The following is a 57671-nucleotide window of genomic DNA, read 5'->3' on the forward strand; positions in this document are numbered from 1 at the left end:
CACGGTGGCGTCGGTCGCGCCGGGATTCATCGGCACCGAGCGCCAGCAGCCCAAGCTCGAGGGCCCTGCCGGGGACGACCTGCGGGCGCAGAGCCCCTTCGGACGGGTAGGGACGGCCGAGGAGGTCGCCGCCGCGATCCTGTACCTCACCTCGCCCGCAGCGCAGTGGGCCTCCGGCGCGGTACTGGATCTGAACGGGGCCTCGCACCTGCGGACGTGATGGTCTGCGGTGGGTGACGGGGCCGGGCCGTGGCCGGGGCGCTGCACGTCATCGCCCGAATTGCGCTCTCCCGGTGACCTTTCTACCCTGATCGACATGAGTGCAGAAACTCCCCCGAATGCCGCTGCGCCCGCAGGCGCCGGCCCGTCCGGCGGACACTCCGAGGAGGAGGGAGGCTCGCTTCCCGGCTGGGTCATCCTGCTCGTGATCGCCGCGCTCGTGGTGGCCGCCGTGCTGATCGCCCCGCGCATCGACGTGCGCGGCGGCTCCGGGGACCCCGTCCCCACGGGCCTGAAGGCGGAGCTGGGCGCACCGTCGATCCCGGATCCCGCGGAGGAGGGCGTCGAGGGCGCCACGACCGAGGAGGAGATGGTCGCCGGCGTGCTGCGCTACGCGATGGAGCGCCGCGTGCTCGAGCAGGCGAAGATGGAGCTGCCCACCAGCTCGGAGTGCACGACCTCCGACAGCACCACCTACGAGTGCACGGTGACCGTCGATGACCAGCCGGTCCGCTCGACGATTCAGGTCGATGATGTCTCGAACCTGACCGTCACCTCCGGCGAGCAGACGGTGATCGACAGGGACACCATTCACTACACGGTGCTGGAGCAGGAGGTCGTGGTCACCGACCGCGCCATCCACCTCGAGGCCCAGCAGACGGTTGCCGAGTCCCAGAAGGGTGACTCGCCGTACGACGCGCCACGCTGCGACGAGGACCTGCCCGCGCTCCAGGTGGTCGCCGAGGGCGAGGAGGCTGAGGGTCATTGCTACGCGAAGCCCAACGGCTGGCGTGCCTGGCCGAACTGGTCCGCGAAACTCACCATCTCCGCGAACTCGACGGGCCCCAACCTCTGGAGTGACTGACCGGGCCTGGAAGGACTGACAGGCCATCGGTCGCATCGGCCCCACCTGCCCGGTGTCTCACCCGTCAGCGCGGCCCGGTTCCAGCACGCGGACGATGCGGGTGATCGCCTCGATCAGGAGCGGGCGCGGCATCGCATAGATGAGGCGCACGTGCCCGGACCACGCCGATCCGCAGGCGGTGCCCTCGGTGCATTCCACCCGGGCGCGCTCGAGCAGATGGTCGTGCAGCGACCCCTCGATGCCGTAGACGCGCAGGTCGAGCCATGCCACATAGGTGCCTTCCATCGTGGTCAGGCGCGCCTTCGGCAGCAGGGAAGCGACGAGCTCCACCAGGGTCTCGCGGTTGCGTCGCAGGTAGCCGACGATGTCGTCGAGCCAGTCCTCGGCCTGGGTGTAGGCGGCGGCGGTCGCGGCGAGCCCGAGGTTCGCGGCGCCGTGCATGGGGAAATGGCCCACGCGCTCCCACTGCTCGCGGTCCGCGTCGTTGCTCGTGACCAGCTGGGCGCACTTCAACCCCGGCAGGTTGAACGCCTTGGAGGCGGCGACCGCGGTGATCGTGTGCCCGGCTGCGGTCTCGCTGAGAGAGGCGTAGGGGATGTGCTCGCCCTCCAGCACCAGCGGCAGCCAGATCTCGTCCGAGAACACGCGCCCGCCCTTGCGGTCCACCAGCTCGACGAGCGGTTCCATCTCCTCGCGGGTGAACACCCGGCCCGTCGGGTTGTGCGGGTTGCACAGCACCAGCAGCTCACCGCCCGCGTCGAACGCCGCCTCGATCGCGGCGAGGTCGTAGGAGTAGTGCACACCGGAGTCGCCGGAATCCTCCACCAGCATCTCGACCTCGAGGATCTCGCGGCCCATGAGCTCGGGGACCTCGAGGAAGGGCATGTAGGCCGGGGTGGGCACGATGATCTTCGAGTCCGGCCGCAGGAAGTTCCCGATCACGGCCTGGAACACGGAGATGACGTCGGGCATCTCGTGGATGTGCGCGGGGTCGACGGTCCAGCCCGTGCGGCGCTGCAGGAAGCCGGCGGTGGCCCCGTGCAGCTCGGTCGCCAGGTGGGCGGGGAGGTAGCCGAAGGCTCCGCGATCCACCTCGAAGTGCAGGCGCTCGGTGATCGGCGGGGCGATACCGAAGTCCATCTCTGCCACGAAGGCGCCGATCACGTCGGCGTCACCGGCCCAGCGGGTGGCGCCGGTGGCGATCAGGTCGCCTTGTGTGATGGCGTCGATTTCGGCTGGGCTGGGCATCGGTTCTCCTCGTGCGGCAACGACATCGGTACTCGGGGGCGAGCCTATCCAGCGGGACGCAGTCCGGGGTGAGCTGGCCTCGGCAGCACGGTCGGTGACCCGCGACTGCGCGAACTCTGGATGCCGATATCCATGAGCTGATCACCGGCGAGCCGGACCCGCACCGGCTCGTCCTGTCCGCACGCCATTCCTTCGATCACGACAACGGCGATCGGCGCGTGACGGGCATGGAGCAGGACCGCCCGATGCTGGAGGACATCCGCCTTGCATACGCCCAGGCCGGCACGATCACCGCACCGGAGGAACTCCCTTCGAGCGTGGACGAGGCACGGAGACGCCTGCGCCACGACTTCGTCACGGAGTTCATCGACAGGCTCGCAGAGATCAACGTCGACGTGATCCGATTGTCGGAGCTCACGACGGCGTATTCATTCCTCGCAGAAGCGCGTCCCGTGGTGGCGATCAAGGCCACCGGCAACTGGTTCCACGAGAACTGGAGCCTTGCCCACGAGCTCGGCCACCTTGTCCTCGGGCATCGGGGAGTCCTCGACGGCACAACGGGCTATGAGCGAGACGAGGCTGCGGCCAACGCCTTCGCCGCCGAACTCCTGCTCCCCCACGCCCGCATGCAAGCCGTGGACTGGACCCGATTGCACCTCGCAGATCTGGCCGAGCTGGTCTGGGAGACCGGCACGTCCACGGACGCCTTACGACGACGCCTGTCCAGCCTGCACCTCGAGTGCTCCTCCGAGGTCGCAGCGGCGCTGACCATGAGCACACAGAAGCTGCTTCGCCATCACTGGACCGGTGCCCGCTACGGGGATCCGATCACGAAGCGGATGACGGCGGCCACCCGCCGCTCCTTCCCGTCCTGGCTGCACGCCGCACACCTCGAGCAGATCGCCGCCGGGAAGATCGGCAAGAGGACGCTCGCCTGGATGCTCGAGGTCGATGCGGGCTCCCTGCAGGTCGACGAGCCGGAACCCACACCGTCGCTCAGCGGCGCGGCGCTCGAAGAGATGCTCGGGTGCGGTGAGACGTGTCCGCCGGGAGTCGACGTGAGGCTCGGGCGTTCGCAGCACCCCTGCAAACGTTGCGGCGAGCCGGGAAATCACGGCAACTCCCGGCCACCCTGGACAGCGCTATCCATCGGCTCTTATGCTCCGGGCACACCTGGCATTTCCTGAGGTCGACGACGCTCGAAGGACATCCCCATGCACACTGCACCGCTCTCCCGCACCTCCCTCCGCGCCACCTCGGCGCACGGCTCGGCGTTCACCCGCTCCCGCTGCCCATCGGCCCACGCGCTGCTCCCCGCCTCGCCGCTGCTGCGCACCACCGGATCGGGCTGCGCGCGACGGGGCGCACGCGGACCGCGCCGCCGCAGTGTGCTCGCGGGCGGTCTCGCCTCCTCGATGCTCCTCGCCGCCTGTGGGCCGTCCTCGCGCAGCGCCGAGACCTCGAACGAGGTGAGCTTCATGTTCTGGGGCCCGGCCTTCTACCAGGAGTTCACCGGCGAGATGGTCGATGCCTTCGCGGCGGACGAGCCCGAGGTGGACGTCTCGGTGCAGCCCTCGGAGTGGGACGGCTACTGGGACAAGCTCGCCACGCAGGTCGCCGGCGGCACCCCGCCGGACGTCATCAACATGGACGGCAAGTACATCGCGGAGTACTCCGGGCGGGGCGTGCTCGCCGATCTGGAATCCCTGGACGGCCTGGATCTCTCGGGCCTGGACGCCGCCGATCTGGATGCGGGCCGCGTGGACGGCGTGCTGACCGGGCTCTCCACCGGGTCCAACGCCTGGGTGGTCGTGGCCAACCCCGCGCTGTTCGAGAAGGCAGGTGTGGAGCTGCCCGATGACACCACGTGGACATGGGAGGACTTCGCGGAGATCGCGACGCTGATCAGCGACTCCGGGGTCGCGACCGGGATGACCGGCGGGGCCAGCTACGCGGACCTCACGATCTTCCTGCGCCAGAAGGGCGAGGACCTGTGGGCGGCCGACGGGATGGGCTGCACTCCCGAGTCCCTCGCGCAGTGGTTCCAGCTCTACCTCGACCTGCAGGAGTCCGGGGCGACCCTCCCGGCGGACGCCTCCGTGGAGGACAGCGCCACCGCGCTCGAGCAGCAGGCCTTCTCCACGGGCCGCTCGGCGATGAGCTGGACCTGGACGAATCAGCTGCAGTCGCTGCGCGACGCCGTCGGATCCGACGACGACGTGGTCATGCTGCGCCCGCCCTCCCTCTCCGGTTCGGCCTCCGAGAACGGCCTGTTCAAGAAGGCCTCGATGTACTGGTCGATCGCCGCGACGTCCCAGAACACCGAGCAGTCCGCGCAGCTCGTGAACTTCCTGGTCAACGCCCCCGAGGCGCAGGCGATCCAGCTGCTGAACCGCGGCGTCCCCTCCGACCCTGCCGCGATCGAGGCGATGGGCGACTCCCTCACCGCCACCGACCACGACGTCGTGGACTTCCTGGAGGCGATCACGCCCGAGCTGGCCGCCGCCCCGGCCGTGCAACCGATGGGCACCGCCGATTCGCAGAACACCTTCACCCGGCTGCTGACCGACGTGCGCTTCGGGACCACGACGCCGCAGGAGGCCGCGAAGGCGACCATCGCCGAGGTGAACGGGATGGTCACCAGCTGAGAAGGGCGGCCGTCACCGCCCGACGGCATCCACGAATACCCTGGCCATATGTCAGGAGACGTGTTTCAGCTCGAGGGATGGCAGCTCGCCGCTCTGCTGCTTGCTGCCCTCCTGCTGGGAGCTCTCGTCGGCGGCGGAGCGAACACCCTGAGGAACCGTCGATCGTCGGCGTCCTCAGACGACGACGGCGACGGCGAGACCGGAGCGAGCCCTCCCGAGAAGCTGTCCGCACGGGTCCTCTCCCACGAGATCCGCACTCCGCTCACGCTGGTGAAGGGCGCGGCCGATCTGCTCGCCGAGGAGACTCCCGGACCGCTGAACGCCACGCAGCGCTACTTCGTCGACACGATCGTGGGCAACACTTCGCTCGTGGTGAGCATGGCGGAGGACTTCCTGCTCGAAGCCAGGCTCGAGACGGGTGAGCCGACGCTGGACCGCACCGCGGTCGACATCCGGACGCTGGTCCGGGAGACGGTCCTCGAGCTGCGGCGGATCCGGAGCACGCCTCTGCATCTGGACAGCCGGGGTGGACCCCTCGTGCTCGACGTCGACCGTGCGATGATCCGCCAGGTGCTGTGGAATCTGATCAACAATGCGGTTCGCCATGCCGGCAGCGATGCCGAGGTCACCGTCCGTGTGGAAGCGACCGCCGAAGGCACCACGATCGCTGTGTCCGATGAGGGTGCGGGGATGAGCCCCGAGCAACGTGCTGAACTGTTCGCACCCCAGGTCAGCGGCCACCCTCAGGGCACCGGCCTCGGGATGGGCGTGATCCGGCAGATCGTCGATGCGCACGGCGGGCGCGTCGTCGTCGACTCCCTCGTACGCCGCGGCACCCGCATCCTCGTGGTGTTGCCGTGGCCCTCCCAGGAGGACGCCCATGTCTGACTCCACGAGCCCTACGGCCCCGGAGGCGCCCCTGGTCCTCATCGTCGACGACGAGGAGCAGATGACGGCGATCATCTCCTTCGCACTCGAGACTCAGGGGCTTCGGACCCGCACCGCCGCCGACGCGATCGCGGCACGCGCCCTGCTCGACTCCGAGCCGATCGAGCTCGTCGTGCTCGACGTGATGCTCCCCGGGGAGAGCGGCATCGAGCTGTGCCGGTCGCTGCGGGAGACCTCCGACGTGCCGGTCATCCTGCTCACCGCACTCGGGGAGGTCGACGACCGCGTCGCCGGGCTCACCGCCGGGGCCGACGACTACCTCACGAAGCCCTTCAGCCCCCGCGAGCTCGCCCTGCGGGTGCAGGCGATCCTGCGACGCTCCTCGGGGTCGACCTCCGTCGCGGACTCTGCCGGCCAGGCGCTCCGCTGCGGGCCGCTGCGGGTCGACCTCGAGTGGGGCGGCGCGAGCTGGGACGGCGCCGAGCTCGACCTGCCGGAGACCGAGCTTCGACTGCTCGGCCGCCTCGTCCAGGACGCGGGCCGTGCGGTGCCTCTGCGGACGCTGCTCCACGAGGTCTGGGGCACGAGCCGCGCCGAGGGCGGGCGCGACATGGTGAAGTCCATGATCTACCGGCTGCGCCAGCAGCTGCGCGCCCAGGGCGCGCCCGCGGACCTCATCGAGGCGGTCCGGGGCCAGGGCTACCGAGTGCGCGTGCTGCCCTCGACCCGTCCGCACTGATCTCGTCACCGATCGTCACCGAGCGCCACCCCACGGTTACCGACGCCTGGGCAGGCTGAAGGGGACGGACGCACGTGCTGCAACGGAGCACCGGTCCCGGGGAGCACCCGGGGCTCGCCCTGCGTCCGGTCCCTCCCCGATGACGAAGGAGAACGATGTCTGCCCCGACGAAGCGCCGCGGGTTCCTCTCTGCCCCGCCCCCGAAGCCGCGCCTGGACGACGCGGAGGTGCAGCGCGTCTATCCCCGCCGCCGCCTGAACGTGTTCCTCGGGATCTTCCTCGGCTATGCCGGGTTCTATCTGATCCGGAACAACGTCTCCCTGGTGGCCCCGCTCCTCATGGACGACAAGGGGCTGAGCACCCTCGGCATCGGCCTGATCGCCAATGCCGTGCTGTTCGCGTACGGCCTCTCGAAGTTCTTCATGGCCACGGTCTCCGACCGTTCCAACGCCCGATACTTCCTGCCCATCGGGCTCGCCCTCTCGGCGCTGACGAACCTCTTCGTCGCCTTCGTGCCGTGGGTCTCCGGGTCCATCGCGGTGTTCGCGACCGTCATGTTCATCAACGGCTGGTTCCAGGGCATGGGATGGCCGGCCTCGGGCCGCGTGCTCGTGCACTGGTTCTCGACCAACGAGCGCGGCTGGAAGACCTCCATCTGGAACACCGCGCACAACGTGGGCGCAGCCGGGCTCGGCGTCGCCGCGGCGGCTGCACTGGCCTGGACGGCCGACGACTGGCGGGCCGCTTTCTGGTTCCCCGCGGTGATCGCCCTGATCGTCGCCGTGGTGGCGTTCTTCCTGATCCGCGACACCCCCGTCTCCGAGGGCCTGCCGCCCATCGAAGAGCACCGCGATGATCCGGCGAAGGTCGAGATCGACGACGCCGATGAGCATCTGTCCATGTGGCAGTTCGTCCGCAAGCACGTCCTGACCAACCGCGTGATCGTGCTGCTGGCCGTCGCCAACGTGTTCGTCTACGCCCTGCGCTACGGGGTGCTGAACTGGATCACCGTCTACCTCGCGGATACGCGCGGGGCGGAGATCTCCGACGGCATCACGGGCTTCGTGGTGTTCGAGCTGGCCGGGATCGTCGGCACCCTGCTGTGCGGCTGGGTCTCCGACAAGATCTTCCGCGGCTACCGGTCCGGCACCGGCATGCTGTTCATGGCCCTGACGGCCATCGCCCTGGTGGCCTACTGGCAGGTTCCGGCCGCTGCTCCGCTGTGGATCTCGATCGCGCTGGTGGCGGTCATCGGCGGCCTCATCTACGGCCCGGTGATGCTCATCGGCCTGCAGGCCATCGATCTCTCCCCGCGCCAGGTCGCCGGGACCGCCGCAGGCTTCACCGGCCTGTTCGGCTACCTGCTGGGCGCGACGCTCGCCTCCTCCGGCGTGGGCCTGATGGTGCACGCGTTCGGGTGGGACGTCTCCTTCGCCGTGCTGACCGCATGCGCGCTGCTCGTCGTCGGCATCATGTGGGTGATCGGCAAGGACGAGAAGGCGCTGATGCGCGCCCGCGAGGAGAAGCGACTCGCGGCGGAGGCGGAAGAGGCTCAGGCCTCCACGTCCGACAGCTGATCCCTGGCCTACCCTCGAAGGATCATGACTCCTCCTCGTCGGTCGCCGCGCGCCGTGAGTGCGCTGGTGGTGCTCGCACTGCTGGCCCTCACGGGCTGCACGGCGACCGGCGACAGGCAGATGGATGATCGCGACCTCGCCGTCCTCTGCTCCAACGACGCCGAGGTCTGCCGCGCCTGGGCGGGCGCGTTCACCGAACGCACCGGGTACGGCGTGACCACGGTGCGCCTGCCCACGTCGGAAGCCCTCGAGCGGATCCGGCACGGCGAGGATCTGCCGGAGTTCGACGTCTGGCACGGCTGCGGCTCCGAGATGTACGTCGAGGCCGCCGACGAGGGACTGCTCGCCCCGTACCGCTCCGTGCAGGCCGCGGGGATCCCCGAAGACTTCCGCGACCCCGAGGACCGCTGGAGCGGCGTGTACTCCTCGATGCTGGCCTTCTGCGTGGCTCCGCAGGCGATCTCCGACCTCGGCACCGAGATCCCCCGCACCTGGGACGATCTGCTCGATCCGGCACTGGACGGTCAGATCAGCACTGCATCCCCTCGCACCTCCGGCACCGCCTACACGGCGATGTCGCTGCAGATCGACCGCCTCGGCGAGGACGCCGGCCGCGAGTATCTCGCCGGCCTGTACGGGCAGGTCCTCCAGTTCACCCGCTCCGGCACGGCGCCGGCGCAGGTGGTCGCGCGTGGGGAGACTGCCGTCGCCATCACCTTCGCGCCGTACTGCGAGGCCGCCCGCGCCGCCGGCAGCCATGTCGAAGTGGTGCTGCCCGAGGACGCGACGAGCTACGAGGTCGGAGCCGTCGCCATGCTGGCCGATGCCCCGCATCCCGGGACCGCCCGGGAGTACCTCGACTTCGCGCTCTCGGCCGACGGCCAGCGGGCCGGCGCCGCGAGCGGCATCGACCAGATCCCGACCCGCTCGGACCTTCCCGGCAACCTCGCCGAGGTCCTCGCGGACGGTCGCTATCCGGTGATCGGCGCCTCGCTCGCCGAGCGCTCCTCACGCCGGGATGCTCTCCTCGCCTGGTACACCGAGGAGGTCGAACGGTGAGCAGGATCTGGCCCCGCACCGCTGCAGCGGCCTCCCTCGTCGTCGCCGGCGCGGGCGCAGCGGTCGTCGTCGGCTGGCCGGTGCTGCGCATGGTGTCGCAGGCGATCGCTGCGGTCGCGACCACAGGCGTCGTCCCTGGTCTCGGGCGCACCCTGGCGGTGTCCTTGGCCCTTGCCGTCGTCGTCACCGTGATCGGTACCGCGGTGGGCCTCGCGCTGGCGCTGACCGCTCGCACGCTCTCCCGGGGATGGAGGCGCGTGCTCGACGCGACCATCGGCGCGCTCCTGCTCGTCCCTCCCTATGTGGTCGCAGCAGCGGTCGTCGCCGTCGGCGGGCGCGGTGGTCTGCTCACCGGGATCCTGCCTGACGTCTACGGAGCGCTGGGGATGACCCTCGCCATGGTCGTGGCGCATCTGCCGATCCCGTATCTGACGATCAGGATGGCCTGGCGCGAGGTGGATCCACGGCTCGTGGAGATGTCCCGGGTCACCGGCGCACGCGCGACCGAGGTGATCCGACTGGTGCTGCTGCCACCGCTGCGCGTCCCCCTCGCGGTCTCGACCGCGCTGCTGTTCGTCTCCGCCCTGTCGGATCCCTCGATCCCGGCCGTGCTGCGCGGTCGGATGCCGACCCTCGCCCACACCGCCTACATCGAGGTGATCGCGTGGGGCGGGGAGAGCACCGCCGCGCTCATCGCCGTCCTGCTGACCCTGCCGGTTCTCCCCCTCCTCCTGGCGATGTGGCGCCGACGGGAGGCCGGAGCGCTCGTGGATCCCTGGCAGGGTCACGGTGCGAGCCCCCGGCTGGTGCTGCCCCGCTCGATCCTCGTGCACGGCTGCCGGGTCCTGAGCGTCCTGGTCCTGGCCGTCGTGCTGCTCCTGGTGCTCGCCTCCGCCGCCACGATGATCCGAGCTCGAGGGTCGCTGCTCACGCCGACGATGATGGACGTGATCGGGTCGACCGTGCGCTACGCGCTGGTGGCGCTGCTCCTCGCGGTCCCGGTGGGCCTGCTGACGGCGTGGGCCTCCGACCAGGGTGGCAAGCGGCTCGCCCGCGGCGTGGACCTCCTCCAGACCTCCTTGCTGCTGATGCCGGGCACCACCCTCGGCATCGCGATCTTCCTGGCCTACGGGTTCGCGACCCCCACCCCGTTCGGGCAGCTGCCCGCCCTGGTCGGCGGGGCATCGCTCGCCTCCGGATCGGTCGCGCTCGTGGCCGTATTCATGGCACCCGCGGTGCCGATGGTGCATCTCGCCGCGCGTGCCGGGCAGCGCCGGGTCCCGCGGGCCCTGCACGAGACCGCCGGCGTGCTCGGGGCGGGCCGGCGGCGCATCACCCTGCAGCTCGTGGCGCCGCAGACCGGGGCACTCGTCGCGGCGACGGCGGCGGCGGTGGCCGCCCGCAACATCGTCTCGGTCACCCCGGTCGTGTTCGTCTCCACCCCGGATGCACCGATGGTGGCCTCGTTCGCCCTCGACCTGCTCGATCGGGCAGCGCTCGAGCAGACCTTCGCCCTGACCGGGATCGTCGCCCTCGTCATCGGTGGAGCGAGCGCCCTGGTCGCCTCGGGGAGCGCCGCGGCCCTCGGCGCGCGAGCGAGGTCCTCATGACCGCGCAGGCCGGGCTCCAGCTGAGCGGCGTCGCCGGGGTCGATCTCCACGTGAGCCCCGGGGAGATGATCGCCGTGATCGGCCCGTCGGGCTCGGGGAAGACCACGTTGCTGCGACGTGTCGCCGGGCTCGAGCGACTTCCCACGGGCACCGTACGCATCAGCGGCCGCGACATGGCGCGGGTACCGGTGGAGCGGCGCCCCGCGACGATGATGTTCGAGACCCCTGTTCTGTTCCCCCAGCTCACGGTCTCCGAGAACGTCGCCTTTGCGGTGGAGGGCCGCGATGGAGACCTCGCTGCCGCCGACGTGCTCGACGTCGCGCTGACCTCTCTGGACCTCCGCACCCTCGCCGACCGGCTCCCCCATGAGCTCTCCGCCGGCCAGCGTCAGCGCGTCGCCCTGGCCCGCGCCCTCGTGCGTCGGCCCGAGGTGATGCTGTTCGACGAACCGCTCGCGCACGTGGACCCTGCCGCTCGCGGAGGTCTGCTGCGGGAGATCTCGCGGATCCACCGGCGGATGGGGAGCGCCTCCCTGTTCGTCACCCACGACTGGTCCGATGCGCTCGCCGTGGCCGACAGGATCGCCGTCATGCGTGACGGGATCCTCGTGCAGGTGGACACCCCGCGGGAGGTCTACTCCCATCCGGCGAGCGCCTGGGTCGCTACCCGTGTGGGCGTCCCCAACTATCTGTCGGCGCAGGTCGAGAGGGTGGTGGACGGCGGCGGCGGGCATCGGGCGCAGGTGAGCATCCTGGGTTCGTCATGGGAGGTCCCGGCATCCTCCGAGCTGCGACGGGAGGGGGATGAGTGCGTCGTGCTCGGGCATCCGCACGCCTTCACGATGACGCGGATCGAGGAGCGCCGAGGCGTCGATCCCCGTCTGGGGCGAGTGCTCTCGACGACCTTCGGCGGCGACCACGTCGACCACGACGTCGAGACCGATGCGGGAACGCTCGTGGTCCGCCGGCCGCTGGGGCCGACGGACGAACCGTGGCCGCCGGGGACCCTGGTCGAGGTCGGTCTCGTGCCCGAGGCGGTGTGGGCCGTCGCGGAATGAACGGACGAGCCGCTCCCTGAACGGCCCGGGCCGTCCGCAGGGCGTCCGTGCTCGGCGCCGCGACCGGTCCCCGACAATGGACGGATGATCGACTGGAACCTCATCTGGCAGGACTACCTCGGCATCAGCTGGAGCGGCGCGCTGGGCGTGATCGCCTCCGCCGTGGTGCTGTACGTGTTCTTCTCCCTGCTCGTGCAGGTCTCCGGCCAGCGGCTGATGGCGAACCCCACCGTGGGCAGCTTCGTGGTGCTCGCCGTGATCGGCGGCGTCACCGCCCGGGCCATGCTGGGCGAATCCCCCACCCTGCTCGGTGCGCTGCTCGTGCTGAACACGCTGATGCTCCTGGAGTGGCTGATGGGCACGCTGCGACGCACCGGTCGCGCTCGCGCGATGGGCTCTTTCCGTCGGCCCACCGTGGTGATGATCGGCGGGCGCACCGTGGCGGGCGCTCTGCGTCGGCGTCGACTGTCGGAGTCGGACCTGCTGAACCGGCTGCGGATCTCCGGCGTGCTGGACCTTCAGCAGGTCGAACTGGTGATCCTCGAGAACCGCGGCACTCTCACGATCGTGCGCCAGGGCTCCACGATCGATGCGTCGCTGGTGGCGGGCGTCGAGGGGTGTGAGGCGATCCCGGAGCGCCTGCTCGCGGGGTGAGCGCGGAACCGGACCGGGGCTGCGCCGTCGGCCGCCCGTCCAGAATCGGGGCACTCCATTGCGGGAGCCGCCGGTCGCCACCATGCTGTCGGGACGACGAACGGGTCGACGAGGCCCCCTGTTCTCCGAAAGGCACCCATGACCCCGCAGTCCCCCGCCCGCATCGATCTCACCCAGACGACCGGACCGCGCCCCATCGATCCGAAGATCTACGGCCACTTCCTGGAATCCGCGTTCTTCGGCAACATCGAGGGCGGGGTGTTCGACGAGGGCTCGGAGCTGTCCGTGAGCGGCGACGGCCCGCTGGAGGGATGCCGGCAGGACGTCATCGACGCCTGCCGTGACCTGGGCCTGCCGGTGGTGCGCTGGCCGGGCGGGAACTTCACGTCCGCCTACTGGTGGCAGGACGGCACCGGCCCGCGCGATGAGCGACCCCATCGCCTCGAGCTCGCCTGGGGCTCGGAGGAGACCAACCGCTTCGGCACCCCGGAGTTCCTCGCCTGGTGCGAGGCCACCGGCGCCACTCCGTATCTCGCGCATGGCTGCCGCAGCGTGGAGGACGCGGTGCGCTGGGTCGAGTACACGAACTACGCCGGGGACACCGAGATGACCCGACGCCGCGCGGCCGACGGCCTCGAGGGCCCTCGCGCGGTGCCGATCTGGGGCATCGGCAACGAGGTCTACGGGCCCTGGCAGATGGGCCACCGCAGCCCCGAGCGCTATGCGGAGGACGCCCTGGAGCATGCGCGGTTCATGCGCGCGGTGGACGCCTCGATCCGCTTCGTGTGCGTGGGGCTGGACGATGACCGGTGGACAGACGTGGTGGTGCGTGAGCTCGGCGAGATCACCGACTGGTTCTCGGTGCACGCCTACGGGGCGAGCTTCCACCTCGTGAATCCCTCGCGTGAGGAGTTCGACGCCGTCGTCTCCCAGGCGGTGCACTTCGAGAAGGTGCTGCAGGGGTTCTCCGAGAAGGTCGCTGCCGCCGCGGATCGTCACGGCATCTCCAGTCCCCTCGAGATCGCCTTCGACGAGTGGAACATGCGCCACTTCGAGCCGCGCAGCTGGGAGGACCCGCAGCCCGGGGCCGACGGCGGCATCGCCGAGCGCGACACCTCCGGCCCCTCCGACGAGCCCGGCGTCTCCGCGGAGAACGGCTGGCGGGTGAGCCGCTATTCGCCGCGCACCCTGGCCGACGCCCTGTTCTACTCCGGGGTGTTCCACGCGATCCACCGCGCCGCGGGGAACCTCGTGCCGGTGACCATGGCGAACACCGTGAACCTCGTCAACGCCAACGGCCTGCTCGCCGTGCGCGAGGGTGGCCTGGTGCGCTCGGCGACCTTCCACGTGTGGGACCTGTACCTCAACCACTTCGGCACCGTGCCGCTGCCGACCCGGGTCGCCGGGCCCGCCGTGACCCAGCCGGTGCGGCGCGAGCAGGGCTGGGGCGGCGAGGCGCACTGCGTCTCGGTGCTGACCACCGTCGGGCTGCTCGACGTGAGCGCATCGGCCTCGAAGGACGGCTCGCGCCGGTACCTGGCGATCATCAACCGCTCCCCCGACGAGGACGTCGAGGCGGTGCTCGCCGTGGACAGCGAGCTGGTCGACGGCCCGGTCACGGTGCACACCCTGGGCGCCGACGCCGAGGACCTGTTCGCCGTGAACACGCTGAGCTCCCCCGATGTGCTGGGGATCCGCGAGAGCACGCGGGAGCTGACGGGCGGGGTCTTCGTGGCGCCGGCGCACTCGGTGAGCGTGGTGTCGTGGGAGGTGGTGGGCGGCTGAGCCGCCGCCGCCTGCCCGACAGTCGCCTCGAGAGAGCAGGGCGCCCTCAGAGAGCAGGGCGCCCTCCTCGACGCGGGGAGCCCGCGGGGGTACGGCGACGAGGGACGCCCCATCACCCCGCGGCGACACCTCCGTGGGCACCCTCGTCCAGGCCGCTCATGCTGGGGTCGTAGTCGACCTCCCCGATGTCATACATCGAGGTCATCCAGTGATAGAAGTTGTCGCCCCTATCGCGCAGGCGACGGTAGAGGCTGCTCATCAGGTCGGTGCGGAGCTGCCGCATCTCCGGCTGCTCGTAGCGGTTGTGGAGCTCGTCGGGGTCGAGCTCGAGGTCGTAGAGCTCGTTGACGGATTCCGGGTTGACGACCAGCTTGTAGCGGTCGGTGCGGAGCATCCGCTGAGGGTAGGGGAAGTGGTGGCCGTGGTATTCGCACACGATCGCGTCGTCCCACGGGACATCCTCCCCGCGCACCAGCGGCAGCAGCGAGCGGGAGTCCACGGCCGGCGCCGGGTCGAGCCCGCACCAGTCCAGCACGGTCGCGGTCGTATCGAGCAGGCTCACGAACTCCTGGCGCACCTGGCCGGCCGGCGCCCCGGGGATCCGCACGATGCCCGCGGTGCGATAGATGTCCTCGTACATCGCCGGGCCCTTGTCGTGCAGGCGGTGGGATCCGGTGAACTCGCCGTGGTCGGAGCTGAACATGACGGCCGTCGATTCGAGCAGGCCCAGGGACTCTGCTTCCGCCATCACCCGGCCGATCTGTTCGTCGATGAGGGTGACGTAGCCGCGGTAGACGGCGATGAGCTTGCGGCTGTCCGCCTCGGTCATCGTGTCGAAGGTCCAGTGCGCGGAGTAGTTGGCCTGCACCGGGGGCTTGTCCGTGAAGGTCTCCTGGATCGAGGCGGGCAGCTCGATCTCCTCGGGGTCGTACATGTCGAAGTAGGCGTCGGGAACGATGTAGGGCAGGTGGGGCCCGAAGAAGTGCAGCGCGAGGTAGAAGGGCACCTGGTTCGCGTCGAGGTCCTCGGCGTAGCGCCGCAGCTGCTCGATGGCGCGTTCGGCGAGGTAGTACTCGAAGGTCGCCTCGAGCGGCTGGTGCAGCCGGGCGGCCAGCAGGTTCCCGGGCCCGCCATTGGGGAGGGTGCCGCGCATCTGCTCGGAGATCTCGTACCCGGGCAGGTCGTGCTCGGCGAGATAGGCGAGGTAGTCCGGATGGTCGACGGGGTTGTGCCAGCCCTGCAGCTCCGCGCCCTCGAAGCCGTAGTCGGTGCGCAGCTTCTCGGTGCCAGCGTGCCATTTCCCGAGCAGGCCGCAGTTGTAGCCGGCCTCCCGCAGAGCTCCCGAGAAGGTGAACTGCCCGTCGGGCAGGTCCTCCTGGTAGCCGACGTTGCGCTCGTAGTTGGCGAGCAGCTTGTGCCGGAACGGTGCCGCGCCGGTCAGCACGCTGGCGCGGGCCGGTGTGCAGATCGCGGTCGGGGTGTACCAGCGGTCGAACCGGGTGCCGGAGGCGGCGAGCGCATCGAGGTTCTCGGTGCGCACATCGGGGTTGCCGTAGCAGCCGAGGGTGTCGGTGCGGTGCTGGTCGGTGAGGAGGAACAGGACGTTCCGGGGCTCGCTCATTCGCCCGCCTTCGTGAAGAGATCGAAGGTGCAGTAGTCGGCGGGGGCGACGGTCTCCCCCTCGATCTTCCCGTTGTCCTCGAAGTAGGTGTTCATGGCCTCGAGCCAGGTCTCGATGGTGCCGTCCTCGATCAGTCCGTCGAGGTCCGCGGCCTTGTAGTACTCACCGTTGGCGGCATCCCCGGCGACGGCCTTCGCATCGGCCTGGGTCATCTTCGCGACCAGCTCGATCGTCGCGTCCAGGTCCTCCGCCCGGAAGTCCATGGCGGTGCGGAGCACGGAGAGGACCTTGATCGTGGTCTCCTCGTTCTTCTCCGGGAAGTCGGCCCCGGTGACCATCACGTTGGGGAACTGCATGATGTCGGCGAAGTCGGAGTTCTGGGCGAGCTCGACGAGGTCGGGGACCTGGGCCTTGATGGTGTCGATCAGCGGGTACCAGATCCCGGCGGCGTCGACCTGCCCCGAGGAGAAGGCGGAGACGACGGTCGCCGGATCCATCGCGACCTTCTCGATGTCCTCGATGCTCATCCCGGCGCCCTCCAGGGCGAGCTGGACGATCATGTCCCCGGAGGTGCCCTCGGGGATCGCGACCTTCTTCCCGGCGAGGTCCTCGATGGCGGCGATGCCCGGCTGGGCGATGACCCTGTCGGCCTGGCCCACGCCGTTGACGGTGACGACCTTCGCCTTGCCGGAGGCCGGCAGCCACATCGCGCCGGGGCCGATGTACCCGAAGTCGAGGTCTCCGGTGCCCAGGGCCTGGATCTGGAGCGGGCCGTTGGTGAAGGTCTGCAGCTTCGCCTTCAGCCCGTTCTCCTCCCACAGGCCCTGGTCCTCGGCGATCGCGAGCAGGCTCGCGCCGTTGAAGTCGGGGATGTAGCCGTAGGTGACCTCGGTGAGGTCGCCCGAGCCGGAGCCGGAGCTCCCGCAGGCGGCGAGGGCGCTGAGCGCCGGGAGGGTGGCGAGGCCACCGAGGAGGGTGCGGCGGGTGACGTCCATGGGGATCGTGTCCTATCGGGGTGAGGGCGGGTGCGGTGTCGTCGGCGGCGGTGCCGGCGGGGTCACTGGTGGTAGACGGAGGTCCAGATGTCGTTGCGGATCGCGGTGAACTCCGGGCTGAGGCGCACGTCCTCGGTGCGCGGGTACGGGAGGTCGACGTCGATGATGCGGTGGATGCGGCCGGGCCTGGCCGCCATGACGACGACGCGGTTGGCGAGGAAGGCGGCCTCGTCGACGTCGTGGGTGATGAACACGATCGTGCGCCTGTCCTGCTCCCAGGTCTCCAGGAGGTGCTCCTGCATGCGCACCCGGGAGAGGGCGTCGAGCGCTCCGAAGGGTTCGTCCATCAGCAGGATCGAGGGATCCATGGCGTAGGCGCGGGCGATCGCGCAGCGCTGCTTCATGCCCCCGGAGAGGGTCTTGGGCAGCGAGTCCGCGAAATCGGCGAGGCCCACCATCTCGATGAAGTGCTGGGCGGTCCTGTGTCGTTCGTCGGCCGGGACCCGCGCGGTCTTGAGCCCGAACTCGACGTTCTGGCGCACGGTCAGCCAGGGGAAGAGGGCGTACTGCTGGAAGATGATGCCTCGCTCCGGGCTGGGCCCGCGCACCTCCTTCCCGTCCACGACGGCAGAGCCGCTGGTGGGTTCGTCGAGCCCACCGAGGATGTTCATGAGCGTGGACTTCCCGCAGCCGGAGGGACCCACGACGGTCACGAACTCGTTCTCGGCGACGTCGAGGCTCACCCCGCCGAGGGCTTCGAAACGTTTGCCGCCCACCTCGTAGTGCTTGGTGATGTCGCGGACCTGGATCTTCCGGTCCGTGGCGGTCAGGGTCTGTTCTGCCGGATTCATCGGCGCTCCTGCCAGAGGGTCAGCTTCGATTCGATCGCGAGCAGCACCCGGTCCATCACGAGGCCGAAGAGCCCGATGACGAGGATGCCGACGAAGATCGTGGGGAGGTCGTAATAGATCTGGGCCTGCTGCATCCGGTAGCCGAGGCCCTGCTGCGCCGCGATCAGCTCGGCGGCGACCACGGTGGCCCAGGCGGAGCCGAGGCCCACGCGCATGCCCACGAGGATGAACGGGGTGGAGGCCGGCACGACGACGCGGGCGAAGATCGTGCCGTCCTTCGCGCCCAGCACCCGCGCGGCGTTGATCAGCGTGCGGTCCACCTGCACGACCCCCTGGAACGTGGAGATCACACAGGAGAGGAACGCGGCGAGGAAGATAACGAAGATCTTCGGCTGCTCACCGATGCCCATCAGCACGATGGCCAGCGGGATGATCGCCAGCGGCGGGACGGTGCGGAAGAACTGCACCCACGGTTCGAGCAGGCCGCGCGCCCAGCCGTACCAGCCCATGAGGAAGCCGACGGGGATGGCCAGGGCCGTGCCCAGCAGGAACCCGGTGAGGACACGAGTCAGGGAGGCGCCGATGTCGGTGAGCAGGATGCCGGAGGCGGCCAGGTCGATCCCGGCCAGGAGCACCTCCACCGGGCTGGGGATCTGCAGGCCGGTCAGCGAGATCAGCCACCACAGGCCGAGGCCCAGGAAGATCGTGGCGATGTTGAGCACGAGCAGCGAGGGCGCTCGACGCTTCGTGCTGGTGACTGCAGCGGTGGGGCCGCCGTCGGGCGGGGCGGTGCCGGCGGTGCTCACCACCGCGGCCTGCGGGTCAGCGGACATGTCGACCTCCAGAGGTCAGGTAGGGGCTGCGGCTGGTTCGCGACGCCGCGAAGTAGTCCGGCAGCTGGTCGGTGGAGCGCAGGGCGGCGATCGCTCCGCGGGCCCCCTGCTGAGTGGTGGCGCTCGCGATCCTCAGCTCGAGGTCCGCTCCGGTCAGGCAGTTCTGGGCGACGGTCTCGCGCAGCACGGGAAGCACGGGCTCGAGGAGCACGGCGACCTCGCCGGCCAGCACGATCTCGTCGGGATCGGTGACGAGCGCGGCGAGGCCGAGCGCCCGGCCGACGGTGCGGGCGAGGTCGGTGACGAGGGCGAGGGCGCGCGGGTCCTCGGCGCCGAGCGCGACCTCGAGATCCGAGAGGGTGACGGGGTCGGGGGCGCTTTCGACGCCGGCGTCGGCCGCGACGATGTCCTGCCAGCGCTGCCGGACCGCGCCCTGGGAGGCGACGGTCTCGAGGCAGCCCCGCCGGCCGCAGCGGCACTCCGCGGCCTGCGGGCCGGGGTCCACGATCATGTGGCCGATCTCCCCGGCGAGCAGATGGGCACCGCGCAGCGCCGAGCCCGAGCCGAGCACGGCCCCGCCCACGCCGGTGGACAGCCGCAGGTACACGATGTGGCGGTCGGATTCCCCGCTGCTGGTGGCCTCGTGCAGCGCGGCGAAGCGGATGTGGTGGTCCACCAGCACCGGGCAGTCGAAGGAGTCGGCGAACAGCTCACGGATCCGGGCCCGCACCATGTGGAAGGGCTCCATCGGCCGCTCCCGGTGGGCGAAGCCGTCCCAGCTGGCCGAGTTGGGCCCCGGGAGTCCGATGCCGATCCCGGCCAGGACCCCGAGGTGCACGTCCCCCGTGGCGAGATCTCCGATGAGCCGCTGCGCCGTGGCCACGCGGCGCTCCCAGCCGGCACCGGGCTCGTAGTCCACGGTCCCGGTGGTCACGACCTCCGCGGCAGAGTTCGCCAGGCAGATCGTCGCGCCGGTATGGAAGAAGTCGATCCCGATGTACCGGACGGCGCCGGGGTGGATGCCGAGCACTTCTGCCGGACGCCCCCGCCCCGACGCCGGCCGCGACTGGGTCACGGTGATGACGCCGGAGTCCAGGAGGTCCCCCAGCAGGTCGGAGACGGTGGTGCGGGTGAGCCGCAGCCGTTGGGAGATCTCCCCGCGGGTGAGCTGGTGGCCGCGATGCAGCAGCGCCAGCACCGCGTCACGATGCTGGTCCCTGGCGCTCCATTGCTGGTCCATGGGAGGTGACGCTAGCGACAGTTATTTTTTCCGTAAACAGTTCGACAGAAGTCGAGGTGGGCACGAATGGGTCACGGAACGGTTTGGCGGCTCGAAGGGGCGGTGCGGGCGGGGCACCGGGCGCAGGGCCGACGTGAGCGTCGAGCAGCGCCCGCGGCGGCGCTCGACCCGGCGGTGCCTGGCATGCCCATGCTTGTCTCGCCCTCGCCTGACCTCGCGACCACCGACGCCCACATCTGCCTTGACGCCCGACCTCGTGCCGGAATAGTCTGAATTCCCCGCTGGAAATTCGTCGAAGGAGACGTGATGGCAGCGCAGAGAACGGGCCTCAAACGCCAATTGTCCCTTTTCAGCCTCATAGCGATCGCGGCCGGCTCGGTGCTCGGCGGATGGCTCGCCGAAGCGCCCTACTGGTTCGAGCTGACCGGCGCCGGCGCCGCGTTCATCTTCCCGATCCTCGCCGTCATCCTCATCCCGATCGGTCTGGCCTTCTCAGAGCTGGCCTCGATGCTGCCGTTCACGTCCTCGCTGGACGTCTGGGCCAGCAGCGCCATGAACTCGACGACCGGGTGGGCCACGCAATGGCTGTTCTTCCTGGTCCAGGTGGTGGAGCCGCCGCTGGTGGCCTTCATCTTCGTCACCGCCGCGGATTTCTTCCTCGACGTGCCCGAGGCCGCGAAGCCACTCATCGCGATCGCGATCATGGTGATCTGGTTCTTCTTCTCGAACGTGAAGATCGAGCTGACCGGCCTGCTCGCCATCGCCCTGTTCATCTTGATGGTGGGCATCACGCTGGGCGATTCGATCTATTACTTCGCCAGCGGTCACTGGGATTTCGAGAATATCTCCCAGGAGGGTGGATTCTTCCCCCACGGGATCTTCGGCGCGGTGGCGGCCGCTTCCGCCCTGGTCCTGAAATTCATCGGTTTCGGGATGACGCCCACCATGATCCAGGAGACGACGTTCCCGGCGAAGAAGATGGTCACCGTCATCCTGGCGGCGCTGTTCATCCCCGCCGTGGTCTACTTCATCGCCACGTTCGCGATCAGCGGCCTGGCCCCGCACCACGTGATCGCCCAGCTGAGCACCCCGGAGCCGGAGCTGGTGAAGAGCCTCGGCATGCCCGCCGTCGTCGGCCTGCTCGCGATCTTCTCGGGCCTGCTGTACGCCTTCACGACGCTGATGGGGTTCTGGACCTCCTCGGCGCGCGTGCTCTACGGTGCCTCCCAGCTGCGGCAGCTGCCGCCGTGGTTCCTGCGCACCAACAAGCACGGCCAGCCCTACATCGCGAACATCGTGGTGCTCGCGTTCGGAATCTTCTTCGCGGCGTTCACCAGCACGAACTGGGTGCAGTACACCTATTCGCTCTCGGTGGTCGCCGCCGGTGCCGTCTACTTCCTGGGCTGCCTCTCCGCCTACCTGCTGCGCAGCAAGCACCCCGAGTGGGAACGGCCGTACCGCTCCCCCGCCGGGAAGCCCGTGTTCGTGATCGGCATGGTGGTCTCCGCCGCGATCACGGTCGTGGGCGTCACCCTGCTGCCGGCCAACGCCTGGCCGCCGATCATCGCCTTCCTCCTCATCGGCGCCCTGGTGCCGCTGGGCATGCGCTACTACCGTTCGCACGTTGACCCCACGTACACCCCGATCGTCCTCTCCCCCGAGGACGTCGACATCACGAAGGAGTGAGGATGCCCGAGCCGACCCCGCTGAGCGTGGTCCGTGCCCGCTTCCCGCGCACCCCGGAATCCGACGAGCCGGCTCTGCTCGTCCACGCGGATCACCTCGACCGCCTGCGGGACCGTCTGCACGTGGACGGCCTGCAGGACGTCGAGCCCGCCACCACCTTCGACCCTCGAGGAACGGATCCGCATGACTGACCGCCCCCAGTTTGGCCGCCCCGCAGCTGGACGACCAGCGCTCTCCGTCGTCGAGGCCCGCGCGGCCCTGGATCGGCAGGAGATCACGTCCCGCGATCTGACCGACGCCTGTCTGTCCAGGATCCAGGAGCTGGACGAGGATCTGCGGGCCTTCATCACGGTCGACGCCGACGGGGCCTGCCGGCGCGCGGACCGGGCCGACGAGCACCTCCGCCACGGCGAGCGCCGCGGAACGCTGCAGGGGATCCCGGTCGCGGTCAAGGACAATCTCGCCGTCGCCGGGCAGGTCACCACCATGGGTTCGGCCATCTTCGGGGCCCATGTCCCGACCGAGAACGCCAGCATCGTCGAGCGCCTCGAGTCCCACGGCGCGGTGAGCGTGGGCAAGACCAACCTCCATGAGTTCGCGCTCGGGGTGACCACGGAGAACCCGCACTACGGGATCTGCCGCAATCCGGTGGACAGGGAACGGACACCGGGCGGGTCCAGCGGAGGTTCCGCCGTCGCGGTCGCCACCGGCATGGCCCTGGCAGCGATCGGCTCGGACACCTCGGGGTCGATCCGGATCCCGGCCGCCGCCTGTGGGATCGTGGGTCTGAAGCCGACGTACGGGCGGGTGAGCACACAGGGCTGCTATCCCGAGTCGTGGAGCCTGGACCACGTGGGCGCGCTGACGCAGACCGTGCAGGACGCCGCCATGATGCTCGATGCGATCTCCGGTCATGATCCGCGGGTGCCCAGCTCGCTGGATCTCCCGCCGACGACCACCGCGCGAGACCTGCAGGACGAGCAGGACACCCAGCAGGCAGGGCCGCTGCGGATCGGGATCGAGGAGTCGTTCTTCTTCCAGGATGTGGATCGCGAGATCGAGACCGTGGTGCGGGCAGCGCTGGATGCCCTGGTCGGGGACGGGGCGCAGCTCGTCCCGCTCACGCTCCCGTCGCTCGGCGAGGCGATCTTCGCGCTGACCGTGATCGACACGGCCGAGACCACCGCCGTTCACGACGAGCAGTTCCGTCGCCGCCCGCACGACTATGGGGAGGACGTGCGGCTGCTGCTGGAGTGCGGGGCGATCCCGTCGGCCGTCGACTACGTCCAGTCCCAGCAGATCCGCGCGCAGGTGCGTCGGGAGTTCCAGGAGGTCTTCACGGGCGTCGACGTGATCGTGGCGCCCACCCTCCCGATCCAGACGCCGCGGATCGGTCAGGAGGCCGTGCATCTGAACGGGCGGGTGGCGGACCGCGATCAGGAGCTCATGCGCCTGGTGGGTCCGGCGAACCTCGTGGGCCTGCCGTCGATCTCGGTGCCGTGCGGCCAGGTGCACGGGATGCCGGTGGGGCTGCAGATCATCGGGCCGGCGCTCGGCGAATCGGCGGTGCTGCGGGCTGCGGCGAGGGTCGAGGGGCTGGTCGGCGAGGGCCTCGTCGGCGCCACGGGCCCGCGCTCATGACCGACCACCACCGCCCCAACATCGTCGTCCTCTACGCCGATGACCTGGGCTGGGGCGACCTCGGCTGCTTCGGCGCCGACGACATCCCCACCCCGCACCTCGATGCCCTGTGCGCGAGCGGGGTGAAGCTCTCCCAGTGGTCCGCGAACTCCCCGGTGTGCTCGCCCTCGCGGGCTTCCCTGCTCACCGGGAAGTACCCGGGCCATGCCGGGGTCGAGTCGATCCTGGGCGGCAGGCGCGACACCGTGGGACTCCCCCACCAGGCCACGCTCGCCTCCCACCTGCGCGAACGCGGCTACGCGACCGGCCTGTTCGGCAAATGGCACCTGGGCGTGGACCCCGCCTACGCCCCCACGCGCTACGGGTTCGATGAGGTGTTCGGACTGCGCGCCGGCTGCGTGGACTACTACTCGCACATCTTCTACTGGGGCCGCGACAACCCGGTGCACGACCTGTGGGACGGGGAGGACGAGGTCTGGCTGAACGGTGAGTATCTGACTACCGTCATCGGCCGACGGGCCGCGGACTTCATCACCCGCCACACCTCAGCGGACCCGTTCCTCTGCTACGTCCCCTTCAACGCCCCGCACTATCCGCTGCATGCTCCGCAAGAGCACATGGACCGCGTGGCGCATCTGCCGCCGGGGCGCCAGGAGCTGGCAGCCATGATCGCGGCGATGGACGACGCGATCGGCGAGATCCTCACGGCGCTGGACGAGGCCGGGATTCGTGAGGACACCCTGGTGGTGTTCTCCTCGGACAACGGCCCCTCCCGCGAGAGCCGAAACTGGCTGGGCGGTGAGGAGATCTCCTACACCGGTGGTTCGACCGGCGGATTACGAGGGTCGAAGGGCTCCGTGTTCGAGGGCGGGATCCGGGTGCCGAGCATCGCGTCGTGGCCGGGCCATCTCCCGGCGGGGTCGGAGTTCGACGAGCCGGGTCTGATGATGGATCTGCTGCCCACGATCCTGCACGCCGTCGACGGGGCCGAGGCCGAGCTGCCGGAGGTCGACGGCGTCTCCCTGCTGGACGCCTGGCGCGGCGAAGCGACCGCACCCGAGCGCTCGCTGATGTGGACCTACCAGGGGCAATGGGCGGCGCGGCGCGGCCGCTACAAGCTGGTGGTCGACGCCCGCGAGGGCATGGACCCGCCGACGTCGGTGGGGCAGGCGGTGTTCGATCTGGACGCCGATCCGGCCGAGAGCCGGGACGTCTCGGCGGAGGTGCCCGACGTGGCTGCCGCGCTGGTGCAGGAGCTGCAAGGCTGGCAAGAAGTGCACGCGGCGTGGAATCGTGCGCAATAGAGCGGACGCACCGCAGCCAACGGTCGGCGTGGGTATCCATTACTTTGAGACCGTCCACAGCCGTACGGCGCGGAGTCATAAGTTATGAATATTTTGGTTCTGAGCACTCGATCTAGTGAATGGCACGACGCGGCGCCAGCCCACTGCCCCACGCGGATAACCCGGTGACATCCCGTGCAGTCTCCGCGAGGATGACCCGCATGGATGAGGTGGAGGTCGTCGTCGCCCACACCGAACGCGCGACGCTGCGCGTGGGCGAGACGTTCCTGAAGGTCGACGGCGACCCGGCGCATGCCGAAGTCGAGATCCGGGCGATGGGCATGGTGCCGGAGCTCGACCGGGAGTGCGCCTGGCTGCTCGAGCACGCTGTCCTGCCGGCAGAGGTGATCCATCGCAACCGGGAGATCGCCGAGGCGGCGCTGCGGCCCTGGTCGCCGTCGTTCATCCACGGCGACCTGCAGCTCACCCACGTGTTCGTCGACGGGGACGAGGTCACCGGGATCATCGACTGGTCCGAGGCCGCCCCCGGTGACGCCATGTACGACCTCGCCATCCTGACCCTCGGGCACGAGGAACGCCTGGATGACCTGCTCGCCGGCTACGGCCCGGGCGCGGACCGGGACGTGATCCGCGCTTGGTGGTCGCTGCGCAGCCTGGTGGTGGCGCGCTGGCTGAGCCAGCGCGGCTTCGATCCCGATGCTCCGGGGTGCGAGTTCGACGTGCTCAGGGCCCGGATGCAGGACGGGTAGGGCCGGCGGGGAGACGCATCTGCCTCACACGTCCCTGGCGAGCACACGTCGCAGCCAACTCTCCCGGGCTCGGTGCGCATCGCGGGAGACCTCGGCGTCCTCGAGCACGCAGTCCGAGGAGTGGAAGGCCCCGGAGTACATGTGCAGCTCGACCGCGGTGCCGGCGGCGCTGAGCCGTGCGGCGTAGTCGAGGATGCTGTCGCGGAACAGCTCCGCGCCCCCGGTGTCCAGGAAGGTGGGCGGCACTCCGCGAAGATCCGCGGTCTCGCCGGGTGGCAGGGTCTGCGCGCCGTCGAGCACGTGCGACCAGGCCGTGCGGTGGGAGATCGCGCTCCAGGCCGGGGAGTCCGCGAACTGCCGGGTCGAGGGGCGCTCGGTCCGGTCCAGCATGGGGCACACCAGCAGCTGACCGTCGAGGTGGATCCCGCGGTCGCGGGCGGCGATCACGGTCGCCGCGGCGAGGCCTCCCCCGCCGCTCTGGCCGGCGAGCACGAGGGGTACATCCGTTCCTGCCGAGGCGATGACCTCGAGGACCACGTCGATCATCGCGTCGAGGTTCTGCTCCGGCGCCAGCGGGTACTCGAGCGTCCATACCTCGAGGTCCAGGGCGTCGGCGTGACGGGCGATGACGTCGGCCCCATCGAAGCGGCAGCCCGCGATGAGCCCGCCGCCGTGGAGGAACAGCACCCTGGCGGCCGGGGCACGGCCGGTGCCGAACACGGTCACGGGGCACGCCGGGACGTCGGTCCGTTCGTCGGCCGAGAGGCCGAGGCGGGTGGCGATCTCGGCCGCGGTGGTGGTGCGGGCGGCGCCGGCGCGGCGGTACTCCAGGATGTCCTCGAGCGTGCGCAGATCCGTGGGCATGACGCGGCCGAGCTCGTCGAGCCCGCCGCGCAGGGTGGAGGCGACACCAGGGTGCACCGTCGGCGAGGGGTCCGGGTGAGGGGTCACGAGCGGGCTCCATGTCGAGGGCGGTCCGGGCGGGGTGCAGGGCTCTCGCACGTCAGCCGATCACCGTGGTCACGGCCGAATAGAAGCCGAGCGCGATGATCGCGAGGGAGCTGACGATCAGGGCGATGTGGAGGAAGCGGCCACCCCGGAGCGCGGGCTCGATGCGCCCGCGCAGGTAGAGCGCGGAGATGGCGACCGCGGCCAGGAAGATGCCCCCGGCGATGCCACCCACCATGATCATCAGCAGCGGCTCGTTGATCCACAGGAACGTCAGCAGCCACATCGCCGGAAGGAAGGCGATGAACACGCGCATCCAGAAGGTGCGCTTGCGGGCGTCGGCCCAGTCGAAGACGCCCACGATGGACAGGGCGTTGGCCCAGGACCTCGACCACGAGGGGATCGCCGCCCAGATCGTCGAGCCCAGCGCCGCGAGCGCGCCGAGCAGGAACACGATCCGGCCCACCTCGCCGAACACCCCGGAGAAGGTCTCGGACAGGGTCAGGATCATCTCGTTGCCCTCGGGGACCAGGCCCTGCGGGTGCAGCACGGCGGCGCCGAGGAGGAAGAACGCGGCGGTGGAGACGGTGTAGATGACCCAGGAGACGATCGCGTCCTTCTGCATCACGGCGATCCAGCCCAGCGCGCGGGCGCGGTACTCCGGGGTGCCGTCGTTGGGGCCGGACCAGCGCGCGTAGCCCTTCTCCAGGCACCAGTAGGTGTAGGCGGTGATCTCCTCGGAGGCCACGCCGGTCAGGCCGAACATCGTCAGCGCGATGCCGATCGCGCCGATGGGCAGCTGGAGGCTGAGTCCGGAGGCAAGATCCGCCCCCGAATAGGCGAAGGCGCTGAATGGCAGGGCGATCACGACCAGCACCGTGACCAGCACGAACGCCATGGTCAGGAACGTCGCGACGCTCTCGATCAGCCCGTACCTGTTCGAGATGAGCGTGGCGATCGCGATCACCGTGACGACCACGGCCCAGATCGTCACGGCCGCCGGGGACAGCGGGCCGAAGCCGAGCGGTGCCAGGATCGACAGGGCCGCGGCCATGCCGCCGATCAGTCCGCCGGTCTGGATGAGCTTGCTCAGCGCCATCAGCGCCCACAGTAGGAACACCCAGCTGACCCGACCAGCCTTGGGCGGCACCCTGTTGTAGCCCTCCATCGCGCCCTCACCGGTGACGATCGAGTAGCGGGCCATCTCCATCTGCACGGCCACCTTGACGATGGTCGAGACGAACACGAGCCACAGCAGCACGAAGCCGGCCTTGGCCCCGAGGGACGTGGCGGTGATCAGCTCACCGGCGCCCACCACGGAGGCGGAGACGATCAGGCCCGGGCCGAAGAACTTCGAGGACGCCTTCCAGCCGACGGGCGGGGTCTTCACGGCCGACGGGTCCAGCGCATACGGGTCGCCGCTGACGAACCGTTCCGGTGGGGTCTCCTCGACCTCAGAGCGTTCGGGATGGGCGGACGATGCGGTCAACGGTGACTCCTGGTCGAGTGCGTCGCTCCGTACCGGAGCAGGACGGACAACCTTATCGGCGCCCCGCAACGGGCTGCGGCGGCTGCGGCCGGCGGCGGCGGGCTGCGCGTGATAATCGCCTTCCGCCGGCCCCTCACGCCGACTACTGTGCGCGGATGGACCTCGTCTTCCTGCACGGCCCCGTCGCGTCGGGGAAGCTCACCGTCGCCCGGCAGCTCTCCGAGCTGACCGGGATCCCCGTCTTCCACAACCATCTCGTCGTCGACCTGCTCCTCGAAGTCTTCGAGTTCGGCTCACCGGAGTTCGTCCGGCTGCGGGAGACGTTCTGGCTGGACACGTTCGCCGCCGCCGCCGACGCGGACACTTCGCTGATCTTCACGTTCGCGCCGGAGTCGACGGTTCCCGCCGGTTTCCCCGAGCGTGCCGTGTCCGCGGTGAACGACCACGGCGGGCGCGTGCGGTTCGCGGGCCTCGAGGTCTCTGCCGCCGAGCAGGAGCGCCGGATCGAGAACGCGGACCGCAAGCAGTTCGGCAAGCTCGCCAGCGTCGAGACCCTGCGGCATCTCCGCACCGCCGGCAGCTTCGCGGGGGAAGTCCCTCCCGCGGACATCGCGATCGATACCGAGAGCGTGTCGCCGACCGACGCTGCGGCACGTCTCGCCGACGCCTTCGGCCTGAGCAGCGCGCACGGTCGACGCGGGTAGTCCGCCGGCGGGACGATCCGGTCATCCACACTACGAGCGCGGGCCATGCCGGCGCAGGGTCTCCTCTGCCACGATGACGTTCCTATCCCGCCCAGGAGGTCATGATGATCGCGCTCGATCCACGCACTACGGTCGTCGCCGGGGACTGGCACGGCAACACGCGATGGGCTGCGGCGGCGATCTCCGCCGTCGGCTCTCGCGGCGCCCGAACCATCCTCCACCTGGGTGACTACGGGTACACCTTCGAGGCGCGCTTCCGCGAGGCCGTCGAGCAGGCTCTCGCCAAGTACGACATGCAGCTGCTGTTCGTGCGCGGCAATCACGACGACACGAGCTATCTCGAGCAGCTGGAACGTGACGGTGAGGGCTGCGGAATCGTGTCGCCTCGGGTCCGGCATCTGCAGGATGGCCAGCGCCTCACCGTGGGCGACGAGGTTGCCGTGGCGCTCGGCGGGGCGGCCTCGATCGATCGTTCAGGGCGGCTGGTCGGAATCTCCTGGTGGCCGGACGAGATCACCGCGCAGTTTGCGATCGACCGCGCATCGCCGACGGGCCCGCGCAGATCGTCCTCGCGCATGACTGCCCAGCGGGGGTCGAGCTGCCCCTCGACCCGCGCTTCGAGGCGTGTTACGAGGACATGGACCCGGGTGTACCCGACTACTGCGCGGAGAACCGGCTGCGTCTCTGGGAAGTGGCGACGGCGCTTACGCCACGGGTCTGGCTCCACGGGCACTATCACTGCCTCAACCAGGGGCGCCTTCGACATGATGACGGCGCCGAATCTGCCGTGATCGGTCTGGATTGCGACGGCACCTCGATGGAGCGGAACCTGGTCTGGTTCGGAGAGGCGGCGTGAGTATCGCGTACTATTCTGGGTAGACACACAGAATAGTTGGAGGTGGACACATGCTGCTGCACGCACCGCTGCGTACCATCACGCCGACACTCGACGCAGATATCTTGAGTGTTCTCGCCGGCGCCGAGAACTGGTTCACCGTCTCGCAGCTGCACGCCCTCATCCCCGGTCGCTCCCGCGAAGGCATCCGGAACGCTCTTGCGCGATTGGTGGGGCAGGGGATCGTCGACACCTTGCCGCTGGGATCCATGCGCTCCCACCGGTTGAACCGGGAGCACCTCGCAGCGCCCGCGATCCTCGAACTCGCAGGGCTGCGCAGCGTATTCATCGACCGTTTACGCACCGAGCTCGACCTCTGGTCGCCCCGACCGGAATTCGCGGCGATCTTCGGCTCAGCCACACTGGGGCGGATGACTCCTGTCAGCGACATCGACCTCTTCCTCCTCCACCCCGGGCCCAGCATCTCGAGCTGGGACCGCGCAGTCGATGTCCTCGCCGAACAGGCCACCCGCTGGACCGGCAATGCAGTGCACCCACTGATCATGACCACGACAGAGACGGACGGTGCAGGCGAAGCTGAGCCCGTGCTCCACGACATCGCGGACCACGGCGTTTTGCTTCTCGGTAGCGCCACGGCGTTCCGTCAGCTCATCGGTACAGCCGCCTCCTGAATGGACTGCAGGATCCGGGCAACGCCATCGGGCATGTCCGGCCGGGACAGCGGAGCGTCCAGGAGCGGCGAGGAGCCTGCCGGCCACCAACGCGCGGTGCCCCGCGCAGGGAGCACGAGCTCCCCCACCAGGGAACCTGCGCGCAGCACGACGAACCGGCGCGCCCGCAGCGTCTCGCCGTCTGCGTCGAGCACGGGATCGCCATGCTCGAGGGCCCGCAGCACCACCCCGGATTCTTCCGTGAGGTGCCACGACTCGAGGTCCAGCGCGGACCCAGACGCCGATGCGGGGTGGGCCGACGGCACGCTGGTCACAGATCGCACCGGTTGCTCCCCGGCAGGCTCGACCGCACCGCTGTGCGCCGCCGCGGTGGTGAGAAGCCCGCGGACCGCCTCGGCGTATGCCCGCCCGGCTGCCCGTCCCAGTGCGCCGACATGGCTGTCAGCCGGCTCGATCTCCGAACCGTCGGACAGGCGAACATGGGCGAGGAGGTCATCACCCTGGGCGAAGTTCTCGACCGTGACGACGATGCTCTCGCTGCTCTCCACAACCTGCGCCACGGGGGTAATCGCAGCAGATGTCGTGCCCGGCCAGACGTGCGTGCTGGGAGCTGACGTCGTGTCGATCCATCCCCAGAACGTCCGGCCTGCCCCGGACGGCTCCTGCACGTGCACGGTGAATGCTCCGGCAGCCGAGTTCGGGCATCCGGGCCACGGAACGACCGCGACCTCCTGCGGAGTCGTGCGGTCTTCCTTCATGGCGCTCATTCTTCCCAGGCGTCGAGGCGTTCGGTCCAGCAACGGTCGGCCCTTGTGGGGGCTACTCGCCCGAGGTGCCGTCCTTCTGCGCGTCCTCGTCCACCTCGGCGATGAAGGCCTGGAGGATCTCGGCGCGCAGGGTGCCGATCTTCTTCTTCAGGGTCTTCTTCTGCTTGCGGGTCGCGCCGGGCGCCGTCAGGAGCGCTGCGGCCCGGTCCAGCTGCTCCAGCTGCTTCCCCCAGGCCTCGGCCTGCTTCGCCTCGGCGTCGTCGTCGGCCGATTCGGTGAGGTACCCGATCTGCTCGCGCAGAGCCTCGATCGTCTGGCGCATGTCCTCCGGGGTGTCCCCTTCGTGCTGGACGAGGCGCAGGATCTGCTCCTGGACCTTCTTCCACACCTCGGGGTTGTCCGCGGCCTTCTTGATCAGGGCGATGGCGAAGGGGCTCATCGTCATCGCGAGGTTGACGAGCGTGTTCCCCTTCGGGACCAGGTTCGTGAGCTTCTTCGCCGCCATGGTTCTCCCGTCGTCGTGAGCGTCAGAGTCGTGAACGTCAGAGTCGTGAACGTCGGAGCCGAGTTCGTCCGTGCCGTGGACGTCAGAGTACGTCCGGCCGCGTCTCAGATCTCGACGTCGCGGCCGTCCTCGGTGCGCAGCTGCAGCACGAAGCGGGAGCCGCGGGCCTCGCGGATCTCGGCGACGCCGTCCTCGAGGCCCAGGGCGTCGAGGGACTTCTGCTGCGGGGCGGGGTTGACCTCGATGCGCTCGAAGGAGACCAGCTCGATCGAGGGCAGGTCGCCCAGGCCCGGCTGCGTGGCCGTGCCCCAGTCGATGAGGAAGGGGACGGCGTAGTTGCGCGGGGCAGCGGCCTGGGTGAGCCGCCACTGCAGCTCGGTGCCGTCCGCCGTGGTGCGGGAGAGCTCCTCCACGTCACCGGGGTCGAAGCCTGCGGCGCGAGCGCGCTCGACGACCTGGTCGATGCCCTCGGGGTGCACGGCGTAGGTGATGAGGGTGGGCTTCTTCAGACGGTTGATGCTGAAGGTCTTGGGCAGCTCCTCCCCCTCGCGCTCCGGGTCGGGGCCGATCAGCTCGAGGTAGTGCGGGCGCTTCGCACCGTTCACGGTGAAGGCGACCAGCGCGTTGGCGGTGCCGGTGGGGTGGGTGCCGCCGGGCGCGGCGGTGACGCCGGTGAGCTCGCGGAACCAGTCCACGATCTCGGCCAGGTCGGGGCCGGCGATGACGATGTGATCGAGCAGGTGGGGGACGCTCATGGGGCGCTCCTTCAGAAGGGTCGGGGTCTCGGCGCGGCCGAGGAAGAACAGGAGGAAGAACAGGAGGTGGCGGGCTCCGTCGAGACGGGGCCACCGTCGATGCCTCTGACGTTACCCGGCTTGCCGGACTGTGCGCCCTGTCGCCGCGCAGTCCAGGAGAAGGTGCACAGTCCGATAGCGGACGCTCAGCCGTTCCAGGGGACGCGCAGTGCCCGAGCACACAGGCGGACGACGGGCGCGGGGCGGTGCCGGCAGGGAGCCGACGGGGCGACGATTCTGGTACGGATGGTCCGACACAATGAGTCGATGATCCACTTCTATCGGCCCGCGGAGGGGCACCGGCTGCCCCACGACCCGTTCAACGCCATCGTCGGGCCGCGCCCCATCGGCTGGATCGGCACGCTCGACGCTCGTGGCCGCCGCAATCTCGCCCCCTATTCGTTCTTCAACGCACTGAACTACCAGCCGCCTCTCGTGGGGTTCTCCAGCAACGCCTGGAAGGACACGGTCGCCAACTGCCAGGAGACCGGCGAGTTCACCTGGAATCTGGTCACCCGCGCTCTGGCCGAGAAGATGAACGCCTCCTCGACGACCGCCGAGGTCGACGAGTTCGACGTCGCGGGGCTGGAGGCCGCTGCATCGAGCGAGATCGCCGCGCCTCGGGTGGCTGCTTCTCCGGTGAACTTCGAGTGCCGCGTCACCCAGATCATCGACCTCCAGGCAGTCTCCGGCCAGCCGTCCGGCTCCTCGTTCGTCGTCGGCGAGGTCGTCGCCGTCCACATCGAGGACTCGCTGCTGGTCGAAGGACTCTTCGACACCGCCGCAGCTGACCCGGTGCTGCGCGGTGGGGGGCCGAGCGCGTACTTCGGGATCGACGTAGCCCAGAAGTTCGATCTGCATCGACCGGACTGAGCGCCCGTCCCGGCTCAGGGCGGATCGCCCCTGGCGCCGCCCCGAGGAGCGGGGCCGGCTGTGCGTGGCGGGCTGCGCGGAGGGGTGCGCGGGACATTCGAATGGACAGCGCATTCCCATGGACCGTGCGAGCGCGTAACCTGCCAGGCATCCTCCGTGACGCCCCGAAAGGCAGTGACCGCGCGTGTCCACGACCGCTCAGCCCACCCACGAGAACCTCACCAGCGCCCGAGCCTTCCCGCCCAACGCCCCGAGCGATCCCGACGCCCCGCATGTCACCGCCGCCGCGGTGCAGATCGATGCCGGCCGCGAGATCGGGCCGCTCACCCGCTTGTGGGAGAGCGTCGGCTACGACGAGATCAACTGGACCTACACCCCCACCGGGCGTCACCTCCTGAACACCTTCGGCGACCTCACCAGCACCGGGTTCCATATCCGCCCTCACTACGCGCTGTGCTCGGGCTCCGGCTTCGGTATCCCCCACTGGGGCAACGGGAACGTCTACCACGAGGACGCCAACGGCACCCCGTACTACGACTTCACGATCCTGGATCAGACCTACGACGCGATCGTCGAGGCCGGCCACCACGTGCTGGTAGAGATCGGCTTCACGCCCCGGGATCTGCTCCCGCCCGGGGCCGACGAGCTCACGATCACCCCCAGCCCCACCATGTACTCGGCATACGAGGCGGGCCAGTGGTCCTACCCGCCGCGGGACTACGACCGGTGGCGGGACCTGCTCGCCGCACTGGCCGCGCACTGCCTGGAGCGCTACGGGGCCGACGAGGTCGACACCTGGCTGTGGGAGCTGTGGAACGAGCCGGACATCTTCTACTGGCGCGGCACGCCCCAGCAGTTCCACGAGCTGTACGCGGCGACCGTCGAGGGCGTGCGCAGCGTGCTGCCACAGGCGAAGGTGGGCGGCCCGGCCGTGACCGGTGGCGGCACCGAGTTCCTGCACGGCTTCCTCGCCTACACCGACGAGCACGACCTGCCGCTGGACTTCGTCTCCTTCCACACCAAGGGCTCCTCCTTCACCCCGTGGCGCGTGTACGGCCCCACCGGCGGCGACGCCCCGGAGCAGCAGAGCCCGTCGGCCCGCAAGATGCTCTACGAGGTGCGCTCGATGCTGCGCGTGATGGCGCAGTTCCCCGCCTACCGGACGCTGCCGGCGATCATCGACGAGTGCGACGCGGGCGTTCCCGCTCACTTCTCGTTCTACGACAATGCGAACTTCCACTTCCAGAACACCGAGTACTACCCGGTGTTCCAGGTCAAGCTCATGAAGAAGCTGCTGGATCTCAATGACCTCGAGGGCGCGAATATCCAGCAGGCGATGTCGTGGGCCTTCTACTTCGAGGGCGAGCGCTACTTCGAGGGCACCCGCGCGTTCCTCACCGCGGACCGCATCGAGAAGCCACTGCTGAACGGCTACCGCTTGCTGTCGCTTCTCGGGGAGACCCGGGTCGAGGCCTCGAGCGACGCCGCCCACGGGGTCGAGCTCCTCGATCAGGCAGGCGGCGGCGCCATGCCCGAGGAGATCGACGTGCTCGCCTCGCGCGACAGCGCCGGCCGGATCGTCACCGCTCTCTGGCGGCACACCGACGACCAGTACCGCACCGCCGACGCACCGACCCCGGTCTCCCTCACCGTGCGCGGGCTCGAGGCCGTCGCGTACCGGCTCACCCATCACCGCATCGACGCCGAGCACTCCAACAGTCACACCATCTGGGAAAGCCTGGGATCCCCTCAGGTCCCCAGCGACGAGCAGCTCGCCCAGATCCATGCGCGCGAAGGGCTCGAGGAGCTGACGGAGGCGGCCGACGTGACGGCGAGCGCCGAGGGGACCCTCGAGCTGACGGTCGAGCTCCCGCTGCCGGCAGTCTCCCTGCTCGTGCTGGAGCCGGTCCGATGATCGACGAACCAGAGCCCGGCGAGGTCGATGGGGCCTGGGCATTGGTCGCCGCGCGACGAGCCGACGAGCTCGAGAGCGGGGCCGTGAGGGCGCTGACACGCGAGGAGGCCGACGAGTACTTGGATGCTCGCTCGGCCGCGTCGCGCGATTGAGCACTCGCGCTATTTTCCACCCCGATGCGCTCCGCGAGCTAGGCGATGCGATCGAGCGGCACGACCAGGGTGGACAGGGATGAGGTGCCTCGCCCCTCACCTCTGAAGAGCCCTGTTGCCTGCCCGATGGGCCCATCACACAGCGGGCCCTTTCACGCCGGAGCATCTCGAGGTGTTCGCAGAGCAGCCGCGGATGCCGCTTTCCTTAACCGTGACGTTCCTGTGATCTGTTTTCGGCGGACCCATCGACCCCTCCACCTCTATGATGACAACGTTGTCGACCGGTCGACGGTCGCACTCAATGAGGAGTGGAGGTTCCCATGCGCGATCCGCACGCGATCTTGGAGATGCGCACCATCACCAAGCTGTTCCCGGGCGTCCGGGCTCTGGACGACGTCACGATGACCGTCCGCCGGGGTGACATCCATGCGATCTGCGGGGAGAACGGCGCCGGCAAGTCGACCCTCATGAAGGTGCTCTCCGGGGTCTACCCCCACGGCACCTACAGCGGGAGCATCCTGTTCGAGGGCGAGGAGATGGCCTTCAAGGACATCAAGTCCTCCGAGAGCGTCGGCATCGTCATCATCCACCAGGAGCTCGCCCTCATCCCCGAGCTCTCCGTGGAGGACAACATCTTCCTGGGCAACGAGATCGTCGCCAAGGGGCTCATCGACCGACGCACCCTGCGGCGACGCAGCCTGGACCTGCTGGCCCGGGTGGGTCTCGACGTCGACCCCGGCACCCAGATCAAGACGCTGGGCGTGGGTCAGCAGCAGCTGGTCGAGATCGCCAAGGCGCTCGCGAAGAACGTGAAGATCCTGATCCTCGACGAGCCCACCTCCGCTCTGAACGAGGATGATTCCGCGAACCTGCTCACCCTCATGAAGGGTCTGAAGGCCAAGGGCATCACCTCGATCATGATCTCCCACAAGCTGGGCGAGATCGCCGAGGTCTCCGACGCGGTCACCGTGATCCGTGACGGCCGCACCGTGGAGACCTACGACGTCGAGGCCGGCCAGGTCGACGAGGACCGGATCATCCGGGCCATGGTGGGTCGCTCCCTGGACAACCGGTACCCCGATCACGAGCCGAACACCGGCGGCGAGGTCATCCTCGAGGTGAAGGGCTGGACGGTCGAGCACCCCACCGTGCCCGGCAAGCTGGTCTGCGACGACGAGAGCTTCGTGGCACGCCGCGGCGAGATCGTCGGCTTCGCCGGCCTGATGGGCGCCGGCCGAACCGAGCTCGCACGCTCCCTGTTCGGCCGCTCCTACGGGGTGCACAAGTCCGGCCAGATCCTTCTCCACGGCGCACCCGTCGAGCTGAAGACCGTCCGGCAGGCGATCCGTCACCGCCTCGCCTACGTCTCCGAGGACCGCAAGCTCCTCGGCCTGAACCTCCTGGACAGCATCAAGGACACGATCGTCTCGGCCAACCTGCGCGCCGTCGTGAAGCGCGGCCTCATCGACGACGCGATGGAGCGCACCGTCGCGGAGAGGTACCGCAAGTCGTTGCGGATCAAGACCCCCGGCATCGACGTCGGCGTCGCCACCCTCTCGGGTGGCAACCAGCAGAAGGTCGTCCTCGCGAAGTGGCTGTTCCCCGAGCCCGACGTGCTGATCCTCGACGAGCCCACCCGCGGCATCGACGTCGGCGCGAAGTTCGAGATCTACCGCCTCATCCAGGACCTCGCCGACCAGGGGAAGGCCGTCATCGTCATCTCCTCGGAACTCCCCGAGGTCCTGGGGATCTGCGACCGCATCTACACCATCTGCGAAGGACGCATCACCGGGGAGGTTCCTCGCTCCGAGGCCGACCAGGAGACGCTCATGCGCATGATGACCACCACCGTCGGATCCGCTGCCTGACCGGCGCAGGAACGAGAGAACAGAACAATGAATGCAGTGAAGCAGGTCTTCGGGACGGACTTCCGTCAGTTCACGATGGTGTTCGCCCTCGTGGCGCTCCTCCTGGGCTTCCACCTCGCCTCCGGGGGCAAGATGCTCACCCCCGGGAACATGCAGAACCTCATCGCCGGCAACGCCTACGTGCTGATCCTCGCGATCGGCATGGTGATGGTGATCGTCATCGGCCACATCGACCTGTCCGTCGGCTCGGTCGCCGGATTCGTCGGCATGTGCGTCGCCCTCTCCGCGCGCGACCTCCACTTCCCGTGGTGGGCGGCGCTGCTGGCCGGCCTCGTGATCGGCGCCCTCATCGGCTGCTGGCACGGCTTCTGGCTCGCGAAGATCGGGATCCCCGGGTTCATCACCACGCTGGCCGGCATGATGCTCTTCCGCGGCGGCGTGATCTGGATCAGCGGGTCCGTGAGCGTCCCCGTGCCGCCCGAGCTGAACGTGCTGGGCGCCGGCTACCTCCCCGAATGGGGCCCGGGCTGGACCTACCTCAACAACTCCACCCTGCTGCTGGGGATCCTCGCGATCGCCCTGTACGCCTGGAGCCAGATCAGCACCTACCGCCGCCGGGTCGCCGACGGCGAGACCGGCCTGAACTTCACCGCCGTGATCATCCGCGTGGTGCTCGTCGGCGCGGTCCTCGCCTACGTCACCTTCCTGTTCGGCTCCGGCCGCCCCGGCACGTCGTTCCCGGTGCCCGGCCTGATCCTCGTGGCGCTCGTGATCATCTACCACGTCATCACCCAGCGGACCACGTTCGGCCGCCACATCTACGCCGTGGGCGGCAACAAGCAGGCCGCGGCCCTCTCCGGGGTCAGCGTCAACCGGGTGTACTTCCTGGTCATGATGAACATGTCGTTCCTCGCCGCTCTCGCCGGAATCCTGTTCGTCGCCCGGGCCACCTCCGCCGGCCCCTCGGACGGCAACATGTGGGAGCTCGACGCGATCGCCGCGGTGTTCATCGGCGGCGCCGCCGTCTCCGGAGGCATCGGCACCGTCACCGCGACCATGATCGGCGGCCTCGTGATGGCCACGCTGAACTCCGGCCTGTTCCTCATGGGAGTCGGCCAGGACAAGACCCAGGTGATCAAGGGACTCGTGCTCCTCGCCGCCGTCGCCTTCGACGTCTACAACAAGCAGCAGGGCCGCCCCTCGATCAGCGGGCGCCTCTTCGGCGACCGGACCAAGTCCGAGAGCACCACCGAGCCCGTGCAGATCTCCCCCACGACCCCCGGCGCAACCGGGCAGTAGTCCCCCTGGGCGGCCGGGCGCAGTCCCCTGGGCGACCGGGCGACAGCCACCCCGGGCGCACCGCCCTCTCCCACATCACCTCACCCCGCATCACCTCATCTGGGAGCCCGATGGCGGGCACCCATCCTCATAAGGAGATCCCATGAAGACCACGAAGACCGTCACGAGCATGACGACCGTGAAGAGAAGGACGTTCGCCCTGGGCGGCGTCGCCGCAGCCAGCTCCCTCCTCCTGGCCGCGTGCGGCGGGGGCCGCACCGCCGAGGACACGGGCGGCGGGGACTCGGGCGCCGGCGGCGGATTCGACGCCGACGCGACCGTCGGGGTGTCCCTCCCCTGGCTCGGCACGCAGAACTGGGCGGAGGCCCAGGACCTGTTCACCGCGCAGCTGAAGGAGGCAGGCTTCACCGCGCTCGTCCAGGCGGCCGACAACAAGGTCCCTCAGCAGCAGCAGCAGATCGAGGCCATGGTCCAGCAGGGGGCGAAGGCGATCGTCGTCGGCCCCATCGACGGCACCCAGCTCGGCAGCGCCCTGAAGGCCGCGAAGGACGCCGACGTGCGGATCATCGGCTACGACCGGCTGATCGAGAACACCGACGCGGTCGACGCCGTGGTGCAGTTCGGCAGCATCCGCACCGGCGAGCTGCAGGGCCAGTCGCTGCTCGACGGTCTCGCCGAGCGCAAGGGCGAGGGCCCCTACAACATCGAGCTGTTCGGCGGCGGCCCCGCGGACCCCAACGCCCCGAACTTCTTCACCGGCGCGATGTCTGTGCTCCAGCCGAAGATCGACGACGGCACCGTGGTGGTCGTCTCCGGGCAGGTGGACTTCCAGCAGGTCGCCACCCAGGACTGGGACAACGGCAAGGCACAGAGCCGCATGGACTCGCTGCTCGCCTCGAACTACTCCGACAAGCAGATCGACGGCGCACTGTCCCCCAACGACGGGATCGCCCGCGCGATCATCACGTCCTGCACGGCTGCCGGCCAGGACGTCCCCGTCGTCGACGGCCTGGATGCGGAGACCGAATCGATCACCTCGATCTGGAAGGGCGATCAGTACTCCACCGTCCACAAGCCCACGAAGGACCTCGTCGCGAAGACGATCGAGCTCATCTCCGCGTACCAGAAGGGCGAGGAGCCGCCCGCGGCCGACGAGACCGAGAACAACGGGACGATCGACGTGCCGATCTACGCCCTGGACCCGGTGGTGGTGACGAAGGAGAACGCCAAGGAGGTCTTCGCCGACGACCCCGATCGCCTGGCACTCCTGGACGGCTGAACCCTCCCGCAGGACGAAACGCAGCAGGTGGCTCCATGGTCGCTCGACCATGGAGCCACCTCTGTCGAGAGGAGCCCTTGGTGGCGACGAAACGCCCCACGATGAAGGACGTCGCCGCACGCGCCGGCGTGGGCTTCAAGACGGTCTCCCGCGTGATCAACGGGGAGCCCGGGGTCACCGAGCGGACAGCGGAAAGGGTGCATCTGGCCGCCGCCGAGCTGCACTACAGGCGCGACATGATCGCCGGGAACCTGCGACGCGCCACCGGCCGCACCGACAGCCTCGGGCTCCTCGTCGCGAGCGTCGACAACGAGTTCGACGCCGCCCTCCACCGAGCGATCGAGGACGCCGCTCAACAGCACCGCGTCAGCATCTTCACGGGAAGCACCGACGAGGATCCCGACCGCGAGCGCCAGCTCGCACTCGGCCTCCTGGCCCGTCGTGTGGACGGGCTCGTCCTCATGCCCTCCCCCGGCGATCTCTCCTACCTCCAGCACGAGATCGACCTGGGCACCCCGATCGTGGCCGTCGACCGCCCACCCCACGGGATCACAGTGGACACGGTGATGGCAGACAGCACCCAGGGCGCCCGGGACGCGATCGCGCACCTCATCGACCACGGACATCGCCGCGTCGCGGTACTCACCCATCTCGGTACGCTGCACACTGCTGCCCAGCGCATCGCCGGTGCGCGACGCCGATGGGAGGACGCCGGACTGCCCGCGAACGAACTCCAGGTCGTCGACGGACTCACGACCGAGGCGGAGATCGTGCAAGCGCTGCTCGGCCTCCTCGACGGCGACGACCCGCCGACCGCGGTGTTCACCGCCCGCAACCAGATCACCACGGGAGCGGTGAGGGCCCTCCAGCAGCGAGGGCTGCAGCGGGAGATCGCCCTGATGGGCTTCGACGACTTCGGCCACGCGGACCTGTTCGACCCCGCGATCAGCGTGGTGAAGCAGGACCCGGGGCAGCTCGGCCACCGCGCCACGGAGCGACTGCTCGCGCGCCTCGAAGACCACTCGCTGCCGGTGGAGCATCTGGTCCTCGGGACGACCCTGACCCTGCGGCAGTCGTGCGGATGTGGCGGCTGAGAACAGGGCGGAGAGGGCGCGACTATCATGCTGACAACCATGCCGGAGCAGTTGTCGAGGGAGCCCAATGTCCACGCACGACGCGTTGCGGGGGCTCCCCACGCTGCGACAGGTCGCCGAGACCGCCGGGGTCAGCATCAAGACGGCGTCCCGCGCGCTCAATGATGAGGCGCACGTCGCGCCGATCACCTACGAGCGGGTGAAGCAGGCAGCCGCCGAGCTCGGGTACCGCCCGAACCTCCTGGCGCGCGACCTGCGCTCGCACAGCACATCGAACGTCGTCGCGATGGTCATCGCGGATGTCTCCAACCCGTTCTACCTGGCGATCGCCTATGCCGCCGGCCAGGTGCTGGCTGCACAGGGCCTGCTCCTGTTCACAGGAGTCAGCGACGAGGACCCGGCCTCGGAGGCACGCGTCATCAGCGGTTTCCTCGAGCGTCGTGTCGCCGGCCTGCTCGTCGTCTCCTCGCGCACGGACCACCGTCATCTGCAGCATCACGCGGAGAGCCGCACCCCGACGGTGTTCCTGGACCGACCGGGCCACGGCCTGGAGGTCGACGAGGTCATGTTCGACAACGTCGGAGGATCCCGTGCGGCCATCGACCACCTGCTGGCCCAGGGGCACCGGCGGATCGGAGTCATCGGCGATCTCGGCTCTCTGCCCACCCATCGCGAGCGGATCGCCGGCGTGCGCCGCGCCCTGGCCGAGGCCGAGGTGCCGATCGACGAGGGTCTCATCATCACCGACGCCCACGACGCCGACGGGGCCGAGGCCGCGATGCGACAGCTGCTGACACTACCCTCCCCGCCCACCGCGGTGTTCGCCACCAACAACCGGATGGCGGTCGGCGGGATGCGCGCGGTGGCGGACGCCGCGCATCCTCCCGCGCTGATCGGTTTCGACGACGTCGAGCTCGCCGACGTGCTGGGGGTCAGCGTGGTCTCGAACTCCCCCGCCGACATGGGGACCGTCGGCGCCGAGATGCTGCTGGAGAGGATCCATGGCCGAGCAGGGCGGCGCCGCCGGGTGCGGCTGCCGACCGAGCTGGTCGTGCGCCGCTCCACGGCGACGCCGCTGGAGTGACCACGCTGCGGCGATCCGGCCCGCCTCTGCGGCGGCGCGGGTCAGGCGCGCTGCGCCGTCACCGCCATCACGGCGAGGTCGGGGTCGTCGCCGACCGTGATCGAGGTCAGTTCCCGGGTCGGGTCGGCCGGGACGTCGAGCAGCCACAGATCGGTCTCCGGTCCTACCCGGCCGACCCCGTTCTCGATCCGGTACTCCTGGTGGAGGCCCGGCCGGTTGTCGAACTTCGGTGAGCCGCCTGCCCAGTCCCCGACCGAGACCGTGGTCTCCTCGGCGCTGCCGTCGGCGTAGGTGAGGGTCAGCGGCACGTCGCTCGTATCGCCGTTGCGGGCGGTGGCGAGCAGGGTCAGCCGCTGGGTGAGCTGCCCGACCTCGACAGTGAAGGGGCCGACCGCCAGGTTCGGGTCCGTGCCCTCGGTCGAGGGGATCTGCATCACCACGTCGTCGACCAGCGCCTCGCCGGGCGCCGGCAGCTCATCGCCCGCGAAGGCCCATCCCTTTCCGTCGAAGTCCCCCGCCGAGGTGTCCTCGAGCGTGGCGACACCGTCCAGGGTGAGCGCATCCTCCAGCGGCACGATGCACTGGGAGCCCGCCGCCTCGCAGCCGGTATCCAGCACCTCCACCACCAGCTCGGACTCGACGGTGCCGAGCCGGGAGGTCACCGTCGCGGTGACGGTGTGCTCGCCCGCGGGAGCATCGGCCGGGACGGTCAGCGTCACGGGCAGCTCGGCGCGCTGCGGGGAACCGTCTCCCTGCACGCGCAGCTCCCCCTGCTCCGGGGTCACGGCGACAGCATCGTCGGAGGTGAGGGCGACGTCGGCCGTGATCTCGCCGCGCCCGGTCAGCACGGCCGACACAGTGGCGTCGATCGTCGTCTCCTCGCCCGAGATCACTGTCAGCGGCGCCTCGGTGGTGAGCGCGGCGCCGAGATCCTCCTGCTGTCGCTCTCCACGCCCGGGGACCGGGGCCGGCGGCTGCTCGCCGCGGCGGGTGGCCCAGTCCGAGGGCTCGGTGCCGAGGCCGATATCGAGGTCCGCCCCGTCGCGCAGGTCGGCGGCGGTCAGCCAGCTCTGGCGGTGCGTGCGGCCGTCGAGCTCCACCTGCTGGACATAGCGGGCGTCCTGCGAGGTGCCGGGCGCCTCGATCACCAGATCACCGTCGTAGAACGGCTCCGGCAGGTCGATCACGGCGCGGTCGAAGACCGGGGACCCGATCGTCAGGACGTCAGTGCCGGCGATCGCCGGGTAGATGCCCAGCGAGGACAGCACGTGCCAGGCGGACATGGTGCCGACGTCGTCATTGCCGGTGATGCCGGAGGGGTTGTCCGAGAACAGGGTGAGCGCCGCCCGCACCACGTCCGAGCTCTTCCAGGGCTGCCCCGTCCACAGGTAGAGGTAGGGGGCGTGCAGGTCCGGCTCGTTCTGCGGGTTGTAGCGGGAGGTCCCGTAGTAGTCGTAGGCGCTGTTGACCCAGACGTCGCGGGCGGTCCCCTCGGGGTCCGTGAGCAGCTGGTCGTAGGCGAAGAAGCTGTCCAGACGCTCGTTGGTGGCCTCCGTGCCGCCGATCTTCGCGATCAGCCCCGGCACGTCCTGCGGGACCAGCCAGTTGTACTGCCAGGAGGTGCCCTCATGGAACCCCTTGGTGAAGGCCGGGTCCGGATCGCCGACGAAGACCCCGTCGGCATCGCGGGGCTGGGGGAACCCTGTATCCGGGTTGATGATGCTCTCCCAGGAGCGGGAACGCTCGGCGTAGCGGAGCGCGTCGTCCTCGTGGCCGAGGTCCTCGGCGAGCACCGACATCGCCGCATCGGCGACCGCGTACTCCATCGTCGCCGACCCTGCATGGTCCAGGTCGCAGTCGCCCGGTCTGCACTCCGCCCCGGTCTCGGCGGGCACGTACCCGTGCTCGAGGTAGTGGTCGTTGCCGGCGCGCCCGTTGGCCGGATGGTCCGACGACGGGACGGTGTCGGCGTTCTGGACCAGCTGCGTCCAGAGTCGATCCTCCCAGCCCTCGAGGAGTCCGTACTGCTGGGCCGTGACGAGCTGCGGGGTGACGGGGTCGCCGGTCATCACGTTGGTCTCGACCGGTCCCCATCCCCAGCGCGGGAGCCGCCCGCTCTGCTCGCCCTGCAGGATCAGGGAGATCGACTGGTCCCGCGCCTCCTGCGGGGCGATCAGCGCCAGCAGCTGGATCTGGGTGCGGTAGGTGTCCCACAGCGAGGAGGTCTGGTAGTACCCGTGGCCGTCGGCGGTGTGGACCTCGTCGTCCCAGCCCAGGTAGCGGCCGTCGACGTCGTCGCCGCGGTGCGGTCCCAGCAGGCTGCGGTACAGGGAGGAGTAGAAGGTGCTCTGCTGCCCCTCGGTCCCGCCCTCGACCGCGATGGCGTCGAGCCGCTCCTGCCAGACGCTGCGGGCGGCATCACGCACCTCGTCGAAGCTGCGCCCGCCCTCTTCGGCCAGGTTCCCGGCGGCACCCTCCGCGTCGACCCAGGACAACGAGGTGGTGACCTCGACGTCCTGGTCCTGCGTGGTGTCGAAGCCGATCCAGGCTCCCTGCCGCGACTCCCCCTCGGTGGCGGCGGAGCCATCGGTGCTCGCGGCGGTGAACTCGTCGCCGTCGAAGAGGTCGACGTTCTCGATGTCGCGGTCGAAGGTGGTCAGGAAGTGCAGCGTGTACGGCTCGGTCTCCTGGCAGAAGCCGGAGCCCTCGACCGTCGTGCGGATCGTGCGGGCGTCGAGGACCTCGACCTTCGAGCTCCTCATCCCGTGCAGCGCCTGCCCGGCGTTGAGCATCAGGCCCGACTCCTCGGAGCCCTCGTAGGTCAGTCGCTGCTGCCCGGTGCGGGTGGTGGCGGTGAGCTCCGCGGTCACCGCACCATCAGGGTCATCGAGGGTCACCTGGTAGGACCCCGGGGAGGCCGATTCGGTCTCGTGCCGGAAGGGCTGCGCGTACTCGCCGTAGTCGGTGGAGTCCGGCCGTCCGGTCATCGGGGTCATGGGCAGATCGCCGCCCAGCCCGCAGCCCACGCCCGAGACGTGGGTCATCGAGAAGCCCCGGATGCGGTCGTCGGTGTACCGGTACCCGGCGTAGTGCCCGGTGTCCGGGGAGAGCTGCACCATCCCGAAGGGCAGGCTCGCTCCGGGAAAGGTGTTCCCCTCGGCCTGGGAGCCGATGAAGGGGTTCACGAGGTCGACCGAGTCGGCCGGGGAGGCCGCGTCCGTCGGCGCGGCGGAGGCGAGCGGGGCGGCCAGGCTCAGTGCGGCTGCGAACGCGATGAACGGGGCGAGGCGGCGATGCGACATCGTCTGCTCCTACTTCTCGGTGGCGGGCTGGTCGACGTCGATGTCGAAGAACTCGAGCTCGGCGAGCCCGACCTCGTCGGAAGATCCTTCGAGCACCCGCAGCCGGTAGTGGGTGTACGTGCCCGGGCCGCGCGTCCCTGTGGCCTGGAACGGCCGGGTCTGGTTCTCCCAGTCGAAGGCCTCGCCCTCGCGGCGGTCGATCTCGTACCACCGTCCGCCATCGCGCGAGCCCTCCACGACCCACGCGGTCGGATGTCCGACGGAGTCGTCGCCCGAGGTCAGCGTGTACATCGTGACCTCATTGCGCGGGGTGTCCGACTGATAGGTGAGGGCGTCCTCCGGGGTGAGGACGAGCTGGGTCGACGAGTCGTCGTCGACAACCTGCTCCGCGCCCTCGACCCCTCCCACCTGCGCCGGGTCGGCCAGGAGATCGGTGAGCGGCTCCGGGGGCTCATCGCCCGTGGTGGGCGACGGACGGGCGTCCTCGGGATCCGCTCCCCAGTCGGAGGGCTCCGGGCCCATCGTGAAGTCGAGGACGGCGCCGTCGGCGAGCGTCTCGTGGTCGATCCAGGCCTGCTCCCGGTTCTCGCCGTCGACCGCGAGGGACTGGACATAGATGTTCTCGGTGCTGTTCTCGGGGGCGTTGACGACGATGTCCTCACCGCCTGGGAGATGGACTGTCGCCTTCGTGAACAGCGGCGAGGTCACGGCGTAGGTGCCGTCCCCGAGCTGCTGCGGATAGAGCCCGAGCATGGTGAACAGCCACCAGGCCGAGGTCTCCCCGTTGTCCTCGTCGCCCGCATAGCCCTGGCCGATGTCGCTGCCCACGAAGTGGCGCGACTGCACCTCACGGGTGATCTGCTGGGTCTTCCAGGGCTGGCCGGCGTCGATATAGGCGAACGGGATGTGGTGGGAGACCTGGTTCGAGAACCCCCACTGACCCATCCTGACGTCGCGGGCCTCGGTCATCTCGTGGATGGTGCCGCCGTAGGTGCCGGGGAATCCGGCCGTCTCCGGGGTCGAGTAGAACTCGTCGAGCTTCTTCGCCAGGTCCTCTCGACCGCCGTACAGGTTCGCGAGGCCCTGCCCGTCGAACGGGGCGTGGAAGGCGAAGTTCCAGCCGTTGGTCTCGGTGTAGTCGTGCTCTCCCCAGGACCTCGGGTCATACTCGTCGGGCGCGTAGCGGAAGCTGCCGTCGTCATTGCGGCCCTGGAAGAAGCCGGCCTCCGGATCGAAGTGGTTGACGTAGTTGTTCGACCGTGCCTCGAGGTAGGCGGACTCGGTGTGGAGCCGCTCCTGGTCGGCGTCGCTCAGCCCCGGTTCCGCGGCGAGCTGCTCGGCCTGCTGGGCCAGGGCGAAGTCGTTGATGCCGCCCTCGAGCCCCCAGGAGGTTCCCTCGCCGACCTCGGTATCGGTCCAGCCGCGGAAGATGGAGGTGCCCAGCCCCTTGCGGCCGACGTCGGAGTCCGTCGCGCTGCCGGGCGGGGTGACGGTCGCATTCTTGAGGCCGGCCTCGTAGGTGCCCATCGGATCCGGGAGCTCGACTCCCTTGGTGTAGGCGTCGGCGAAGGCGGCGTCGGAGCTGGTGCCGGTCATCAGGTTCGCGTAGCCGGGCGAGGACCAGCGGGAGACCCAGCCGCCGTCGCGGTACTGCTGTACGAAGCCGTCGACCAGTTCGCTCGCGTCATCGGGCATGAGCAGGCTGTACGCGGGCCAGGCTGTCCGGTACGTGTCCCAGAAGCCGTTGTTGACATAGATCTTGCCGTCGACGATCTTCGCACCGGTCTCGGTCTCGGTGCTCTCTCCTGTCGGGTCCGAGACCGGGGAGGCGTACTGGAACTGCGGCTCCTCCAGGGTGCCGGTGTTCTCGAACCCCGAGTTCGGGTAGGCGCTGAGGCGATACAGGTTCGAGTAGAGGGTGGTGAGCTCGTCCGGCGAGGCGCCTTCGACCTCGATGATCGACAGCTTCTCGTCCCAGGCCGCCTGCGCGCGGTCGCGCACGGTGTCGAGGGTGTCGTCCGCCGCGATCTCCTGCTCCAGGTTCTGCTTCGCCTGCTCCAGGCTGATCAGCGAGGTGGCGATGCGCATCGTGGCGCTGCCGTCGGCCTCGGGTGCGAGCCGCACCCAGCCGGTGTTGCCATCCTCGGCGTCCTGCTCGACCACCTCCTGGTCGAACTCGGCGTGGACGAACAGGCGCGTGGCGCCGGCGGACAGTCCGCTGCGCACGTCGGAGTACCCGGACACGGTGCCGTCGTCGTTCAGCGTGAGACCGGAGTCGTCATCGACGTTGTCGAAGATGACGGAGGCGTCGCCCTCCGGGAAGTCGAAACGGACCAGCGCAGCGTGATCGGTCGGCGCCATCTCGGTGACCATGCCGTTGTCGAACTCGACGCTGTAGTGATGGGCGGTGGCCTTCTCCTTGTCATGGGAGAACGTCATCGCCCGAGCATCCCGGTCAGTCTCCGGGGCGCCTTCATCAGTCGAAGGCATGAACTGGAAGGTCTGCCGGTCACCCATCCAGGGGCTCGGGGCGTGGCTGGCGGCGAAGGCCTGCAGCTGCGGACGATTCTGCTCGTCGTTGTCCTGGTGATACGAGTAGGGCCAGTTCAGTGCGCTGGCATCCGTGACCGGGGTCCAGAAGTTGAAGCCGTGCGGCACCACGGTGGCGGGCAGATTGTTCCCGCGCGAGTAGGAGCCGGAGGAATGGGTCCCGCGGCGGGTGTCGACCCAGTCCGAGGGACGCTCCTCGCTCTGGACCGGGCGTTCGGCGATCTCGATGTCGTCGATCCAGCCGGCGAAGCCGACGGGCCCGACGGCGGCGTCGTAGCCGAGCAGGATGCGGTCGATGGTCTTGCCCTCCGCGACCTCGCCCAGCCGCAGCGTGCGCTGGTTCCACTGGTCAGTGAAGAGGGCCTTGGACTCTCCTTGCCCGGCGGGTGAGCTGTCGAACCGGTACTGGTCCTGCGCGTCGAGCTCGCTGAGGTAGGTGCCGTCGGTGAAGGCGAGGTCGATCGCGGCGTTCGTCGAGGCGTAGCTCAGGTCGCCCCCGAACTCCGGGAAGATGCGGTAGCTGAGCTCGGTGTCCGCGGCGATGGGGAGATCCACGTCGTGCAGCTTCTGCCAGTGGTGGCCGCCGCCTTCGGAGGTCGTGCTGCCGGAGTAGCGCAGGGAGCCCACTCCGGTGAATCCGACCTCGGTCGCCGACGCGTACGCCGCGGCGGGGCCGGTGCCGGGCGTGACCTGCATTCCGGGATCGGCCTCGGCGGAGCCGTCGGACAGGGTGAGTTCGGCGAGCTGGACGGTGTCCCCACTGGCGACGGCGGAGATGTCGAGTCGGTAGAACGGGTACGCGGTGGTGTTGTCGGTCTCGTAGGTGTTCGCGGAGCTGCGCCCGTCGAACGACTGGTCCGCCTGGGTGTCCAGGGTGGTCCAAGTGGCGCCGTCGGTCGAACCCTGCAGGGTCCAGTCCTTCGGATCCCGCTCGGGCGAGTCATTGGCGGAGGTCAGGAGGTAGTCGGCGACCACGAGCGGTTCCTCGAGTTCGATCTGCAGCCAGGCCGCGGAGTCGAAGGCCAGCCACTTCGATGCGGAGCTCCCGTCCACCGCCTTCGCCGCCGATTCCTGCGGCGAGTTCTCGGCACTCGCGGTCACGGCGCTGACGCGCGAGGTCAGGTCGCCGGGGACCGACGAGGTGGCGATGTTCTCGGACCAGGGGGTCCCGTCGGGGCGGGTCTCGGCCTGATCGGTCCAGTCGAGCTCCGGGTCGTCGGTCTCGTACGAGGTCGAGAAGCGCGGTGCGGGCTCCTCGGACGTGGTGCCCGGAGCGTCCGGTGCGTTGGGCGCGGCGGCCGCCGGCGGCAGGACCGTCAGGCCGAGGATGAGCGCTGCCGCGAGGGCTGCTCGGGAGACTCGGGCCGAGCGCGGAAGACGTCTGCTGCTGGTCCTGGACATGTGGTGGTTCCCCTCATGAGGTGCCCGGCCGCCGTGCTCCGCGGGTGAGGCTCTCCCTGCGGGCTCCGGTGCCGACACGCCTTTGACAACGATGTCATCTGCGATGGTAGCGACCTACGTCACCCCCGGGAACCCCTCTTGCCAAAGATGTCCGATTCGTCGAGATTCGGTCACTGCCCGGAATTCCTCGCCACATAGCCGGAGCCCGCCCCTGATCAGGGACGGGCTCCGGGCTGCACGACGATCGCCGGGTGCGGGTCAGCCGCCGATCTCGGCGCTGCCCGCGGCGGCGGCCTCCCGCTCGCCCTCGGCGGCGCGGGCCCCGGCCTTCTCCAGGACGCCGGCGCGGCGGTCGTCGACCTGCTGCGGCGCGAGCCGGGCGCCGCCGGAGGTGTCCGCCGGCGCGGCGAGCTCGGCGCACTGGCCCTCGGATGCTCCGCGCACGCGGTTGTCGGTGCCGGTCGGGGCCGGGTCGTTCCCGTCGCAGCGCAGGTCGCCGCGGACGATCGTGCTGCTGATGAGCACGCCGTCCGTGTTGTCCGTCAGCGCGACGTCGCCGCCGACGTAGCTGACGCCGCAGGGTCCGACCGGTGCGCCGGCGCTGATCTGCACCACTCCCCCGCTGCCCGCGTAGCTGAGGTCGCCGTCGACCTCGCTGGTGCACAGCAGCCCGCCCTCGGCGGCGCCGGTCACGCTCAGATCGCCGGTGATCCAGCTGTCGTAGACGTCCGTGAGGTGCTCGTCGGTCGTGGTGACGTCGCCTCGGATCACGGACCCGTCGAGGTAGGTCTCCCCGCTCGCGGCGACGACCCTGGCACCGTGCTCCGAGCCCAGGCTGTAGAGGAATCCTGACTCCTGGGCGTCGGTGCGGCCGGCGACGGCGCCGTCCTCGACGTAGGCGCCGTAGGCCGAACGCAGGACCAGCTTGCCCGCGATGGTCGACCCCTTCGCGTCGAGATAGGCATCCTCCTGCACACGGAGGTTGCCGTCGAACGTGGAACCCTGGGCGATCAGATCCGCCCCCGCTCGAACGGTGACGTCCCCGGTCACGGTCACGCCGGACAGGTCGCAGGACTGGTCGGCGCGGACGACCAGGTCCCCGGGGACGGTCACGTCGGCGGCGGTGCCCAGGCAGTACGTGGTCAGTGCCCCGTGGGCGGGCAGGGCGATGCCCATCGAGAGCAGTCCTACGGCGGCAGTGGTGGAGAGTGCGGTGCGCCAGCGCATGGCGGTCCTTTCGTCGTCACATCATCGTGAGGGACGGGCTGGAGCGTCGATCACCCCAGCCGTCGGAGGGATTGCGGGACGTCCGACGGTCGCGCCGAGACGTCGCAGCCCTGGGTCGATCTGCTGCGTGCACTCGGCGCGGTCATCCTCGGACGCCACCGAGTCAACACCCTTTCTCACCTGTTGACAAGGTTGTCATGCGGCTGGAACCCTGCTCTCGGGTGGGGAGGTGTCACCCGGAGGCTCGCGATGACGCGGGCCCGCAGTGGCTCGGGCACAGCGGCCCGGCACGAACTGAGCGGATGATTCGCGATGAGAACCTTGACCAGATCACGAACGGCCCGCGGCGCCGCGGCACTGCTGACGGCACTGGCGCTGAGCGTCGGCGGGACAGTCGGCGCCGCGACGGCGGCCCCTCCCCCGAGCGGGACCGACGCGGCGGTGCACGATCCTCTCGACCACGTCGACCCGATGGTGGGCACCGGTGCGGCGACGGGGGCCGTGGTCGGGGAGATCAACAACTTCCCCGGCCCGTCGATGCCCTTCGGGATGGTGCAGGTCTCGCCCGACACCCCGAGCTCCTATGCGGGCTATCGCCACTCCGACTCCGAGATCAGCGGCTTCAGCCTGACCCACGCGGCGGCGGGCTGCAACGTGTTCGGCGACCTTCCGCTGCTCCCGGTCACCGGGGACATCGGCGAGGCGCCATGGGACCGCACCGAGCAGTTCTCGCACGACGCCGAGTCCGCCGAGGTCGGGAAGTACGCCGTCACGCTGGAGAACTCGGACATCGACGTCGAGCTGTTCGCCGCCACCCGCTCCGCCGGCATGACGTTCGACTTCCCGGAGGCCGAGCCGGCCCAGGTGATCCTCGACGCTGGCGGCTCGAAGGCCAGCGTGTACGACGTCGACCTGCAGGTCGACGGGAGCACCGTGACCGGCGCCGTGACCACCGGTGGGTTCTGTGGGAAGGACAACCAGCACACCACCCACTTCGTCATGGAGTTCGACACCGCCGTCGAGGACTTCGGCACCTGGCAGGACGGCGAGCTCCGTCCGGGCGAGGCGACCGCCACCGGGCAGGCGGCCGGCGCCTGGCTCACCTTCCCGGCCGGCTCCGAGGTCACCGTCAAGTCGTCCATCTCCTACGTGGACGCAGCCGGGGCAGCGGCGAACCTCGCCGAGGAGATCCCCGAGTGGGACGTGGACTCCCTCCAACAGGCCAACCGTGACGCCTGGGCCGAGATGCTCGGCAGGATCGAGGTCTCCGGAGGGGCCGACACCGACACCACGATGTTCTATACCTCGCTGTACCACTCGCTGATGCACCCGAACACCTTCAACGACGTCGACGGGCGTTACACCGGCTTCGACGGCGAGATCCACGAGGTCGACCCGGGCCACACCCAGTACGCCAACTTCTCCGACTGGGACACCTACCGCTCACTCGCTGCCCTCCACGCGATCATCGCTCCGGAACGTGCCTCCGACATGGCGCAGTCCCTGGTCAACGACGCGGAGCAGTTCGGGTGGCTCCCCCGATGGCCGGTGGCGAATCAGCCGACAGGGCAGATGACGGGCGACTCCTCCGTGCCGCTGATCGCGTCCCTGCACGCCTTCGGGGCCCGTGATTTCGACGTGGACTCCGCCCTGGACCACATGATCAAGGGCGCCACGCAGACCCCCGCGGACACCGACGGGTACGTGCAGCGCCCCGGGCTCGAGAGCTACCTCGAGCTCGGGTACGGCCCCCAGACCGAGGACTTCCGCGGCGACCACCGGATCGTCGGCGCCTCGGTGACCCTGGAGTGGTCGATCGCCGACTTCGCGATCGGGCAGCTGGCCACGGCCACCGGCCGGGACGAGGTCGCGGCCGAGTTCCAGGAACGCGGGCAGTACTGGCAGAACATCTTCGACCCGGCCACCGATCTGATGTCCGCCCGCTCCGAATCCGGGGAGTTCATAGAGCCGAGCACCGGATCGGGCTTCGGGCAGGAGGGCTTCGACGAGGGCAACGACCATCAGTACACCTGGCTGGTCCCCCAGAACGTCGCCGGCCTGGTCGAGGCGCTCGGTGGGAGGGAGGCGGCGAGCGCGCGGCTCGACGAGTTCACCACCGAGCACAACGCCGGTGACGGTTCACCGAAGCTGTGGATCGGCAATGAGCCGAACTTCGGTGTGCCCTGGCTGTACAACTACGTCGGGCGGCCGACGCGCACCTCGGAGCTCGTCGACGACATCATCGATGAGCTGTTCCAGCCCACGCCAAACGGCAAGCCCGGCAATGACGACCTCGGTGCGCAGGCCGGGTGGTACGTGTGGGCCGCGATGGGGCTGTACCCATCCACGCCCGGCACCGACGTGCTGACCCTCAACGCCCCGCGCTTCGAACGGGTCGCGATCGACCTGGGCGAGGATCGCCAGCTGGAGATCCTCGCCCCGGGCGCCGCCGAGGGCGGCAGATACATCGCCGGCATGGAGGTCGACGGGGAGCCGTGGGAGCGGACCTCCCTGCCCGAGGACCTGATCGCCGAGGGCGGCGTCATCGACCTGTCGATGTCCGATTTCCCGGATCAGGGCTGGGGCACCGGCGAGGAGGCGGCTCCGCCGTCGTTCCGTGAGGGCGAATCCGAGCTCGTCGCGACGGCGACTCCATCCTTCCGCACCGTCGCTCCGGGAGAGTCCGCGACCGTCACGACCACCGTGCAGGCATTCGGCGGGAATCACCGTCCGGTGGCCGTCGACGTGGACGCTCCTGAAGGCATCTCCGCCACGGCACGGCCCTTGCGCCCTGACAGCTCCGGGCAGGTGGTCGCCGATATCGACCTCACCGTCTCCGACGAGGTCGCCGTCGGGGATCATGACGTTGAGCTCACGGTGGGTCGCAAGGGGTCCGACGAGGTCAGGACGCTGCCGATCCGGCTTCGCGTCGCCCCGCCCGGGTCGCTCACAGCGGCATTCAACACCGTCGGCAGCGCTCCGGACGACGGCTCCTCACAGGGAGATCTCGACGGGTCGGGCAACAGCCTGTCGCAGGAGGCGCTGGCCGACGCGGGTCTCGTGCCGGGCTCCGGACATGAGGTGCACGGCCTGGCCTTCTCGTGGCCCGACGTGGCCCCGGGCAGTCCGAACGCCCTGACCGCCGACGGGCAGCGGGTCGAGCTGCCCGGCGCGGCAGAGTCGATCTCCTTCGTGGGTGTGGGTACCCACGGCAACGTCGACGACACGGTCTCCGTCGAGCTCACCGACGGCACCACGCAGGAGGTGCCGATCACCCTCGGGGACTGGGTGCTGCCGACTGAGGACGGCTCCCCGATCGACGGCAACACGGTGGTCGCGACGATGGATTACAACTCCGGCGGGGCGAGCACCACCTATCTCTTCGCAACCGACGCCTGGTCCCCGCCCGAGGGGACGCAGATCGCCGCCGTGACCTTCCCGAGCAACGAGAACCTGCACGTCTTCGCGATCGCCGACGACGGGGCGCAGGTCGCGGAGATGGCGTAGCGGACGCGAGGTGAGGAGGCTGACGGGCCGTCCCTCGACGGTGAACGAGCAGGCGGTGGTCGCTGCGGCGTCACCGGCGCCGTCCGGATGCTCCCGTGACGGGATTCGAGCGGGCGCTCCCGGGCGGCAGGCGGAGCAGCACGTTCAGCTCCGGCTGCTCCGCACCCCCGGGAACTGCTTGTCCACCGCGGCCCTCACGTCCTCTGCGGTGAGCAGACCGAGGTCGATGGAGCCGAGGTCGCTCTCGTGGGCCAGGCGCTCGGTCTGCGCATCGACCATCGCGCTGAGGAGCGCTCGGAGGCTGCGGGCATTGGCCCATCCCGTCGGCGGAGCGTCGGCGAGCCGGGCGAGAGCCGCGAACAGCAGCTGCTGACCGTCGGGGGCCAGCGCATAGTCAGCCTTCGTCGCCATCCGCGTGAAGATCGTCGCCAGCGCCGTGGCGTCGAAGTTCGGGAACTCCATCGTCTGCGCGAATCGGGAGAGCAGGCCGGTGTTGCTCTCCAGGAATCGCCGCATCTCCTGCGGATAGCCCGCGACGATGACGCAGAACGCATCCCGCTCGTCCTCCATCCGTTTGAGGAGCACGTCGACGGCCTCGGAGCCGAAGTCGTTGCTCGCCGGGCCGTCCGGGGTGAGGCTGTAGGCCTCGTCGACGAAGAGCACTCCACCCTTCGCCCTGTCGATCACCTCGGTCGTCTTCTGGGCGGTCTCCCCCACGTGCTGACCCACGAGCCCGGAACGATCTGTCTCGATGACGTGACCGGAGGGCAGCAGCCCTGTCGCCGCGAGCACGCGGCCCCAGATCCGTGCGACGGTCGTCTTGCCGGTTCCGGGCGGGCCGACGAACACCGCATGCATCCCCATCTCGGAGACTGCCATGCCACGCCTCTCACGCTCTGTGTTGAGCCGGACACGGTTGGCGAGCACACGCACCTGCCCTGCCACGGATTCGAGCCCCGGGAGGGAGTCCAGTTCCGCCAGGACCTCGTCCAGGTTCTCAGCGCGTGGCTCGGCAGTGTTGACGCTCTGCTGCTCGGGCCCCGCAGGGGCGGCCGCACCGTCCACCGTCGCCCTTGCTGGCTCTGGCCAGGGGTTCGAATCCTTCCTCGCCTGGCAGTACCAGACCTCGGTGACGGACCCTTCGCTCGCCCAGGTGTGGTCCTTCACCGTGCCGCGCAGCACGATGCGGTCACCGGCTGCGAGCCCGCGGTCGTTGTTGGCGAGCCACTGCAGGGCGTGGCCCTGGGGCGTGACGAGGCGATGGAGCCATCGGAGATCCTTCTCGGCGTACACATCCCGGACGAGCTCGACGTTCTGCACTTCGGCGCGCGTCTCGAGGCTCTCTCCGACGGTCCCGATCCAGTGACCCTGGGGCACCGCGGGAGCGGCAGAAGCCACGGGAGCGCTCCCGAAGAGCTCCGGGTTCGCCGCCAGCGCCTCCCGCGCGGCGGCACTGTTCGCCATCGCCCTCCGGATCAGCCCCACGACCACCCCACCGATACCCCCGAGCACGCCGCCCGGGATCGCTCCGTAGAAGCCCGCTACGGCGAAGCCGAACAGCGCCGCCCCCAGCGCCTGCCCACCGTCGTTCTTCGTGAACGTCAGCAGGGCACCGAACGACCCGAACAGGATGCCACCGGCCGCCGCGCCGATCAGCAGACCGAGCAGGAGGCCTTTGACCACGTATTTCATTCGACCTCTTTCTCTGCCCGATGGCCCGCGCTACGACGTGGTGGGTCGCGCCGCTTGGCGAGCTCGGGGACCTCAGGGTGGGCCACGCGCTCTCGCAGAAGAACGCCGGGGCCCGGGAACTCAGCGAGCGATCTCCTTGGGTGGGACAGCCGCAGCGAGCGCCCCGCCCACGCTCTCACCCCACATGGCCGGGAAAGCAGTGGGAAAGATTCGCAGGTCGTCGGCGCCGCCGATGCGGGCGCTGGTCGCGACGATCGCCCCGCGGCCGGAGGCCACCCCGTCCACGAGGATCTCCGGCGCATGCTCGCCGCGCTTGTCCTGCGCGAGGGCCAGGTGGAGACGATCCGAGAGGTAGGAGACGTCTGCCGGTCCGAAGTGGGAGGCGAGGTTCCCGGCGTAGCCCTGCACCGTCACGCCCGAGTGCGTGTCCATTCCGAAGCGCTGCGCGGTCTGGGCCACGAGCGCATGGATCCACTCGTGCACCGCGCCGTTGGACAGGGCGGTCACGCGGAGAGTGTCCGGTGATCCGCTCTGGTCGACGGTCTCGAACAGGGCGAACAGGGCGTCCCCCATGAGGTCGTGCCGGGTTGTCGAGTCCAGGGAGAGGTGCACGTCGGACATCCCCCGGATCGCGCCGGAGTGGACGGAGTTGTTCACGGCAGTACGGTCCCCCGCGGCATAGCCGAAGCCGAACGACTGGCCGAACATGCTGAACTGATGCATCAGCGTGCCCCGAGCCTCCCCGGCGGTCTTCTCGTCGAAGTGGCGCTCCACCTCGAGCACGCGCCGCGGGTCGAGCCGGATCACCGCGCCGGAGGTGTAGGCGTTCGCGCGCGGCTGGGCGAGGAGCTGATCGGCATGTGCGGCCAGGGCAGTGGCAGTCGCCCAGTCCTCACGGTTGATCTTCCGCGCCTTGAGCTCCCCCAGGACGGCGACGATCAGAAGGACGAGCCCCACGATCCACAGGAGGGACGTGAAGAACAGGAGCGTCCCCATGCCGGCGAGCGCACCGCCTGCCGTCTGGGCGAAGATCAGCGGCAGGGCACAGAGCACGGCGGTGATCACCAGAAGGATGATGCCGACTGCCATGGAGGTGCGATGAAGCTGTCTGCGGGCCCGGCCGCACATGGAGGGTGCTCTGCTCATGTGATCCAGACTACTGGTCAGTTGTCATCGATCGGACGTCAGAGCCGCCCGTTCCGATACAGCCCCAACAGCAACTCCTGCATCTGCGGCGTGTACTCCAAAGAGGTGTACGTGCTGCGCTCGACCTCCAGCACGCCCAGCACTTCGGCGAGCCGCGTCGGCTCCCACTCCCCCGGTTTGCCGACGAGCACGCCAGCGTCTGCGAGGCGCAGGTTGAGGGCGGGGGTATTCAGGTCGGCGTCGTCCTCGTGGAGCTCCCCCGCCTCGCGCCACCTGCCGAGCACTGTGGAGAGTGTTCCTTGCTGCGCTCGGTCGGCAGCCGGGGACTCGGCCTGTGCGGCTGGACGGGTCACCTCGGGAGCTGACATGAAGGCAGGATCGGGGAGGGATTCGGCACGATCGAGGTTCGGGCTGCGTTGCTCGACTGCCGGGCGCCGGAGCCCGGTCCTGCATGCAAGATCCTGATGCTTATCTCGGACGAACTGAGGTGATGCTGATGGCCGCATGTGGAGAGAACGAGGTGATCAGTCGAGGAAGTACGACAGCGCCTTCTCGTTCGTGTCCAGGACAGAATCCGGTTCCACTCCCAGCTGCAGGGCGAGTTCCACAGAGCCCGCGAGAGCGATCTCTGGGTCCGGCGAGAAGGCCAGATCCAGTGCATCGAGGTACCGCGGCATGCTCGTCTCGAGAAGATCCAGCAGTTCGCGGTGCTCGGCGGCCAGATGTTCGTCGAGCTCGTGCTGCTCCGCGAGATGACGCATGAGCATCTCGGCTTCCCATGCGTTAAGCGCCCCGGTGACCGATGAGAAGACGAGGGTTCCGACGGTGTTCCCGATGACCGCGCCCAGCACAGGGACGGGGATGAGTGCCTGCCCTGCGAACGAGGACAGCGCGCTGACCGCAGCTTCCAGGGAGACGAGCTCAGCGTTCTCGATGAACTCCTGCTCATCGATCTCGCCGGAGCGCAGCTTGTTCGCCTGTGCCGCGATCCCGAATCCTGCAGTGACGATGGAGCTTGCAACGGCTGCGGGGGTCGCGGTGAAGTTCGTGAGCGCGTAGATGCTGGCGCCTCGCACTCCGCCCGTGAAGGCGCCGAAGCCCGTCGCGCCAGCGACATCGTTCCAGTCCTCTGCGGTGAACTCACGGAGCGACTTCCCCTCGCGTCGCTTCGAGGACACCGCGAGGATGAAGGCCGTGCCACTCTCGATCGTTGCCGCGACCATCGTCGCCTCTGCGCCTTCCTGCAGGGACGGTCGGTGTTCGACGTACGCGTCATGT

47 protein-coding genes (2 of these 47 running past the window's edge) are annotated in these 57671 nt (G+C 69.5%); 29 read left to right on the forward strand and 18 right to left on the reverse strand.

The window, feature by feature from the left end; all coding sequences use genetic code 11:
- Both ACT3T5_RS02520 and ACT3T5_RS02525 read left to right on the forward strand, forming a co-directional pair.
- Window positions 1–220, forward strand: the end of a protein-coding gene (locus tag ACT3T5_RS02520; RefSeq protein ID WP_444578623.1) for an SDR family NAD(P)-dependent oxidoreductase. The gene continues 542 nt to the left of window position 1, outside the view; only the last 220 of its 762 coding nucleotides appear in the window; its start codon lies off the left edge, out of view; its stop codon occupies window positions 218–220.
- Between the two features lie 96 nt (window positions 221–316).
- The gene (locus ACT3T5_RS02525; RefSeq protein WP_444578622.1) at window positions 317–1084 is read left to right on the forward strand and encodes a hypothetical protein; all 768 of its coding nucleotides are present in this window, start codon (window positions 317–319) and stop codon (window positions 1082–1084) included.
- Between the two features lie 57 nt (window positions 1085–1141).
- Here ACT3T5_RS02525 and ACT3T5_RS02530 read toward each other — a convergent pair whose 3' ends face one another.
- The gene (locus tag ACT3T5_RS02530) at window positions 1142–2332 is read right to left on the reverse strand and encodes a MalY/PatB family protein (protein WP_444593522.1); all 1191 of its coding nucleotides are present in this window, start codon (window positions 2330–2332) and stop codon (window positions 1142–1144) included.
- A gap of 227 nt (window positions 2333–2559) precedes the next feature.
- Between ACT3T5_RS02530 and ACT3T5_RS02535 the strand changes: the two genes are divergently transcribed.
- The 10 genes from ACT3T5_RS02535 (at window position 2560) to ACT3T5_RS02580 (ending at window position 14350) form a co-directional block, all read left to right on the forward strand.
- Window positions 2560–3519, forward strand: coding sequence for an ImmA/IrrE family metallo-endopeptidase (locus ACT3T5_RS02535; RefSeq protein ID WP_444593523.1), 960 nt, complete (start codon window positions 2560–2562; stop codon window positions 3517–3519).
- A 27-nt stretch (window positions 3520–3546) separates the two neighbouring features.
- Window positions 3547–4980 (forward strand): ABC transporter substrate-binding protein, encoded by a 1434-nt coding sequence (locus ACT3T5_RS02540; protein ID WP_444593524.1) that lies wholly within the window; start codon window positions 3547–3549, stop codon window positions 4978–4980.
- Between the two features lie 48 nt (window positions 4981–5028).
- Entirely contained in the window at window positions 5029–5868 is an 840-nt protein-coding gene (locus ACT3T5_RS02545; protein WP_444593525.1) for a sensor histidine kinase, read from the forward strand.
- Window positions 5861–6607 (forward strand): response regulator transcription factor, encoded by a 747-nt coding sequence (locus ACT3T5_RS02550; protein ID WP_444593526.1) that lies wholly within the window; start codon window positions 5861–5863, stop codon window positions 6605–6607. Before ACT3T5_RS02545 ends, ACT3T5_RS02550 begins: the two co-directional genes overlap by 8 nt.
- A gap of 155 nt (window positions 6608–6762) precedes the next feature.
- Complete coding sequence (locus tag ACT3T5_RS02555) at window positions 6763–8184, forward strand: MFS transporter (RefSeq protein WP_443353392.1); 1422 nt, start codon at window positions 6763–6765, stop codon at window positions 8182–8184.
- 24 nt (window positions 8185–8208) lie between these two features.
- Window positions 8209–9243, forward strand: a complete 1035-nt coding sequence (locus ACT3T5_RS02560) for an ABC transporter substrate-binding protein (protein ID WP_444593527.1) — start codon at window positions 8209–8211, stop codon at window positions 9241–9243.
- Window positions 9240–10853 (forward strand): ABC transporter permease, encoded by a 1614-nt coding sequence (locus ACT3T5_RS02565; protein ID WP_444593528.1) that lies wholly within the window; start codon window positions 9240–9242, stop codon window positions 10851–10853. Before ACT3T5_RS02560 ends, ACT3T5_RS02565 begins: the two co-directional genes overlap by 4 nt.
- A complete protein-coding gene (locus ACT3T5_RS02570) occupies window positions 10850–11911 on the forward strand; it encodes an ABC transporter ATP-binding protein (RefSeq protein WP_444593529.1) in 1062 nt (353 codons plus the stop codon). The genes ACT3T5_RS02565 and ACT3T5_RS02570 overlap by 4 nt, the downstream gene beginning before the upstream one ends.
- An 84-nt stretch (window positions 11912–11995) precedes the next feature.
- Entirely contained in the window at window positions 11996–12565 is a 570-nt protein-coding gene (locus ACT3T5_RS02575; protein ID WP_343923038.1) for a DUF421 domain-containing protein, read from the forward strand.
- Window positions 12566–12703: 138 nt separating this feature from the next.
- A complete protein-coding gene (locus tag ACT3T5_RS02580) occupies window positions 12704–14350 on the forward strand; it encodes an alpha-L-arabinofuranosidase C-terminal domain-containing protein (protein ID WP_444593530.1) in 1647 nt (548 codons plus the stop codon).
- Between the two features lie 112 nt (window positions 14351–14462).
- On the opposite strand, the gene ACT3T5_RS02585 is transcribed toward ACT3T5_RS02580, so the two are convergent.
- The 5 genes from ACT3T5_RS02585 to ACT3T5_RS02605 form a co-directional block, all read right to left on the reverse strand.
- Window positions 14463–15971: a sulfatase-like hydrolase/transferase gene (locus ACT3T5_RS02585; protein WP_444593531.1), complete on the reverse strand. Its 1509-nt coding sequence runs from the start codon at window positions 15969–15971 to the stop codon at window positions 14463–14465.
- The gene (locus ACT3T5_RS02590; protein ID WP_444593532.1) at window positions 15968–16966 is read right to left on the reverse strand and encodes an aliphatic sulfonate ABC transporter substrate-binding protein; all 999 of its coding nucleotides are present in this window, start codon (window positions 16964–16966) and stop codon (window positions 15968–15970) included. Before ACT3T5_RS02590 ends, ACT3T5_RS02585 begins: the two co-directional genes overlap by 4 nt.
- A 62-nt stretch (window positions 16967–17028) precedes the next feature.
- The gene (locus tag ACT3T5_RS02595; RefSeq protein ID WP_444593533.1) at window positions 17029–17817 is read right to left on the reverse strand and encodes an ABC transporter ATP-binding protein; all 789 of its coding nucleotides are present in this window, start codon (window positions 17815–17817) and stop codon (window positions 17029–17031) included.
- The gene (locus ACT3T5_RS02600; RefSeq protein WP_444593534.1) at window positions 17814–18650 is read right to left on the reverse strand and encodes an ABC transporter permease; all 837 of its coding nucleotides are present in this window, start codon (window positions 18648–18650) and stop codon (window positions 17814–17816) included. Before ACT3T5_RS02600 ends, ACT3T5_RS02595 begins: the two co-directional genes overlap by 4 nt.
- Window positions 18640–19890: an ROK family protein gene (locus tag ACT3T5_RS02605; protein WP_444593535.1), complete on the reverse strand. Its 1251-nt coding sequence runs from the start codon at window positions 19888–19890 to the stop codon at window positions 18640–18642. Before ACT3T5_RS02605 ends, ACT3T5_RS02600 begins: the two co-directional genes overlap by 11 nt.
- Window positions 19891–20196: 306 nt before the next feature.
- On the opposite strand from ACT3T5_RS02605, the gene ACT3T5_RS02610 reads away from it, so the two are divergent.
- The 5 genes from ACT3T5_RS02610 (at window position 20197) to ACT3T5_RS02630 (ending at window position 25270) form a co-directional block, all read left to right on the forward strand.
- On the forward strand, window positions 20197–21576 hold the full coding sequence (locus ACT3T5_RS02610; RefSeq protein ID WP_444593536.1) for an APC family permease: 1380 nt from the start codon (window positions 20197–20199) through the stop codon (window positions 21574–21576).
- A gap of 2 nt (window positions 21577–21578) precedes the next feature.
- The gene (locus ACT3T5_RS02615) at window positions 21579–21767 is read left to right on the forward strand and encodes a hypothetical protein (RefSeq protein WP_444593537.1); all 189 of its coding nucleotides are present in this window, start codon (window positions 21579–21581) and stop codon (window positions 21765–21767) included.
- Complete coding sequence (locus ACT3T5_RS02620; protein ID WP_444593538.1) at window positions 21760–23217, forward strand: amidase; 1458 nt, start codon at window positions 21760–21762, stop codon at window positions 23215–23217. Before ACT3T5_RS02615 ends, ACT3T5_RS02620 begins: the two co-directional genes overlap by 8 nt.
- Window positions 23214–24521 carry a sulfatase-like hydrolase/transferase gene (locus ACT3T5_RS02625; protein WP_444593539.1) on the forward strand — a complete coding sequence of 436 codons (1308 nt, stop codon included), beginning with the start codon at window positions 23214–23216 and terminating at the stop codon, window positions 24519–24521. The genes ACT3T5_RS02620 and ACT3T5_RS02625 overlap by 4 nt, the downstream gene beginning before the upstream one ends.
- A gap of 200 nt (window positions 24522–24721) precedes the next feature.
- Entirely contained in the window at window positions 24722–25270 is a 549-nt protein-coding gene (locus ACT3T5_RS02630) for a phosphotransferase (RefSeq protein ID WP_444593540.1), read from the forward strand.
- Window positions 25271–25294: 24 nt separating this feature from the next.
- On the opposite strand, the gene ACT3T5_RS02635 is transcribed toward ACT3T5_RS02630, so the two are convergent.
- Window positions 25295–26221, reverse strand: coding sequence for an alpha/beta hydrolase (locus tag ACT3T5_RS02635; protein ID WP_444593541.1), 927 nt, complete (start codon window positions 26219–26221; stop codon window positions 25295–25297).
- A 52-nt stretch (window positions 26222–26273) separates the two neighbouring features.
- The gene (locus ACT3T5_RS02640; RefSeq protein ID WP_444593542.1) at window positions 26274–27707 is read right to left on the reverse strand and encodes an Nramp family divalent metal transporter; all 1434 of its coding nucleotides are present in this window, start codon (window positions 27705–27707) and stop codon (window positions 26274–26276) included.
- 155 nt (window positions 27708–27862) lie between these two features.
- Between ACT3T5_RS02640 and ACT3T5_RS02645 the strand changes: the two genes are divergently transcribed.
- The 3 genes from ACT3T5_RS02645 (at window position 27863) to ACT3T5_RS02655 (ending at window position 29938) form a co-directional block, all read left to right on the forward strand.
- Window positions 27863–28411, forward strand: coding sequence for a hypothetical protein (locus ACT3T5_RS02645; protein ID WP_444593543.1), 549 nt, complete (start codon window positions 27863–27865; stop codon window positions 28409–28411).
- 101 nt (window positions 28412–28512) lie between these two features.
- On the forward strand, window positions 28513–29202 hold the full coding sequence (locus ACT3T5_RS02650) for a metallophosphoesterase (RefSeq protein WP_444593544.1): 690 nt from the start codon (window positions 28513–28515) through the stop codon (window positions 29200–29202).
- A gap of 115 nt (window positions 29203–29317) precedes the next feature.
- Entirely contained in the window at window positions 29318–29938 is a 621-nt protein-coding gene (locus tag ACT3T5_RS02655; protein ID WP_444593545.1) for a nucleotidyltransferase domain-containing protein, read from the forward strand.
- On the opposite strand, the gene ACT3T5_RS02660 is transcribed toward ACT3T5_RS02655, so the two are convergent.
- The 3 genes from ACT3T5_RS02660 to ACT3T5_RS02670 form a co-directional block, all read right to left on the reverse strand.
- A complete protein-coding gene (locus ACT3T5_RS02660) occupies window positions 29911–30498 on the reverse strand; it encodes a hypothetical protein (protein ID WP_444593546.1) in 588 nt (195 codons plus the stop codon). The genes ACT3T5_RS02655 and ACT3T5_RS02660 overlap by 28 nt on opposite strands.
- A 259-nt stretch (window positions 30499–30757) precedes the next feature.
- Window positions 30758–31210 carry a hypothetical protein gene (locus tag ACT3T5_RS02665; protein WP_444593547.1) on the reverse strand — a complete coding sequence of 151 codons (453 nt, stop codon included), beginning with the start codon at window positions 31208–31210 and terminating at the stop codon, window positions 30758–30760.
- Window positions 31211–31314: 104 nt separating this feature from the next.
- Window positions 31315–31965 carry a VOC family protein gene (locus ACT3T5_RS02670; RefSeq protein ID WP_444593548.1) on the reverse strand — a complete coding sequence of 217 codons (651 nt, stop codon included), beginning with the start codon at window positions 31963–31965 and terminating at the stop codon, window positions 31315–31317.
- 306 nt (window positions 31966–32271) lie between these two features.
- On the opposite strand from ACT3T5_RS02670, the gene ACT3T5_RS02675 reads away from it, so the two are divergent.
- From ACT3T5_RS02675 to ACT3T5_RS02710, 8 genes are all read left to right on the forward strand, one after another.
- Window positions 32272–32877: a flavin reductase family protein gene (locus tag ACT3T5_RS02675; RefSeq protein WP_444593549.1), complete on the forward strand. Its 606-nt coding sequence runs from the start codon at window positions 32272–32274 to the stop codon at window positions 32875–32877.
- Between the two features lie 184 nt (window positions 32878–33061).
- Window positions 33062–34792, forward strand: coding sequence for a GH39 family glycosyl hydrolase (locus tag ACT3T5_RS02680; RefSeq protein WP_444593550.1), 1731 nt, complete (start codon window positions 33062–33064; stop codon window positions 34790–34792).
- On the forward strand, window positions 34789–34944 hold the full coding sequence (locus ACT3T5_RS02685) for an addiction module protein (protein ID WP_444593551.1): 156 nt from the start codon (window positions 34789–34791) through the stop codon (window positions 34942–34944). The genes ACT3T5_RS02680 and ACT3T5_RS02685 overlap by 4 nt, the downstream gene beginning before the upstream one ends.
- 320 nt (window positions 34945–35264) lie before the next feature.
- Window positions 35265–36812 carry a multiple monosaccharide ABC transporter ATP-binding protein gene (gene mmsA, locus ACT3T5_RS02690; RefSeq protein WP_444593552.1) on the forward strand — a complete coding sequence of 516 codons (1548 nt, stop codon included), beginning with the start codon at window positions 35265–35267 and terminating at the stop codon, window positions 36810–36812.
- Window positions 36813–36839: 27 nt separating this feature from the next.
- Window positions 36840–38111 (forward strand): sugar ABC transporter permease, encoded by a 1272-nt coding sequence (locus ACT3T5_RS02695; protein ID WP_444593553.1) that lies wholly within the window; start codon window positions 36840–36842, stop codon window positions 38109–38111.
- A 142-nt stretch (window positions 38112–38253) separates the two neighbouring features.
- Entirely contained in the window at window positions 38254–39390 is a 1137-nt protein-coding gene (locus tag ACT3T5_RS02700) for a substrate-binding domain-containing protein (protein WP_444593554.1), read from the forward strand.
- Between the two features lie 80 nt (window positions 39391–39470).
- Complete coding sequence (locus ACT3T5_RS02705; protein ID WP_444593555.1) at window positions 39471–40484, forward strand: LacI family DNA-binding transcriptional regulator; 1014 nt, start codon at window positions 39471–39473, stop codon at window positions 40482–40484.
- 67 nt (window positions 40485–40551) lie between these two features.
- On the forward strand, window positions 40552–41568 hold the full coding sequence (locus ACT3T5_RS02710) for a LacI family DNA-binding transcriptional regulator (protein WP_444578597.1): 1017 nt from the start codon (window positions 40552–40554) through the stop codon (window positions 41566–41568).
- 41 nt (window positions 41569–41609) lie between these two features.
- On the opposite strand, the gene ACT3T5_RS02715 is transcribed toward ACT3T5_RS02710, so the two are convergent.
- From ACT3T5_RS02715 to ACT3T5_RS02725, 3 genes are all read right to left on the reverse strand, one after another.
- A complete protein-coding gene (locus tag ACT3T5_RS02715; protein ID WP_444593556.1) occupies window positions 41610–44870 on the reverse strand; it encodes a GH92 family glycosyl hydrolase in 3261 nt (1086 codons plus the stop codon).
- A 9-nt stretch (window positions 44871–44879) separates the two neighbouring features.
- Complete coding sequence (locus ACT3T5_RS02720) at window positions 44880–48821, reverse strand: GH92 family glycosyl hydrolase (protein WP_444593557.1); 3942 nt, start codon at window positions 48819–48821, stop codon at window positions 44880–44882.
- 258 nt (window positions 48822–49079) lie between these two features.
- Window positions 49080–50048 (reverse strand): hypothetical protein, encoded by a 969-nt coding sequence (locus tag ACT3T5_RS02725; protein ID WP_441448888.1) that lies wholly within the window; start codon window positions 50046–50048, stop codon window positions 49080–49082.
- 321 nt (window positions 50049–50369) lie between these two features.
- Here ACT3T5_RS02725 and ACT3T5_RS02730 point away from each other — a divergent pair, with 321 nt between their 5' ends.
- On the forward strand, window positions 50370–53555 hold the full coding sequence (locus ACT3T5_RS02730) for a GH92 family glycosyl hydrolase (RefSeq protein ID WP_444593558.1): 3186 nt from the start codon (window positions 50370–50372) through the stop codon (window positions 53553–53555).
- Between the two features lie 144 nt (window positions 53556–53699).
- Here the strand turns inward: ACT3T5_RS02730 and ACT3T5_RS02735 are convergent, their stop codons facing one another.
- The 4 genes from ACT3T5_RS02735 to ACT3T5_RS02750 form a co-directional block, all read right to left on the reverse strand.
- Window positions 53700–55247 (reverse strand): AAA family ATPase, encoded by a 1548-nt coding sequence (locus ACT3T5_RS02735; protein ID WP_444593559.1) that lies wholly within the window; start codon window positions 55245–55247, stop codon window positions 53700–53702.
- 120 nt (window positions 55248–55367) lie between these two features.
- On the reverse strand, window positions 55368–56393 hold the full coding sequence (locus tag ACT3T5_RS02740) for a hypothetical protein (RefSeq protein WP_444593560.1): 1026 nt from the start codon (window positions 56391–56393) through the stop codon (window positions 55368–55370).
- A 38-nt stretch (window positions 56394–56431) separates the two neighbouring features.
- A complete protein-coding gene (locus ACT3T5_RS02745; protein ID WP_444593561.1) occupies window positions 56432–56761 on the reverse strand; it encodes a hypothetical protein in 330 nt (109 codons plus the stop codon).
- A 156-nt stretch (window positions 56762–56917) separates the two neighbouring features.
- Window positions 56918–57671, reverse strand: the 3' portion of a protein-coding gene (locus ACT3T5_RS02750; RefSeq protein WP_444593562.1) for a hypothetical protein. 683 nt of this gene lie beyond the right edge of the window; 754 of the gene's 1437 nt are visible here — the last part of the coding sequence; the start codon falls outside the window, past its right edge — the gene reads right to left on this strand; the stop codon is at window positions 56918–56920.

It is taken from the genome of Brachybacterium sp. AOP3-A1-3 (assembly GCF_052378285.1).
In the GTDB taxonomy this organism is placed as follows: Bacteria; Actinomycetota; Actinomycetes; order Actinomycetales; family Dermabacteraceae; genus Brachybacterium.

What these genes read in the sequence shown, in the direction of transcription:
- ACT3T5_RS02620 (WP_444593538.1), top strand. Translation starts at nt 21,760, where the DNA reads ATGACTGACCGCCCCCAGTTTGGCCGCCCCGCAGCTGGACGACCAGCG.
- ACT3T5_RS02745 (WP_444593561.1), bottom strand. Translation starts at nt 56,761, where the DNA reads ATGTCAGCTCCCGAGGTGACCCGTCCAGCCGCACAGGCCGAGTCCCCG.
- ACT3T5_RS02540 (WP_444593524.1), top strand. Translation starts at nt 3,547, where the DNA reads ATGCACACTGCACCGCTCTCCCGCACCTCCCTCCGCGCCACCTCGGCG.
- ACT3T5_RS02665 (WP_444593547.1), bottom strand. Translation starts at nt 31,210, where the DNA reads ATGGCGGCGAAGAAGCTCACGAACCTGGTCCCGAAGGGGAACACGCTC.
- ACT3T5_RS02605 (WP_444593535.1), bottom strand. Translation starts at nt 19,890, where the DNA reads ATGGACCAGCAATGGAGCGCCAGGGACCAGCATCGTGACGCGGTGCTG.
- ACT3T5_RS02735 (WP_444593559.1), bottom strand. Translation starts at nt 55,247, where the DNA reads ATGAAATACGTGGTCAAAGGCCTCCTGCTCGGTCTGCTGATCGGCGCG.
- ACT3T5_RS02630 (WP_444593540.1), top strand. Translation starts at nt 24,722, where the DNA reads ATGGATGAGGTGGAGGTCGTCGTCGCCCACACCGAACGCGCGACGCTG.
- ACT3T5_RS02615 (WP_444593537.1), top strand. Translation starts at nt 21,579, where the DNA reads ATGCCCGAGCCGACCCCGCTGAGCGTGGTCCGTGCCCGCTTCCCGCGC.
- ACT3T5_RS02670 (WP_444593548.1), bottom strand. Translation starts at nt 31,965, where the DNA reads ATGAGCGTCCCCCACCTGCTCGATCACATCGTCATCGCCGGCCCCGAC.
- ACT3T5_RS02725 (WP_441448888.1), bottom strand. Translation starts at nt 50,048, where the DNA reads ATGCGCTGGCGCACCGCACTCTCCACCACTGCCGCCGTAGGACTGCTC.
- ACT3T5_RS02645 (WP_444593543.1), top strand. Translation starts at nt 27,863, where the DNA reads ATGGACCTCGTCTTCCTGCACGGCCCCGTCGCGTCGGGGAAGCTCACC.
- ACT3T5_RS02700 (WP_444593554.1), top strand. Translation starts at nt 38,254, where the DNA reads ATGAAGACCACGAAGACCGTCACGAGCATGACGACCGTGAAGAGAAGG.
- ACT3T5_RS02740 (WP_444593560.1), bottom strand. Translation starts at nt 56,393, where the DNA reads ATGAGCAGAGCACCCTCCATGTGCGGCCGGGCCCGCAGACAGCTTCAT.
- ACT3T5_RS02720 (WP_444593557.1), bottom strand. Translation starts at nt 48,821, where the DNA reads ATGTCCAGGACCAGCAGCAGACGTCTTCCGCGCTCGGCCCGAGTCTCC.
- ACT3T5_RS02535 (WP_444593523.1), top strand. Translation starts at nt 2,560, where the DNA reads ATGGAGCAGGACCGCCCGATGCTGGAGGACATCCGCCTTGCATACGCC.
- ACT3T5_RS02610 (WP_444593536.1), top strand. Translation starts at nt 20,197, where the DNA reads ATGGCAGCGCAGAGAACGGGCCTCAAACGCCAATTGTCCCTTTTCAGC.
- ACT3T5_RS02545 (WP_444593525.1), top strand. Translation starts at nt 5,029, where the DNA reads ATGTCAGGAGACGTGTTTCAGCTCGAGGGATGGCAGCTCGCCGCTCTG.
- ACT3T5_RS02570 (WP_444593529.1), top strand. Translation starts at nt 10,850, where the DNA reads ATGACCGCGCAGGCCGGGCTCCAGCTGAGCGGCGTCGCCGGGGTCGAT.
- ACT3T5_RS02655 (WP_444593545.1), top strand. Translation starts at nt 29,318, where the DNA reads ATGCTGCTGCACGCACCGCTGCGTACCATCACGCCGACACTCGACGCA.
- ACT3T5_RS02625 (WP_444593539.1), top strand. Translation starts at nt 23,214, where the DNA reads ATGACCGACCACCACCGCCCCAACATCGTCGTCCTCTACGCCGATGAC.
- ACT3T5_RS02715 (WP_444593556.1), bottom strand. Translation starts at nt 44,870, where the DNA reads ATGTCGCATCGCCGCCTCGCCCCGTTCATCGCGTTCGCAGCCGCACTG.
- ACT3T5_RS02525 (WP_444578622.1), top strand. Translation starts at nt 317, where the DNA reads ATGAGTGCAGAAACTCCCCCGAATGCCGCTGCGCCCGCAGGCGCCGGC.
- ACT3T5_RS02530 (WP_444593522.1), bottom strand. Translation starts at nt 2,332, where the DNA reads ATGCCCAGCCCAGCCGAAATCGACGCCATCACACAAGGCGACCTGATC.
- ACT3T5_RS02710 (WP_444578597.1), top strand. Translation starts at nt 40,552, where the DNA reads ATGTCCACGCACGACGCGTTGCGGGGGCTCCCCACGCTGCGACAGGTC.
- ACT3T5_RS02585 (WP_444593531.1), bottom strand. Translation starts at nt 15,971, where the DNA reads ATGAGCGAGCCCCGGAACGTCCTGTTCCTCCTCACCGACCAGCACCGC.
- ACT3T5_RS02560 (WP_444593527.1), top strand. Translation starts at nt 8,209, where the DNA reads ATGACTCCTCCTCGTCGGTCGCCGCGCGCCGTGAGTGCGCTGGTGGTG.
- ACT3T5_RS02595 (WP_444593533.1), bottom strand. Translation starts at nt 17,817, where the DNA reads ATGAATCCGGCAGAACAGACCCTGACCGCCACGGACCGGAAGATCCAG.
- ACT3T5_RS02575 (WP_343923038.1), top strand. Translation starts at nt 11,996, where the DNA reads ATGATCGACTGGAACCTCATCTGGCAGGACTACCTCGGCATCAGCTGG.
- ACT3T5_RS02600 (WP_444593534.1), bottom strand. Translation starts at nt 18,650, where the DNA reads ATGTCCGCTGACCCGCAGGCCGCGGTGGTGAGCACCGCCGGCACCGCC.
- ACT3T5_RS02675 (WP_444593549.1), top strand. Translation starts at nt 32,272, where the DNA reads ATGATCCACTTCTATCGGCCCGCGGAGGGGCACCGGCTGCCCCACGAC.
- ACT3T5_RS02685 (WP_444593551.1), top strand. Translation starts at nt 34,789, where the DNA reads ATGATCGACGAACCAGAGCCCGGCGAGGTCGATGGGGCCTGGGCATTG.
- ACT3T5_RS02695 (WP_444593553.1), top strand. Translation starts at nt 36,840, where the DNA reads ATGAATGCAGTGAAGCAGGTCTTCGGGACGGACTTCCGTCAGTTCACG.
- ACT3T5_RS02555 (WP_443353392.1), top strand. Translation starts at nt 6,763, where the DNA reads ATGTCTGCCCCGACGAAGCGCCGCGGGTTCCTCTCTGCCCCGCCCCCG.
- ACT3T5_RS02550 (WP_444593526.1), top strand. Translation starts at nt 5,861, where the DNA reads ATGTCTGACTCCACGAGCCCTACGGCCCCGGAGGCGCCCCTGGTCCTC.
- ACT3T5_RS02650 (WP_444593544.1), top strand. Translation starts at nt 28,513, where the DNA reads ATGATGATCGCGCTCGATCCACGCACTACGGTCGTCGCCGGGGACTGG.
- mmsA (WP_444593552.1), top strand. Translation starts at nt 35,265, where the DNA reads ATGCGCGATCCGCACGCGATCTTGGAGATGCGCACCATCACCAAGCTG.
- ACT3T5_RS02580 (WP_444593530.1), top strand. Translation starts at nt 12,704, where the DNA reads ATGACCCCGCAGTCCCCCGCCCGCATCGATCTCACCCAGACGACCGGA.
- ACT3T5_RS02590 (WP_444593532.1), bottom strand. Translation starts at nt 16,966, where the DNA reads ATGGACGTCACCCGCCGCACCCTCCTCGGTGGCCTCGCCACCCTCCCG.